General features: G+C 71.7%; 51 protein-coding genes (1 of these 51 only partly in view). 31 read left to right on the forward strand and 20 right to left on the reverse strand.

Features of this window, described 5'->3' with window-relative positions; translation table 11 throughout:
• Positions 1–83: 83 nt before the first annotated feature.
• Both ACFQ7C_RS18170 and ACFQ7C_RS18175 read left to right on the forward strand, forming a co-directional pair.
• Entirely contained in the window at positions 84–1244 is a 1161-nt protein-coding gene (locus ACFQ7C_RS18170; RefSeq protein ID WP_378904730.1) for a Gfo/Idh/MocA family protein, read from the forward strand.
• Positions 1245–1310: 66 nt separating this feature from the next.
• On the forward strand, positions 1311–2318 hold the full coding sequence (locus tag ACFQ7C_RS18175; protein WP_378904551.1) for a sugar phosphate isomerase/epimerase family protein: 1008 nt from the start codon (positions 1311–1313) through the stop codon (positions 2316–2318).
• A gap of 45 nt (positions 2319–2363) precedes the next feature.
• On the opposite strand, the gene ACFQ7C_RS18180 is transcribed toward ACFQ7C_RS18175, so the two are convergent.
• The gene (locus ACFQ7C_RS18180) at positions 2364–2747 is read right to left on the reverse strand and encodes a MerR family transcriptional regulator (RefSeq protein ID WP_378904554.1); all 384 of its coding nucleotides are present in this window, start codon (positions 2745–2747) and stop codon (positions 2364–2366) included.
• Between the two features lie 78 nt (positions 2748–2825).
• On the opposite strand from ACFQ7C_RS18180, the gene ACFQ7C_RS18185 reads away from it, so the two are divergent.
• Positions 2826–4079 carry an MFS transporter gene (locus ACFQ7C_RS18185; protein ID WP_378904557.1) on the forward strand — a complete coding sequence of 418 codons (1254 nt, stop codon included), beginning with the start codon at positions 2826–2828 and terminating at the stop codon, positions 4077–4079.
• Here the strand turns inward: ACFQ7C_RS18185 and ACFQ7C_RS18190 are convergent.
• Positions 4042–5661, reverse strand: coding sequence for a peptide MFS transporter (locus ACFQ7C_RS18190; RefSeq protein ID WP_378904560.1), 1620 nt, complete (start codon positions 5659–5661; stop codon positions 4042–4044). The two genes, ACFQ7C_RS18185 and ACFQ7C_RS18190, sit on opposite strands and share 38 nt — an antisense overlap.
• A 116-nt stretch (positions 5662–5777) precedes the next feature.
• On the opposite strand from ACFQ7C_RS18190, the gene ACFQ7C_RS18195 reads away from it, so the two are divergent.
• Positions 5778–7031: an FAD-dependent oxidoreductase gene (locus tag ACFQ7C_RS18195; protein ID WP_378904733.1), complete on the forward strand. Its 1254-nt coding sequence runs from the start codon at positions 5778–5780 to the stop codon at positions 7029–7031.
• Between the two features lie 91 nt (positions 7032–7122).
• Here the strand turns inward: ACFQ7C_RS18195 and ACFQ7C_RS18200 are convergent, their stop codons facing one another.
• Positions 7123–8523, reverse strand: coding sequence for an MFS transporter (locus tag ACFQ7C_RS18200; protein ID WP_378904736.1), 1401 nt, complete (start codon positions 8521–8523; stop codon positions 7123–7125).
• Positions 8524–8620: 97 nt separating this feature from the next.
• Here ACFQ7C_RS18200 and ACFQ7C_RS18205 point away from each other — a divergent pair, with 97 nt between their 5' ends.
• On the forward strand, positions 8621–9334 hold the full coding sequence (locus ACFQ7C_RS18205; RefSeq protein ID WP_378904563.1) for a GNAT family N-acetyltransferase: 714 nt from the start codon (positions 8621–8623) through the stop codon (positions 9332–9334).
• Position 9335: 1 nt separating this feature from the next.
• Here ACFQ7C_RS18205 and ACFQ7C_RS18210 read toward each other — a convergent pair whose 3' ends face one another.
• Both ACFQ7C_RS18210 and ACFQ7C_RS18215 read right to left on the reverse strand, forming a co-directional pair.
• Positions 9336–9539, reverse strand: a complete 204-nt coding sequence (locus ACFQ7C_RS18210) for a hypothetical protein (RefSeq protein WP_378904566.1) — start codon at positions 9537–9539, stop codon at positions 9336–9338.
• Positions 9540–9541: 2 nt separating this feature from the next.
• A complete protein-coding gene (locus tag ACFQ7C_RS18215; protein WP_378904569.1) occupies positions 9542–10348 on the reverse strand; it encodes an SDR family oxidoreductase in 807 nt (268 codons plus the stop codon).
• Positions 10349–10511: 163 nt separating this feature from the next.
• Here ACFQ7C_RS18215 and ACFQ7C_RS18220 point away from each other — a divergent pair, with 163 nt between their 5' ends.
• The 4 genes from ACFQ7C_RS18220 (at position 10512) to ACFQ7C_RS18235 (ending at position 13866) form a co-directional block, all read left to right on the forward strand.
• Entirely contained in the window at positions 10512–11429 is a 918-nt protein-coding gene (locus ACFQ7C_RS18220) for a cyclase family protein (protein WP_378904572.1), read from the forward strand.
• Between the two features lie 185 nt (positions 11430–11614).
• Complete coding sequence (locus ACFQ7C_RS18225; RefSeq protein ID WP_378904575.1) at positions 11615–11779, forward strand: hypothetical protein; 165 nt, start codon at positions 11615–11617, stop codon at positions 11777–11779.
• Positions 11780–11818: 39 nt separating this feature from the next.
• A complete protein-coding gene (menC, locus tag ACFQ7C_RS18230) occupies positions 11819–12952 on the forward strand; it encodes an o-succinylbenzoate synthase (protein WP_378904578.1) in 1134 nt (377 codons plus the stop codon).
• A 14-nt stretch (positions 12953–12966) separates the two neighbouring features.
• Positions 12967–13866, forward strand: coding sequence for a hypothetical protein (locus ACFQ7C_RS18235; RefSeq protein ID WP_378904581.1), 900 nt, complete (start codon positions 12967–12969; stop codon positions 13864–13866).
• 96 nt (positions 13867–13962) lie between these two features.
• On the opposite strand, the gene ACFQ7C_RS18240 is transcribed toward ACFQ7C_RS18235, so the two are convergent.
• Positions 13963–20271: a fibronectin type III domain-containing protein gene (locus ACFQ7C_RS18240; RefSeq protein WP_378904739.1), complete on the reverse strand. Its 6309-nt coding sequence runs from the start codon at positions 20269–20271 to the stop codon at positions 13963–13965.
• Positions 20272–20785: 514 nt separating this feature from the next.
• Between ACFQ7C_RS18240 and ACFQ7C_RS18245 the strand changes: the two genes are divergently transcribed.
• The 7 genes from ACFQ7C_RS18245 to ACFQ7C_RS18275 all read left to right on the forward strand — a co-directional run bounded on the left by ACFQ7C_RS18245 (position 20786) and on the right by ACFQ7C_RS18275 (position 28521).
• Positions 20786–22117, forward strand: a complete 1332-nt coding sequence (locus tag ACFQ7C_RS18245; protein ID WP_378904584.1) for an alpha-hydroxy-acid oxidizing protein — start codon at positions 20786–20788, stop codon at positions 22115–22117.
• Positions 22118–22194: 77 nt separating this feature from the next.
• The gene (locus ACFQ7C_RS18250) at positions 22195–24054 is read left to right on the forward strand and encodes a substrate-binding domain-containing protein (RefSeq protein ID WP_378904587.1); all 1860 of its coding nucleotides are present in this window, start codon (positions 22195–22197) and stop codon (positions 24052–24054) included.
• 11 nt (positions 24055–24065) lie between these two features.
• A complete protein-coding gene (locus ACFQ7C_RS18255) occupies positions 24066–25097 on the forward strand; it encodes a hypothetical protein (RefSeq protein ID WP_378904590.1) in 1032 nt (343 codons plus the stop codon).
• Positions 25090–25761 (forward strand): hypothetical protein, encoded by a 672-nt coding sequence (locus ACFQ7C_RS18260; protein WP_378904593.1) that lies wholly within the window; start codon positions 25090–25092, stop codon positions 25759–25761. The genes ACFQ7C_RS18255 and ACFQ7C_RS18260 overlap by 8 nt, the downstream gene beginning before the upstream one ends.
• Before the next feature lie 70 nt (positions 25762–25831).
• On the forward strand, positions 25832–27217 hold the full coding sequence (locus ACFQ7C_RS18265; RefSeq protein ID WP_378904596.1) for a glycine--tRNA ligase: 1386 nt from the start codon (positions 25832–25834) through the stop codon (positions 27215–27217).
• Between the two features lie 89 nt (positions 27218–27306).
• A complete protein-coding gene (locus ACFQ7C_RS18270; protein WP_378904599.1) occupies positions 27307–28128 on the forward strand; it encodes a VOC family protein in 822 nt (273 codons plus the stop codon).
• A gap of 21 nt (positions 28129–28149) precedes the next feature.
• Entirely contained in the window at positions 28150–28521 is a 372-nt protein-coding gene (locus ACFQ7C_RS18275) for an SDR family NAD(P)-dependent oxidoreductase (RefSeq protein WP_378904602.1), read from the forward strand.
• A 203-nt stretch (positions 28522–28724) separates the two neighbouring features.
• On the opposite strand, the gene ACFQ7C_RS18280 is transcribed toward ACFQ7C_RS18275, so the two are convergent.
• Both ACFQ7C_RS18280 and ACFQ7C_RS18285 read right to left on the reverse strand, forming a co-directional pair.
• Positions 28725–30263: a flotillin family protein gene (locus ACFQ7C_RS18280; protein ID WP_378904605.1), complete on the reverse strand. Its 1539-nt coding sequence runs from the start codon at positions 30261–30263 to the stop codon at positions 28725–28727.
• Between the two features lie 59 nt (positions 30264–30322).
• The gene (locus ACFQ7C_RS18285) at positions 30323–30790 is read right to left on the reverse strand and encodes an NfeD family protein (protein ID WP_378904607.1); all 468 of its coding nucleotides are present in this window, start codon (positions 30788–30790) and stop codon (positions 30323–30325) included.
• A 118-nt stretch (positions 30791–30908) separates the two neighbouring features.
• Here ACFQ7C_RS18285 and ACFQ7C_RS18290 point away from each other — a divergent pair, with 118 nt between their 5' ends.
• Positions 30909–31394: a GNAT family N-acetyltransferase gene (locus tag ACFQ7C_RS18290; RefSeq protein ID WP_378904610.1), complete on the forward strand. Its 486-nt coding sequence runs from the start codon at positions 30909–30911 to the stop codon at positions 31392–31394.
• Between the two features lie 125 nt (positions 31395–31519).
• Positions 31520–33061, forward strand: coding sequence for a DUF222 domain-containing protein (locus ACFQ7C_RS18295; RefSeq protein ID WP_378904613.1), 1542 nt, complete (start codon positions 31520–31522; stop codon positions 33059–33061).
• A 98-nt stretch (positions 33062–33159) separates the two neighbouring features.
• Here the strand turns inward: ACFQ7C_RS18295 and ACFQ7C_RS18300 are convergent, their stop codons facing one another.
• Positions 33160–33582 (reverse strand): DUF1801 domain-containing protein, encoded by a 423-nt coding sequence (locus tag ACFQ7C_RS18300; protein WP_378904616.1) that lies wholly within the window; start codon positions 33580–33582, stop codon positions 33160–33162.
• 39 nt (positions 33583–33621) lie between these two features.
• The gene (locus tag ACFQ7C_RS18305) at positions 33622–34188 is read right to left on the reverse strand and encodes an HhH-GPD-type base excision DNA repair protein (RefSeq protein WP_378904619.1); all 567 of its coding nucleotides are present in this window, start codon (positions 34186–34188) and stop codon (positions 33622–33624) included.
• Positions 34189–34240: 52 nt separating this feature from the next.
• On the opposite strand from ACFQ7C_RS18305, the gene ACFQ7C_RS18310 reads away from it, so the two are divergent.
• From ACFQ7C_RS18310 to ACFQ7C_RS18340, 7 genes are all read left to right on the forward strand, one after another.
• Entirely contained in the window at positions 34241–35731 is a 1491-nt protein-coding gene (locus tag ACFQ7C_RS18310) for a protoporphyrinogen/coproporphyrinogen oxidase (RefSeq protein WP_378904622.1), read from the forward strand.
• Positions 35732–35830: 99 nt separating this feature from the next.
• The gene (locus ACFQ7C_RS18315; protein WP_378904625.1) at positions 35831–36220 is read left to right on the forward strand and encodes a hypothetical protein; all 390 of its coding nucleotides are present in this window, start codon (positions 35831–35833) and stop codon (positions 36218–36220) included.
• 4 nt (positions 36221–36224) lie between these two features.
• Positions 36225–36626, forward strand: a complete 402-nt coding sequence (locus ACFQ7C_RS18320) for a phage holin family protein (RefSeq protein WP_378904628.1) — start codon at positions 36225–36227, stop codon at positions 36624–36626.
• Entirely contained in the window at positions 36616–36915 is a 300-nt protein-coding gene (locus ACFQ7C_RS18325; protein ID WP_378904630.1) for a hypothetical protein, read from the forward strand. The genes ACFQ7C_RS18320 and ACFQ7C_RS18325 overlap by 11 nt, the downstream gene beginning before the upstream one ends.
• A gap of 200 nt (positions 36916–37115) precedes the next feature.
• Positions 37116–37964 (forward strand): uroporphyrinogen-III synthase, encoded by an 849-nt coding sequence (locus ACFQ7C_RS18330; RefSeq protein WP_378904632.1) that lies wholly within the window; start codon positions 37116–37118, stop codon positions 37962–37964.
• Between the two features lie 6 nt (positions 37965–37970).
• Positions 37971–38954 (forward strand): 2-phospho-L-lactate transferase, encoded by a 984-nt coding sequence (cofD, locus tag ACFQ7C_RS18335; RefSeq protein WP_378904635.1) that lies wholly within the window; start codon positions 37971–37973, stop codon positions 38952–38954.
• Between the two features lie 2 nt (positions 38955–38956).
• Entirely contained in the window at positions 38957–39700 is a 744-nt protein-coding gene (locus ACFQ7C_RS18340) for a sulfite exporter TauE/SafE family protein (RefSeq protein WP_378904638.1), read from the forward strand.
• A 12-nt stretch (positions 39701–39712) separates the two neighbouring features.
• Here ACFQ7C_RS18340 and ACFQ7C_RS18345 read toward each other — a convergent pair whose 3' ends face one another.
• From ACFQ7C_RS18345 to cofG, 5 genes are all read right to left on the reverse strand, one after another.
• A complete protein-coding gene (locus ACFQ7C_RS18345) occupies positions 39713–40144 on the reverse strand; it encodes a cupin domain-containing protein (RefSeq protein WP_378904640.1) in 432 nt (143 codons plus the stop codon).
• A gap of 209 nt (positions 40145–40353) precedes the next feature.
• Positions 40354–41085 (reverse strand): 2-phospho-L-lactate guanylyltransferase, encoded by a 732-nt coding sequence (gene cofC, locus ACFQ7C_RS18350; protein ID WP_378904643.1) that lies wholly within the window; start codon positions 41083–41085, stop codon positions 40354–40356.
• A complete protein-coding gene (gene fgd / locus ACFQ7C_RS18355; protein WP_378904646.1) occupies positions 41082–42089 on the reverse strand; it encodes a glucose-6-phosphate dehydrogenase (coenzyme-F420) in 1008 nt (335 codons plus the stop codon). The genes cofC and fgd overlap by 4 nt, the downstream gene beginning before the upstream one ends.
• The gene (locus ACFQ7C_RS18360) at positions 42086–43579 is read right to left on the reverse strand and encodes a flavin-containing monooxygenase (RefSeq protein ID WP_378904649.1); all 1494 of its coding nucleotides are present in this window, start codon (positions 43577–43579) and stop codon (positions 42086–42088) included. The genes fgd and ACFQ7C_RS18360 overlap by 4 nt, the downstream gene beginning before the upstream one ends.
• Positions 43576–46035: a 7,8-didemethyl-8-hydroxy-5-deazariboflavin synthase CofG gene (gene cofG, locus ACFQ7C_RS18365; protein WP_378904652.1), complete on the reverse strand. Its 2460-nt coding sequence runs from the start codon at positions 46033–46035 to the stop codon at positions 43576–43578. Before cofG ends, ACFQ7C_RS18360 begins: the two co-directional genes overlap by 4 nt.
• 104 nt (positions 46036–46139) lie before the next feature.
• Between cofG and ACFQ7C_RS18370 the strand changes: the two genes are divergently transcribed.
• Complete coding sequence (locus tag ACFQ7C_RS18370; RefSeq protein ID WP_378904655.1) at positions 46140–46604, forward strand: hypothetical protein; 465 nt, start codon at positions 46140–46142, stop codon at positions 46602–46604.
• Positions 46605–46625: 21 nt separating this feature from the next.
• Here ACFQ7C_RS18370 and ACFQ7C_RS18375 read toward each other — a convergent pair whose 3' ends face one another.
• Positions 46626–47444 carry an ABC transporter permease gene (locus ACFQ7C_RS18375; protein ID WP_378904658.1) on the reverse strand — a complete coding sequence of 273 codons (819 nt, stop codon included), beginning with the start codon at positions 47442–47444 and terminating at the stop codon, positions 46626–46628.
• Positions 47441–49252, reverse strand: a complete 1812-nt coding sequence (locus ACFQ7C_RS18380; RefSeq protein ID WP_378904661.1) for an ABC transporter ATP-binding protein — start codon at positions 49250–49252, stop codon at positions 47441–47443. Before ACFQ7C_RS18380 ends, ACFQ7C_RS18375 begins: the two co-directional genes overlap by 4 nt.
• 148 nt (positions 49253–49400) lie before the next feature.
• Here ACFQ7C_RS18380 and ACFQ7C_RS18385 point away from each other — a divergent pair, with 148 nt between their 5' ends.
• The 4 genes from ACFQ7C_RS18385 (at position 49401) to ACFQ7C_RS18400 (ending at position 52890) form a co-directional block, all read left to right on the forward strand.
• Positions 49401–50471 (forward strand): enoyl-CoA hydratase/isomerase family protein, encoded by a 1071-nt coding sequence (locus ACFQ7C_RS18385; protein ID WP_378904664.1) that lies wholly within the window; start codon positions 49401–49403, stop codon positions 50469–50471.
• A gap of 27 nt (positions 50472–50498) precedes the next feature.
• Positions 50499–51344: an LssY C-terminal domain-containing protein gene (locus ACFQ7C_RS18390; RefSeq protein ID WP_378904667.1), complete on the forward strand. Its 846-nt coding sequence runs from the start codon at positions 50499–50501 to the stop codon at positions 51342–51344.
• Positions 51341–51865 carry a hypothetical protein gene (locus ACFQ7C_RS18395; protein WP_378904670.1) on the forward strand — a complete coding sequence of 175 codons (525 nt, stop codon included), beginning with the start codon at positions 51341–51343 and terminating at the stop codon, positions 51863–51865. The genes ACFQ7C_RS18390 and ACFQ7C_RS18395 overlap by 4 nt, the downstream gene beginning before the upstream one ends.
• Positions 51866–51963: 98 nt before the next feature.
• Complete coding sequence (locus ACFQ7C_RS18400) at positions 51964–52890, forward strand: DnaJ domain-containing protein (protein WP_378904673.1); 927 nt, start codon at positions 51964–51966, stop codon at positions 52888–52890.
• A gap of 151 nt (positions 52891–53041) precedes the next feature.
• Here ACFQ7C_RS18400 and ACFQ7C_RS18405 read toward each other — a convergent pair whose 3' ends face one another.
• Positions 53042–53719: a FadR/GntR family transcriptional regulator gene (locus ACFQ7C_RS18405; protein WP_378904676.1), complete on the reverse strand. Its 678-nt coding sequence runs from the start codon at positions 53717–53719 to the stop codon at positions 53042–53044.
• 73 nt (positions 53720–53792) lie between these two features.
• On the opposite strand from ACFQ7C_RS18405, the gene ACFQ7C_RS18410 reads away from it, so the two are divergent.
• Positions 53793–54641: an amidohydrolase family protein gene (locus ACFQ7C_RS18410; RefSeq protein WP_378904679.1), complete on the forward strand. Its 849-nt coding sequence runs from the start codon at positions 53793–53795 to the stop codon at positions 54639–54641.
• Between the two features lie 171 nt (positions 54642–54812).
• On the opposite strand, the gene ACFQ7C_RS18415 is transcribed toward ACFQ7C_RS18410, so the two are convergent.
• Both ACFQ7C_RS18415 and ACFQ7C_RS18420 read right to left on the reverse strand, forming a co-directional pair.
• Positions 54813–55574 carry an SDR family NAD(P)-dependent oxidoreductase gene (locus ACFQ7C_RS18415; protein WP_378904682.1) on the reverse strand — a complete coding sequence of 254 codons (762 nt, stop codon included), beginning with the start codon at positions 55572–55574 and terminating at the stop codon, positions 54813–54815.
• Positions 55571–56145 carry the 3' portion of a fumarylacetoacetate hydrolase family protein gene (locus tag ACFQ7C_RS18420; RefSeq protein WP_378904685.1) on the reverse strand. Its footprint extends 286 nt past the window's final position, so only the last 575 of its 861 coding nucleotides appear in the window; its start codon lies off the right edge, out of view — the gene reads right to left on this strand; it ends in the stop codon at positions 55571–55573. Before ACFQ7C_RS18420 ends, ACFQ7C_RS18415 begins: the two co-directional genes overlap by 4 nt.

The following is a 56145-nucleotide window of genomic DNA, read 5'->3' on the forward strand; positions in this document are numbered from 1 at the left end:
CCGGCGGGCGCCCCGCTCCCTCATTCGCAGAAGGAACCTCAGTGACGAACGACAACCTCCGTCCTCCGGCGCTCCGGGTCGCCATGATCGGTTACGGCTTCATGGGCGCCGCGCATTCCGTCGGCTGGCGTCAGGCCCCTCGCGTGTTCTCGCTGCCGGTCGATGTCGAGATGGCGGTGATCGTCGGGCGCAACGCCCAGGCGGTGACGGATGCTGCGGCCCAGTGGGGCTGGGCCGAATCGGCGACCGACTGGCGCGAGGTGATCGCGCGTGACGACATCGATGTCGTCGACATCGTCACGCCGGGCGACTCGCACGCCGAGATCGCGATCGCGGCGCTCGAGGCCGGCAAGCACGTGCTGTGCGAGAAGCCGCTCGCGAACACCGTCGCCGAGGCGGAGGCGATGGCCGAAGCCGCGGCTCGCGCCGCGGCCCGCGGCATCCGCTCGATGACCGGCTTCACCTATCGGCGCGTGCCGGCGGTGACGTTCCTGCGGGATCTCGTCGCCCAGGGCGCGGTCGGCAGGATCGCGCACGTGCGTGCGGCGTACCGGCAGGACTGGCTGGTCGACCCGGAGATGCCGCTGGCGTGGCGGCTGCAGAAGGAGCACGCGGGTTCGGGCGCACTCGGCGACATCGGCGCGCACATCATCGACATGACGCAGTTCGTGACCGGCCTCGACGTGACCCGCGTGTCGGGCGTGGTCGACACGATCGTGAAGCAGCGTCCGCTGCAGGGCTCCGGCTCGGGGCTGTCCGGCACGGCGGCCGAGGGCTTCGGTGAGGTGACGGTCGACGACGTCGCGATGTTCACCGGCCGGCTGTCCACCGGCGCCCTCGTGTCATTCGAGGCGACGCGGTTCGCCACCGGCCGCAAGAACGACCTGTCGATCGAGGTGTCGGGCGACAAGGGCGCCCTGCGCTTCGACCTCGAGGACATGAACACGCTGTGGTTCTACGACCGCACCGCGCCTGAGCAGACCCAGGGGTTCACCCGGATCCTCGTCACCGAGCCATCCCACCCCTACGTCGGAGCTTGGTGGCCGGCCGGCCATATGCTCGGCTACGAGCACGCTTTCAGCCACCAGGTCGTCGACTTCGTGGCGGCGATCGCCGAGGGCACCGACCCGCACCCCTCGTTCGCCGAAGGACTCTCTGTGCAGCGCGTGCTCGCCGCCGTCGAGGAGAGCGCTTCGCGCGATTCGGCCTGGGTGCCGGTGGCGTCCGACATGGCGGAGCGTTGACATCCGAGCGCGGCCCCGCGGCCCGATAGCTTCACAAGAGACCTACAGAAAGCGAAGGAGCTTCACATGCCTCGTCCGATCACGCTGTTCACCGGTCAGTGGGCCGATCTGCCGTTCGAGGAGGTGGCGCGGCTCGCGGGTGAATGGGGCTTCGACGGTCTGGAGATCGCGTGCTGGGGCGACCATATCGATGTGTCGCGGTGGGATGACGCGGAGTACGTGCAGTCCCGTAAGGACATCCTGGAGCGCAACGGCCTCAAGGTGTGGGCGATCTCGAACCACCTCACCGGGCAGGCGGTGTGCGACGATCCCATCGACGTGCGGCACAAGGACATCCTCCCCGCCCGGGTGTGGGGCGACGGCGAGCCCGAGGGAGTGCGTCAGCGGGCCGCGGAGGACATGAAGAACACGGCCCGGTTCGCGGCGAAGCTGGGTGTGAAGACGGTGAACGGGTTCACCGGCTCGTCGATCTGGAAGGCGGTCGCGATGTTCCCGCCCGCGTCGGACGAGTTCATCGCCGCCGGGTACCAGGACTTCGCCGACCGGTGGAACCCGATCCTCGACGTGTTCGAAGAGGTCGGGGTGCGGTTCGGGCTGGAGGTGCACCCGTCCGAGATCGCCTACGACTACTGGACGGCCAAAGCGACGCTCGAGGCCATCGGGCATCGGGAGAGCTTCGGGCTGAACTTCGACCCGTCCCACTTCATGTGGCAGCAGCTGGACCCGGTGGCATTCATGCTGGACTTCGCGGACCACATCTTCCATGTGCACGTGAAGGAGTCGATCACCAACCTCGACGGCCGCAACGGGGTGCTCGGCTCTCATCTGCCGTGGGCGAACCCGCGCCGCGGCTGGACGTTCGTGTCGACCGGACACGGTGCCGTGCCGTGGGAGCCGCTGTTCCGGGCGCTGAACGCGATCGGCTACGACGGGCCCACCTCCATCGAGTGGGAGGACGCCGGCATGGACCGGTTGGACGGCGCTCCCGAGGCGATCGCGTTCGTCCGCAAGCTCAACGCCATCACCCCGCCCGCCGCCGCGTTCGACGCCGCCTTCTCCACCAAGACCGACTAGCGCGGCGCCGCATCGTCGGCACGAGCAGTGCCGGCTCCGCTCGACTCACGCGGCGCCGGCGCTGCGCACCAGATCGCCGTTGCGGGTGAGGTCGAGATAGCGTGCGACGGCGTCGCGGCTCCTGGTGAGGCACGCGAGGCGGTTGTCGAGCGCCGACAGCTCGGTCGCGAGCATCTCGGCGAGCTCGCGCGAGCATGTCGGCTGCTCCAGCGCGCACTGCCGTTCCACGTCGAGCACGACCTTGGCGAGCCGCGTCGAGAGCCCGGCCTGCACGAGCCCGCGTGCCCGAGTGGCGAGATCCACGTCGGCTTCGTCGTACGCGCGGTAGCCGTTTGCCGAGCGCTCGGACGCGAGGAGTCCCTGCTCCTCGTAGTAGCGCAGCATCCGCGCAGGGATGCCGGTGCGCTGCGACAGTTCGCCGATCTTCATGCCGCAAGGACCTCCGTGTCGATTCGTGTCGCGCGAAAGCTTGACATTGACATTGATGTCAAAGTTTAGCCTCGCTCCATGACCACGTCCACGGCATCCGTCACCCTCCCCGGCACCTCCGTCGCGCGCTTCCCGCTGAGCGCCCTGCTGCTGCTCTCGCTGGGCGTCTTCGTCACCGTCACCGCCGAATCGCTGCCGGCGGGGCTCATGCCCGAGATGGCGCGCGACCTCGGCGTCGACCCGCTCCGCATCGGCCTGCTCGTCTCGGTGTGGGCGATCGTGGTGATCGCCACAAGCATCCCGCTGACGCGGGCGACGCGCCGGATCGACCGCCGCGTCGTGGTCGCCGTCTCCCTCGCGGTGTTCGCCGTGGCGAATGTCGCCACCGCCTTCGCGCCGACGTACGAGTTCGCGTTCGCAACGCGGGCGGTCGCCGCGGTCGCGCACGGCGTGTTCTGGGCGATCGTCATCGTGTACGCGTCGTCGCTGCTGTCGGGCGCGCAGCTCGGCCGCGGCCTCGCGCTCGTCACGGGCGGAGGCACGGCCGCCACCGTGGTCGGGCTGCCCGCCGCCACGGCACTCGCGCAGCTGACCAGCTGGCGGGTCGCGTTCGCGGCGATGGGGATCGGGATGCTGCTGCTCGCCGCCGTCGTAATCCGCCGGCTTCCGCGATCCGTCGTGGTGCCCGTCGCGGCCGAGGAGCGCGAGCCGCTGCGCCAGGACCGGTCGCTGCCTCCGCTCCTCGCGTTCGGCATCGCGGGGCTGCTGATCGGGCTCGCGCAGTTCCTGTCGTTCGTCTACATCCGCCCGTACCTCGCCGAGTCGGCCGGCATCGCGGACGGCTGGGCGAGCGCGCTGCTGTTCGTGTACGGGGCCTCCGGCCTCATCGGGGTGGCCGTGGCCGGCACGCTCGCCGACCGGTTCCCGCGCACGGCGCTGACCGCGACGCTCCTGGTGTTCGTCGGCGCTTTCGCCGCCCTCGCGCTCCTGCCGCACGTCACGCCTGTCGCCGTGGGAGCCCTGGCGCTCTGGGGCGCCGGCACCGGCGCGATGTTCCCGCTGATCCAGACGGCGCTCATGCGCGCAGCATCCGATCGCCTCCGCGACCTCGCGAGCGCCTCGATCGTCGTCCTCTTCAATGTCGGGATCGCGGGCGGCTCGTGGGTCGGTGGTCAGCTCACCGCGGCGTACGGGCCGACGGCGAACATGGCGGTGTCGGCCGTCGTCGTGTTCGTCGCCGCCGGCTTGACGGCGTTCGCCGCCGTGCTGGCCGGCCGTCGGTCCGCGACGGCTGTCAGCGCACCCCCCGCATCAGCTTCAGCACCGGTCTGACCGCGGCCAGCAGCGCGAGGCCGAGCACGATCGCGATGCCGCCGAGGATCGTGAAGTAGGGGATCTCGTTCTCGGGGTCGTAGAACTGGGCGAGCCAGCCGGCGATCGCGGTGCCCAGCGCGATCGAGAGGAAGTAGAGCGCCACCATCTGGGTGTGGAACCGCTCGGGGGCGAGCTTCGTGGTCACCGAGAGCCCGGGAGGCGAGATGAACAGCTCGGCGATCGTGAACACGAACAGGATCATCACGATCGCGAGGAGCGGCGTCGAGTTCGGTGCGCCGTTCGCCCACGGCAGGAACAGCAGGAACGCGACGCCCATGATCATCGCGCCGAGGGAGAACTTCACGGGCGCCGAGGGCGCGCGGTCGCCGAGCTTGGTCCAGATCGCAGCGAAGACACCGGAGAGGATGATGACGAAGACCGGGTTGATCGAGTTCACCCACGACACCGGCATCTCCCAGCCGAAGATCGTGCGGTCGAGCTGCTTGTCGGAGTAGATCGTCAGCACCGTGAACTGCTGCTGGTACAGCGACCAGAAGCCCACGTTCACGATGAAGAGGGGGATGAACCCGATGACGCGGGAGCGGTCGTCGCCGCTGATCGCGCGCGACGAGATGATCACCGAGAAGTAGGCGATCGCCGCCCCGAGGGTCACGAGGATCACGATGCCCGCGAGGTTGTCGGCGCGGATGACGCCGGTGAGCACCAGCACCACGATGAGCAGGAGCCCGGCGATTCCGACGCCGATCATCATGCCGCGACGGTTGGCCGGGAGTGGATTGGCGACCACGCGCGACGACGCGGGCAGCTGCTTGCGGCCGAAGGAGTACTGCGTGAGGCCGATCGCCATGCCGATCGCCGCCGCGCCGAAGCCCCAGTGGAAGCCGACGTTGCTCTGCAGGAAGCCGGTCACGATCGGGCCGAGGAACGCGCCGAGGTTGATTCCGAGGTAGAAGAGGGAGAAGCCGGCGTCGCGTCTGGGGTCCTTGGCGGAATACAGCGTGCCGACGACGGCGGTCGCGTTCGCCTTCAGTCCGCCCGAGCCGACGGCGACGAGGATGAGGCCGACGCCGAGTCCCCACACGCTCGGCAGCAGCGCCAGTGCGATGTGCCCCGCCATGATGACCCAGGCGCTGTAGAAGAGGACGCGCTCCGACCCGAGCAGGCGGTCGGCGACCCACGCGCCGAGGATCGTCGACAGGTAGACGGTGCCGCCGTACGCGCCGACGATGCCGGTCGCCGTCGCCTCGGGGATGCCGAGGCCGCCGTCGGCGACGGAGTAGTACATGTAGATGAGCAGGATGCCCTGCATGCCGTAGAAGCTGAACCGCTCCCACATCTCCACGCCGAAGATGTGCGCGAGAGCCCACGGCTGCCCGAAGAACCGGGTGTCGTGGTCGGCGCCGTCACCCGAGGCGGTGGTGCCTGCGGCATCCGTGCCGCTCGCCGCGGCCACAGTGCCGGTGCGTGTCGCATCCGCCGCAGCGGTGGCGCCGTCGGGCGGGCCGACCGGCACCTGCTCCGGCTTGCGGTCGCCCCGCGTCGGGTCGTCCCCCTGAAAGCCCTGATCCCGCCCGTCCATGCGCCTGCTCCCGTCGCCCCCGGTAGAGGTCAGGCTAGCGACGGGGCACGCGGGCGCGATAGCCCCCGCCGTGCACGCCCTAGTCTGAGCCCGGGGCTCACAGAAACGGCGTGCACATGCGGATCGGCATCATCGGCGGGGGCGCCGCGGGACTCGCGGCCGCGTGGCTGCTCGAGCAGGACCACGACGTCACGCTGTTCGAGAAGGACGACCGGCTCGGCGGGCACGCGCACACGATCGACATCGAGGTGGAGGGCGAGCCGCTGCGTGTCGACGCCGGCTTCCAGTTCTTCGCCCGCAGCGCCGCATACGCGACGTTCAACCGGCTGCTCGATGAGCTCGAGGTGCCGCGCTCGACGTACCCGGCGACGCTGACCCTCTCACGCACCGACGGCTCCCGGCCGGTCGCGATGCCGCCGTTCCGGCGCGGCCGTCCGGTGTGGGCGTCGCTGAGGCCTGGCGCGATCATCCACCTCGTGCGCTTCCGCGCGTTCCTGTCGCGCCTGCCCGCGTTCCTGGCGGAGCACGACACCACGGTGACGATCGCCGAGTACGTCGAGCGCGAGCGCCTGCCCAGGGCGTTCGTCGACGACTTCCTCTTCCCCCTGCTGCTCGCGTTCTGGTGCGTCGACCTCGCCGACTTCCGCCGGTTCGCCGCCTACAACGCGCTGTACTACCTCGGCGCGAACCTTCCGCGCGGGCTGACACCGCCCGAGCAGAGCGAGATCCCCGGTGGTCTCCGCGTCTACGTCGACGCCCTCGTCGCCGCGCTCGAGCGGGCGCGCCTGCGCACCGGGGCCGGGGTCGAGTCCGTCACGCGGGATGCGGACGGCGCGCTGCTCGTCGAGGCGCTGGGGGTGCAGCATCCGTTCGACCATCTCGTCTTCACGTGCGACGCGCGCACGGCGCACGACCTGCTCGCGCCGCTTCCCGAGTTCGCGGACGTCACCGCGCAGCTCGCGCGCTTCGGGTACTTCGACACGACGATCGCGATCCACGGCGACCGGCGGCTCATGCCGCGCGACGAGCGGGCGTGGTCGGTCGTCAACGTGCGGACGGACGGCGCGCACAGCTCGCTGTCGATCTGGAGCCCGTCGCGCGGGGGCGACGTCTTCAAGAGCTGGGTGACCTACGAGGACGAGCTGCCGCAGCCGCTCTACGCGACGGCGTCGTACCGGCACGGCCTGATCGACACCGAGTACTTCGACGCGCAGCGGCGGCTGCGCCCGCTGCAGGGGCGGCACGGGGTGTCGCTCGCGGGGCTGTACACCGCCGACGCCGACTCGCACGAGAGCGCGATCCTGTCGGCGGTCGCCGTCGCCGAGCGGCTCGCTCCCGACTCGGCGAGGCTCGCGCGCCTGCGCGGCTGATCTCGCAGCCGTCGGCGCGCGCGCGTGCTGCGCTTGCCTGCAACGGCGCCGTCGCGCGACGCAGCGGTCGCAGGAGACTGCAGCAGTCCCGTCACTCCGGGAGGGACGGATGCCGCTCCTGGGGCGCGTGATGGCGCGGGATGAACAGGGCCACCAGCAGCGCGATGAGCGCCGCGCCACCGCCGAGGAGGAACGAGATGTGGAACGCCGCGGGCTCCGGCACCGGCACGCCATCGACCTCCACCGCGAAGGTCGCGAGCACGGCGCCGACCACGGCCGCCGCGGTGCTCGTGCCGAGCGAGCGGAACAGCGCGTTGAGGCCGTTCGAGGCGCCGGTCTCGGACTGCGGCACCGAGCGCATGATGAGCATGGGCATCGCCGCGTAGCCGAAGCCGATGCCGAAGCCGATGCCGATGTTCGCGACGAGGATCTGCCACACCTCGGTCGAGAACAGCAGGGTGAACCCGTAGGTGACGACGAGCGCGATGGCGCCCAGCACGAGGAGGAGCTTGGGTCCGACCGTGCGCGCGAGCTGCCCGGAGAACGGCGAGAGCACCATCATCACGAGGCCTGCCGGCATGACGATGAGGCTCGCGGCCACGAGCGAGAGCCCGAACCCGCCCGCCGCGGTCGGCAGCTCGAGCATCTGCGGGTAGATCACGTTCGACGCGAACAGCGAGAAGCCGAACGCGATCGAGGCGAGGTTGGTGAGCAGCACCGGTCGCCGTGCCGCGACGCGGAGGTCCAGGAGCGGATCGGCGATCCGCAGCTCGTACCAGCCCCACACCAGCAGCACCGCGAGACCGCCGAGGCCGCACGCGAGCACGGCGGGCGAGGTCCAGCCCCACTCGTTGCCACGCGACACCGCGAGGAGCACGCCGACGAGGCCGACGGCGAGCCCCAGCGTCCCGAGGTAGTCGAACCTCCCGCCTGTGCGCAGGGCGCTCACCGGCACGATCCACAGCACGAGGGCGAACACGACGGCGCCGAGTGCCGCGGACACCCAGAACAGCACGTGCCAGTCGCTGCGCTCGGTGATGAACGCGCTCACCGGCAGCCCGAGCGCACCGCCCACGCCGAGCGTCGCGCTGATGAGGGCGATGGCCGAGTCGACGCGGTCCTCGTGCAGCACGTCGCGGAGGATCGAGATGCCGAGCGGGATGACGCCCGTCACCGCGCCCTGGAGCGTGCGGCCCACGATCACGCCGACGATGCCGGTGGATGCTGCGGCGATCACCGACCCCGCGACCAGCAGCGCCAGCAGCACGAGCACGATGCGCCGCTTGCCGTACATGTCGCCGAGGCGCCCGGCGATCGGGGTCATCACCGCGGCCGCGAGGAGCGTCGACGTGACCACCCACGCGGTGTCGTCTCGGCTCGCGTTCAGGAGCTCCGGCAGCTTCGACTGGATCGGCACGACCAGCGTGAACATGAACGACGACGCGAGGCCCGCGATCGCCAGGACCGCCACGATGGCGCCCTGGCGGGGCATCCGGGTGAGTCTTCTTCTCGCGTCCTCGTCACCCGTGCCCATCAGTTCAGGCTATCGGGGCTCCGAGCAACGGGCTCCGCGGGTGCAGACTGAGGGCATGGCCGAGATCGCGACGCCGCCGGGTATCGACATCCGCTTCCTCGACACGGTGGAGGAGGTCCACCGCGCCTCCGCGGTGCTCGCCGACGTGTGGGGCGGCGACCGCGGCGGCATGCCGGCGAACCTGCTGCGCGCCCTCGCCCACTCCGGCAACTACGCGGTCGGCCTGTACGACGGCGAGCGCATGGTCGGGGCATCCGTCGCCTTCTTCGCGGAGCCCGCTGCGCGCTCGATGCACAGCCACATCACCGGGGTGCTGCCCGACCACCAGGCGCAGGGTCTCGGTCGCGTGCTGAAGCGGCACCAGCAGGAGTGGGCCCTCGCCCGCGGCGTCGGACACATCACGTGGACCTTCGACCCGCTGGTCGCCCGCAACGCCCACTTCAACCTCCGCGTGCTCGGCACGCGCGTCACCGAGTACCTGGTGAACCACTACGGACCGATGGACGACGGCGTCAACCGCGGCGACGAGACCGACCGCATCATGGTGTCGTGGGCGCTCGCCGCGCCGCCGGTCCCCACCCCCGAAGACGAGCGGGTGGCCGCGTCGGTCGAGATCCCGCACGACATCGAGACCCTCCGTCGCGAGACGCCGGTGGATGCTGCGGTCTGGCGCACGCGCGTGCGCGAGCAGCTCGTCGGGCACCTGGCCGACGGCCTCGTCATCGGGGGCTTCGACGACGAGCGCGGGTACCTCCTGGTCCGGCCCTGACCTACTCGTCCGGTTCGCGGGTCGGGTCGCCCGGACGCACGTCGGCGTCGTCGCGGATGTCGATGCGCGTGACCCCGTCGCGATGCGTGACGTCGATGCGCGGGTCCGCGTCGGACTCCACGGCGTCCGGTGCCGACGTCAGCTGGTCGCGCCGCTTCTCCTCGTCCGTCATGCCGGTGCCGTCGATCTCGTTCTGGCGCTCCATCGTCATCCCTTCCGCCACTCGTCGCTCTTCAGGTGGGAGCCCGCCTGAGGACCCATCTGCAGCATGCCCCCGTCCACGCTCCAGCTGGCGCCGGTCACGTAGCTCGCGGCCGGTGAGGCGAGGAACGCGACGACGGCCGCGATCTCCTCGGGCTTGCCCGGGCGCCCGAGCGGGATGCCCGGGCGATGCGTGCGTTCGGCGTCCTCGGATTCCTGGTTCGTCAGGGGCGTCGCGATCTCGCCGGGCGCCACCGCGTTCGCGGTGATCGCGTGCTCGCCGAGCTCCTGGGCCATCGTCTCGATGAGACCGCCCAGCCCGTGTTTGGCGGCGACGTAGGCCGCCGACCCGACTCGCGGCTGCGTCTCGTGCACGCTGGTGATCGCGATGAGCCGCCCGCCGCGGCCCGCGCCCACCATGTGGCGGGCCGCCGCCTGAAGTCCGGCGAAGGCGCCGTCGAGGTTCAGCGCGACGACCCGGCGCCAGTCTTCGATCGAGACGTCGAGGAACGGCCCGCCGGATCCGCCGCCGGCGTTGTTCACGAACACGTCCACGCCGCCGAGGCGGTCGGCGAGGTCGTCGATCGTGCCGGCGACGCGGTCGAGGTCGGTGGCGTCGAAGCGCGTGATCTCCGCGCGGGTTCCGCGCTCGCGCACCGCATCCGCGGTGCGCTCTGCGCCTTCCTCATCGCTGTGCCAGGTGATGCCGACGTCGAGGCCGGCATCCGCGAGCGCGATGGCGGTCGCCCGCCCGATGCCGGAGTCGGAGCCGGTCACGATTGCGCGTCGTGGGGCGAAGTCGAAGCTGTCCATGCCCCGACGCTACGGACGAGTCAGGGATCGGCCGACGGGGTTGCGATTCCGCGACGGACCGCCTAACGCCCGACGGAGCATTCCTGCCGAGTCGCACGGAACGCCTGCCATTGTGCGGATGACCCCGCAGGATGACGGATGCTGCGCCCCTAGGCTGACCGCCATGCCCGAGTATCGCGCCCACTTCGACTTCGACATCCGCTTCGCGAACGGCGGCGGACTCGCCGGCACCGGGTTCCGGCTGGATCTTCCGGACGCCGACGCCACCGAGGACGAGACCGCGCGCCTGCTCATCGCGCACCTCGGCCTCGCGCTCGTCGACGAGGTGGAGCTGCGGGGTCTCCGCATCGTCGAGGAGCCGCACCGCGGCAGCAGGGGAGTGGATGCCGCGTCCCCGTCGGCCGGCGGGGCGCGCGTCGTCGATCTCAGTCACCCGATCCGCGCGGGGCTCGTCACCTACCCGGGGCTTCCCGCCCCGACGATCACGCCGCACCTCACCCGCGAGGACTCCCGCGCCCGCTACGCGCCGGGCACCGAGTTCGCGATGGACGTCATCCACATGATCGGCAACACCGGCACCTACCTCGACTCGCCGTTCCACCGCTATGCCGGGGGCCGCGACCTGGCCGGCCTCGACCTGTCGTCGCTGGTCGGGCTGCGCGCCGAGGTGTTCCACCTCGAGGATGCGTGGGATGCCGGGCGCCGAGGCATCCGTTCCTCCACGCTCGCCGATCGCGACGTGCGCGGCGCGGCCGTCCTGCTGCACACGGGCTGGGACCGCTGGTTCGGGCAGCCGGAGTACGGGACGGCAGCGCCGTTCCTCACGGGAGAGGCCGCGCAGTGGCTCATCGACGCCGGGGCGGCGCTGGTGGGCATCGACTCGGTGAACATCGACGACACCGAGTCCGGAGGTGAACGCCCCGCTCACTCGCTGCTCCTCGCCGCCGGCGTGCACGTCGTCGAGCACCTGACGAACCTGGGTTCGCTGCCGCCGCGCGGCGCGCGGTTCACCGCGGCACCGCCGGCCGTCGAGGGCTTCGGCACCTTCCCGGTGCGCGCTTTCGCCGAAGTCCCCGCCTGACCTCCAGAGCCGATTCGCACGACCGTTCACCTGTCACGAGGCGCTGAGGTTTTCGGCACATCGTGACAGGTGAGCAGAAAGCGGCCGGGGATGTCGGAACCCCGGCGTAGCGTGACAAACAGATGGACACACGGACGTATCAGCGCCTGCGCCCGCCGCTCTTCTCAGGGGAACGAGGAGGAATCATGCGCGAGCACATCGAGACCCTGATCGTCGCCCTGAGCGACGCGATGCGGGGAACGGCGCACCACACGGCGCCGGCAGAACCGCGCCGCCGGCGGCCCCGGGTCGCCCGGTCCACGTACGTCCCGGTCCTCCGAGACGCCGCGACCGCGCGCTTCGCGCACTGACCGCCTCGCTCGGCCGCCGGCCGGGCGTACGCTGAGCGCATGCCCATCGCCCGGCCGGCAGCATCCGTCGTCCTCGAAGGCTTCGAACTGCGGGTGCTGCACCTGCCGCTCGTCGCCCCGTTCACCACGTCGTTCGGCACCGAGACGGTGCGCGAGGTCATCGTCGTGCGGGCGCTCACCGCCGACGGCGAAGGCTGGGGCGAGGTCGTCACGCAGGCCGACCCGCTGTACTCGAGCGAGTACACGCAGGGCGCCTGGGACGTGGCGCTGCGCTTCCTCGCGCCGGCGCTCCTCGACCGGCACCGCATCGCACCGGAGGACGTCGCGGGCGTGCTCGAGCCGTTCAAGGGTCACCGCATGGCCAAGGCCGGACTCGAGCTCGCCGTGCTCGACGCCGCCCTGCGCGCCGAGGGGCGCAGCTTCGCCGAGTACGCCGGCGCGGTGCGCGACCGCGTGCCGAGCGGGGTGTCGGTCGGCATCCAGCGAGACCCGGCGGCGCTCGTCGAGACCGTGCGCGGCTACCTCGACGAGGGCTACGTGCGCATCAAGATCAAGATCAAGCCCGGCCGCGACGTCGGCGACACGGCTGCGGTGCGCGACGCCTTCGGCGCGATCCCGCTGCAGGTCGACGCGAACTCCGCCTTCACGATGGCGGATGCCGACACCCTCGCCGAGCTCGACCGCTTCGACCTGCTCCTCATCGAGCAGCCGCTGCAGGAGGACGACCTCGTCGACCACGCGACGCTCGCGCGACGGCTGCGGACGCCCGTCTGCCTGGACGAGTCCATCGTGTCGGACAAGGCGGCGGCCGACGCGCTCGCGCTGGGCTCGGCATCCGTCATCAACATCAAGGCCGGCCGCGTCGGCGGCTACCTCGAAGCGATCAGGATCCACGACCGGTGCGTCGAAGCCGGGGTGCCGGTCTGGTGCGGCGGCATGCTCGAGACCGGCATCGGCCGCGCCGCGAACGCCGCCCTCGCCGCCCTGCCGGGCTTCACGCTGCCGGGCGATGTGTCGGCCTCGAGCCGTTTCTATACGCGCGACATCGTGACCGAGCCCGCGGTGCTCGAAGAGGGTCAGGTGCGCGTGCCGATCGGCCACGGCCTCGGCGTCGACATCGACCCCGTCGCGCTCGAGGACTTCACCGTCGCGCGCGAGACGCTCACGCGGTAGTCCGGGGCGATCCGATGCCGTGGCGTGCCGCACCCTCGAGGCTCGCCGGCGCGCTCGCACTGCCTCTCGTGCTCGCCGGCACGCTGGCGCTGGCCGGCTGCGCGTCGTGGGGGCAGCTCCCGCCGGAGCCCGAGTCGACGTCGGCGCCCGCGCTCACCGCGGAGCTGCACCAGCTGCGCTCCGACGTCGGCCCGCGCCAGGCGCAGGTGCGCATCTCGAACGACTCCGACGTCGAGCTCACCATCGGCGACGTGCAGGTGCACGACCCGCGGTTCGAGGGCACGGCCGCACGCGTGATCGCCGATCGCAGGAGCACGATCCCGCGGGGGGCCTCCGCCGACGTCCGCGTCCAGCTGCCCGCGGTCGACTGCTCCGTGGCCGACGACGGCGAGGCCGACGCCGTGATCGAGGTCGTCTCGGATTCCGGCAGCACCGAGGTGACGGCATCCGCTCCCGACCCGCTCGGCTTCGTCGTCGCGCTGCACGCCCGCGAGTGCCTCTTGGAGCGGGTGACGGATGCTGCGTCCCTCGCCTTCACCGGATTCGCGCCGTCACCGCCGGGCGAGCCCGCCGCGCTCGAATTGACCGTCACCCCCACGGGAGCGGCCGAGGCGACCGTGGTCGGGGTCGAGCGCACGAACCTCATCGACCTCGACGGCCTGGCGGCGGACCAGGATCTGTATCGCCTCGATCTGGAGGTGACGGCTGACGACGCCGACCCCGTCGTGATCAGGCTGCCGCTCACCCCGACGCGCTGCGACCCGCACGCGGTGCAGGAGGACAAGCGCGGCACGATCTTCCCGCTCCGCGTCGAGGTCGACGGCGAGCCCGGCGAGATCGAGCTGTTCGTCGGCGAGGAGATGCGCGGCAAGATCCTGTCGTGGGTCGCCGCCTGGTGCGGCTTCGGCGGCTGAGGCAGACGCATGCGCCGGTGCCCTGGAATCGCGAAAGGGTAGATTCCCGCCGTCCGAGGCGGCGGGAATCTACCCTTTCGCGGTTCCTGAGCCGGGCTACCTCACCGTGACCGTGATCGCCTTGGAGCTGGTGGCTCCGGCGGCGTTGGCGAACTCGGCGACGTAGGTGTACGTGCCGGGTGCGCGTCCCGCGATGGCGGTCTTCGCCTGCTGCGCGTTCGGGGAGGCGGCGGTGAGCGACTGCTCGTCGATCACCGTGCCGTTCTCGAACAGGCGGTAGGTGGTGCCGTTGGTGCCCCACCACAGGTTGGCGGTGACGGTGTAGTTGCCGTCCTTGTCGGTGTTGTCGTGCGAGAGGACGGGCGCCGCGGGCGCGGCATCCTTCACCTTCACGGTCACCGAGGTGGTCGCGGTGGTGCCCTTCGCGTTGATCAGCTCGCCCGTGTACACGTAGGTGCCGTTGGGCTTGCCCGACACGTCGACCGTCGACAGCTGCGCCTTCGGCGAGTTCGCGTCGAGCAGCTTCGTCGAGATGAGCGTCCCGTTCTCGTACAGCTTGTACACCGCGCCGTTGACCCCCGACCAGAGGTTCATCGACACCGTGAACGTGCCGTCGTGCAGGCCGTCCTCCCAGCCGGAGTTGGTCGACAGGGTGCCGCGGCCGGGCTTGGCCGTCGCGCCTTCGTCGTCGAACACCAGCAGCTGCACCGACACGGCCGTGACGAGCCCGTCGTGGTTGACCGCGTTCACGGTCAGCGTGTGGGTTCCCACGAGCTCCGTCAACGCGATGACCTGGCCCGGTGCGACCGGCTCGCCGTCGAACGCGATGTCGAGGTTGCGCACGCCCGACTCCGGGTCGTCCGCCGTCACCCCCACCGTGAACGTCGCCGTGCTCGGCAGCAGGGTGCCGTCCGCGGGGATTCCCGAGAGCATCGGGGCCGTCGCATCCGTCGCCCCCGAGGGGTCGCCGGTGACCGCGATGCGCGGTGCCGGCGGCTCTGCCATGCCGTCGCCGAGGAAGAAGCTCGTCTGCGGCGGCTGGTTGTAGGCGGTGTTCTGCCACGCGACCGACAGGCGGTAGACCGGGTCGTGCATCAGGGTGCGGATGCGCAGGTCGGTCTCGTCGGTGGTCGAGTAGATCCGCAGCTCGCTCGAGTCGGCCGAGCGCCACGCGATCTCCTCGCGCCAGTCGCCGAACAGGTCGGCCTGCAGGTTCGGCGTCCCCTTGGTCGAGTTGTTCGACCGTGCGCCGTCGGCCTTCACGATCACGTCGGCGGACTCGGTCTCCCAGTTCCACTTGGCGATCGTCGGCACGCCCTGGGACGTGGTGGCGTCCCAGTCGTGGTCGACGATCTCGCGGAGCGGGTCGCCGTCGAACCAGGCGAGGAAGTTCGCCGCGGGGATCTTCTCCGCGATGAGCTCGCCGGTGGACGACTTCAGCTGCCCGACGGGGGAGTTCCAGGCGGCATCGCCGCCGATGGCCCACCCCTCGGCCCCTTCGTACCGGGGGTCGATGTCGGCCGAGGCCGCACGCCCGGTGTCCCGCGTCGCGGGGATCGACCACAACACCTCGCCCGTGCGGGCATCGCGCATGGTCGCACCGAGGTTGCCGGAGCTCGCCATGTCCTCGTGGGCCGCGAACACCTCGAAGCCCGGGTTCGAGGGCACGAGGTCCGACACGTGGATCGCGTCGCCGTGGCCGAGCCCCGTCGAGTAGAGCAGCTCCCCGTCGTCGACCGTCGCCGAGCCGTAGACGATCTCGTCCTTGGCGTCGCCGTCCACGTCGGCCACCGACAGGTTGTGGTTGCCCATGCCGTACAGGCCCTCGTTGCCGTCCTCATTCGAGTCGAGCACCCAGCGCTGGATGAGCTGCGAGCCGTCGAAGTCGTACGCCGCCATCACCGCGCGGGTGTAGTACCCGCGGCTGAAGACCGCGCTCGGGTGCTCGCCGTCCAGGTAGGCCGTTCCCGCGAGGAACCGGTCCACCCGGTTGCCGTAGGCGTCGCCCCAGGCCCCGACGTCGCCGCGGGCGGGCACGTAGTCGATCGTGTCGATCGCTGCGCCCGTCAGCCCGTTGAACACCGTGAGGTACTCGGGACCCGTCAGCACGTAGCCCGAGCTGTTGCGGTGGTCGGCGCTGGCGTTGCCGATCGGCTGGCCGACGCCGTCGATCGTGCCGTCGCCGGTCTTCGTGATGAGTTCGGCGCGGCCGTCGCCGTCGTAGTCGTACACCTGGAACTGCGTGTAGTGCGCGCCGGCCCGGATGTTCACGCCCAGGTCGATGCGCCACAGCCGCGTGCCGTCGAGCCGGTAGGCGTCGAGGTACACGTTGCCGGTGTAGCCGGCTTGCGAATTGTCCTTCGCGTTCGACGGGTCCCACTTCACGAGCAGCTCGTACTGGCCGTCGCCGTCCACGTCGCCGACGCTCACGTCGTTGGCCGAGTACGTGTACGGCTGGCCGTCCTTGCTGTACGCGTCGGCCGGCTTGTCGAGCGGCACCGACCGGTACGCACCGGTCTGCACGCCGAACGGGTCCGTCTCGGTCGTCTCGACGCCGTCCAGCACTCGGGTGATGAAGTACACGGATGCTGCCGCCCCGGCCTCGTCGAGATAGTTCGTCGAGTCGGCGATCGGCGTCGTCGTGACGCGCTTGCCGTCACGGTAGACGTGGAACGCGACGCTGTCGGGATCGGTGCCGAGCATGCGCCACGACACCAGGTTGCCGGCATCCGTCTCCACCGCCGCCGGCGCACGGTCGAGGTACTCGGCCTGCCGCTGCAGCACCGTCACCGCCTCGGTCGGCAGCTGGGCGGAGGCTGCGCCCGCGCCGCCCGCGTTCACCGCGACCACCGTGTAGAAGTACGGGATCGTGGTGAGCACGTCCGTGTCGGTGTAGCGGCTCGCGTCGGCCACGCCGATCAGCTCGCCGCGCTCGCCCTCCACCTCGGAGCGGAACACCAGGTGGTACAGCGCGCCGAGCGGCTGCGCCCACGAGAACTCCACCGAGCGCTTCTCGATGCGCTCGACGGCGAGCCCGTTCGGGGCTGCCGGGGCGGTGACGTCCGGGTCGACGAACGAGACGTCGACCGTGGCCGACGGCACCGACTCGAGCTTCGTCTGGTCGACGGCGGTCACGTGGTACGCGTAGTCGAGACCCACCCGAGCTGTCGTGTCGACGAATGCCGGCTCGCTCACCGCGGCGACGAGCACCGGCTTGGCGTCGAACGGTGACTCGCGGTACACGTTCCACGTGAGGCCGGGCTCCGCGTCCCACGCCAGCGACACGCTCGGCGCCACCGGGTCGGCGTTCACGTCGACGACCTCCAGACCCACGGGTCCGAGCAGGATCGGCGTGATCTCCAGGCCGTTGAGGCGCGTGCCCGCCGCGGCGCCGTACGCCTCGACGTTCAGCTGCCCGTCGGTCACCAGGTACGGTCCGCGCAGCGTCGCGTTGACGCTGCCGGTGCCGGCGTTGCCGGTGCCCGCCTCCTTGCCCTCGATACGGAAGCTCGTGCGGGTCGAGCCGATCCAGTCGCCCGAGTACGTCTTCACGGAGTACGTGCCGTTCGGGACGTCGAGGGCGAAGGTCGAGCTGTCGCCGGGGAGCACGAAGTCGCGGACGAGGTCGTTCGAGCCCGTCGCGGCACCGCGGTCGCGACCGGCGTTCGCCGCGAGCGTGTTGAGGAAGCCGAACCCGCGCTCCGCCGTGTACGCCGTGTTCGGGTTCACCTCCGTGTACCCCGCCATGAGCGGGTTGCCCGCCAGCTGGAAGTCGTACTTGTACAGCGCCTGCTTCGTCGTGAAGGTCACGGCGGCGCTCGGCGCGGACTCGCCGCGGCCGTTCACCGCGACGACGCGGTACCGGTAGCCGGTGCCCTCGGCGAGGCCCTGCACGATCGAGCTCGTCTGCGTCACCATGCCGACGAGCGTCCACTCGGGCGCAGGGTCGGCGACGGCCTGACGGAAGATCTTGTAGATGTCGGCCGTCGGCGAGGCATCCCACTGCAGCGTCGCGCCGCCGTTGCTGATCGCGCCAGCCACGACGTTCTGCGGAGGCGCGGGGACGTCGGCGGGCGGCTCGATGTCGGACACCTTCGCGGCGAGCGGGGTGTCGAGCCCGGCGACGTCCTGCGCGATCAGGCGTGCCAGCTGGATCGCGCCGTACTCCTGGAAGTGCGTGTCGTCCACGGTGCCGGCGGGACGGTTCGCGAAGATGCCCGGATCGACGTGCAGGAACACGGCCTTCGCCGCCTCCGGGCCGATCTCGTTCAGGTACGCGCGGCTGGACGCCGACAGGTCGACGAGCAGCACGTCCTCCTCGGCGGCGAGCTCCTTCATCTTCTCGACGTACTCGGGGAAGCTCACGTTGAAGAGGCCCGTGGCGGCGTCGAAGCTGCGGCGCGACACCGGCGTGACCAGGATCGGCGTCGCGCCGCGCTGACGCGCGCCCTCGACGTAGACCCGCAGGTACTCCTTGTAGTCCGCCGGGCTCGCGTAGCGGTCGTCGACACCCTGAGTCGCGTCGTTGTGCCCGAACTGCACGAAGAGATAGTCGCCGGGACGGATGCTGCGCAGCACCTCGTCGAGACGGCCCTGCGTGATGAAGTTCTTGGACGAGCGTCCGCCGATGGCGTGGTTGGCGAAGGCGATGTCGTCGGCGAAGAACCGGTCGATCATCTGGCCCCAGCCCGCCTGCGGGGCGTAGGCGATCGGGTCGTAGGTCTGCACCGTCGAGTCGCCGGTGATGAACGCCGTCGAGATGGCGCCGGCGACGCGCGCCGGCAGGCGGGTGATCGTCAGCGCGTTGACGGCGGGGGCGTCGCCCGCGAACTGCAGGGTCAGCGTGCCGTCGACGAGGGCGATCGTGAACGACATGTCGAGGAACGCGCCTGCGGCCTGCGGGTTCGCCAGCACCTTCGCGATGCTCTCGGCCGTCACCGTCGTGGTCGTCGCTGCCTGCGCGTCGCCCGAGACCAGGCGCACCGAGTAGTCGCCCGCACCGAGGTCGATCTGGAAGGTGGCGCCTGCCGCAGCGACGAAGTCACCGCGCAGCGCGTCGGAGCCGCCCCGGTCGACGTCGGGTGTCGCCGATGTGGGCGCGGTCGAGAAGCCGTAGCCCCACTCCGCGTCGTACGACGTCGCGGACGTCACCGAGAGGGCGCCGTCGGCCACCTGTCCCGGACCGAAGTCGAACGTGACGACGTCCCCGGCGGGAAGCGGCGCCGGTGCGGTGTAGACGGTCGAGGTGGCCGGTGCCGAGGCCGGCGAGGCGCCTGCCTGGTTGCGCGCGGTGACGCGGTAGGTCCACGGCTGCGCGGTGTCGGCAGCATCCGTGTATCCGGGTGCCGCGACCGTCGCGAGCACCGAGAAGACGCCGTCGGCGTCGGCGCGCTCGACGACGTACTCGTCGCCGTTCGCGACAGCCGACCACGACAGCACGACCGCGTCGCGGGTGACCTGTGCGACGGCCAGGTCGGCCGGGGCTGCGGGGGCGACGAGCTCCGGGATGACGCCCGAACGCACCTCGGCGGAGGGCGCCGAGGCGACGCCGTCGTCGTTCACGGCGACGACCGCGTAGGCGTACGAACCGCCCTCGGCGACCGACGCGTCGGTGTGCGCGGGGTCGGTGGTCTCCGCGATCTGCGCGAACTCGCCCGTGGCGTCGCCCTGGACGTCGGCGCGGAGCACGTGGTACTTCGTCGCCCCGTCGACCGCGGACCACGTCAGATCGACGCCGTTCCACGCGACGCGGGTCGTGGCGAGGTCCGCCGGCGGGTCGGGCACGACGGGCGCCACGACGAGGCCGTTGACGTACGCGCCGAGTCCGGAGCCGGTGAAGCCGACCGTGAGCTGGCCGTCGGTGACGGCGGTCGTGAAGGTCGCGGTCGTGTTGAGCCCGCGGGCCGAGGTCATGCGCGTCTGCGCGACGCCCTCGAGGGTCACGGTGGCGTTCGTGCCGGATGCCGAGCTCAGGCCGTCGCCGATCGTCACGGTGACCTCGTAGTCGCCCTGGGGGAGGCCGTCGAGCTGGAAGCCCCAGTTCGTGCCGGCGACGAAGTCGTCCTCCATCGGACCCGCGGGGGAGCCGTCGGTGCTGCGGTCGCGGTCGAACAGGGTGGCGCCATCGGGCAGGGTGATGCCCCAGCCCGCCTCTGCGGTGTAGAGCGACGTCGTACGCACCTGCTGCCAGCCCTCGGCCACCGCGCTCGTGGCGGTGCCGAAGTCGAAGCGCCAGGCGCCGTCCTCGGCGCGAGGGAGCGCGGCCGCGGCGGGTGTCGCGGTGATCAGGGCGGCGACGACGGCGGTGGCGCCGGCGACCGCGGTGAGTCGAAGCCCGCGGCGGTGTGCGCGGGCCTTGGGGGCGTGTTCGGCGGGTCGCGTCGCGCCATCGGCGCGTGCGGACACGTGGGGCACGGTTCCTCCTGTTGTCAGCATCGGCAAAGGATGACGGCGCACACCGCGGCGTCGCGGCATCCGTCGTCTGAACCGGGCGCGTACGGACTCGAGCCCTGTCCGGTGTGATGGACCGCGCTGGTGCCGCGGTCCGGTTTGTTGTCGACTCCGCGGAAAGCGCTATCCGCTTGAGTCGCTCGCAGTCTGACACGGCCGCGCGGTCTGGGGCAAGAAATTTGTGAAACGTTTTTACGAGTTGATCTGCAGGCCTTGCGCCAGCGCGCTTCGGTGCCCTAGGGTTCCCGGCGAACGCTTTCCCACCATCTCCGCCGCCGGTGCGAATACGGACCGCACCGGCGGCGGGCTCGACGTGCCGCCGACGTCCGGCCGGCTCCGCGCCCCGTGCGTCTGTGAGATCAGGAGATCTGGCGAGCACAGGGTGTTCCGGCGGGGATCGTCCGGCACTCGCCAGATCTCCTGATCCCACGCGCGCTCGTGGCCTCGCGGCGCCCATAGGCTGGCGGGCATGGCTCAGCGAAGCGCCGCCCCCGACGACCCCGCAGCCGCGTCGCGCGGCATCTCGCGGCGGACGCAGTCCGACATCTACCGCGCCGGCATCAGCGGCATGCGTCCGCGCGTGCCCGTCGACACCGACGCTCTCGAGGATGCGGCCCGCAAGGCGCTGAGCGCCGAGGCGTTCGCCTATATCGCCGGCGGAGCGGGCGCCGAGCGCACCGTCGCCGCGAACCGCGCCGCGTTCGGCCGCTGGCAGGTGTGGCCGCGGGCGCTCAGGGACGTGTCCTCGCGCGACCTGTCGATCGACCTCCTCGGCGTGCGCCGCGCCACGCCGCTGCTGCTCGCCCCGCTCGGCGTCATGGAGATGGCCCACGCCGAGGCCGACCTCGCGGTGGCACGGGCCGCGGCATCGCTCGGCGTCCCGTACACGCTGTCGAACCAGGCGTCCTTCCCGATGGAGGCGGTGGCCGATGCCGCACCCGGCGGTGCCCGGCTGTTCCAGCTCTACTGGTCGGCCTCCGACGAGCTCAACGCGTCGCTGCTGCGCCGGGCCGAGGCATCCGGATGCGAAGCCGTCGTCGTGACGCTCGACACCCACCTGCTCGGATGGCGCACGCGCGATCTCGACCTGGCCTACCTCCCGTTCACGCGCGCGATGGGCATCGCGCAGTACACCAGCGACCCCGTCTTCCAGCAGCTCGTGCGCGAGCGGTCGCGGGCGACGACCGATGCGGCGGCGCCGCCGGTGAAGGTCACCCCGAAGGCGGTCGCCGCGGGGGTGCGGATCGCGCGCAAGGGCGCGGCCCTCACGGGCACCCGCAGCGTGCGCGAGAACCTGCGCTCGCCGCTGCCGCGGGCCGCGGTGGAGACGTTCCTCGACGTGTTCTCGACGCCGGCGCTGACGTGGGACGACCTCGCGAAGGCGCGGCAGTGGACCTCGCTGCCGATCATCCTCAAGGGCATCGTGCACCCCGACGACGCCATCCGTGCGCTCGACGCCGGCGTCGACGGCATCTGGATCTCGAACCACGGCGGCCGCCAGATCGATCAGTCGGTGCCGACGCTCGAGGTGCTGCCGACGATCGCCGAGCGGGTCGCCGGGCGGGTGCCGATCATCTTCGACTCGGGTGTGCGACAGGGTTCCGACGTGTTCATCGCGCTCGCCCTCGGGGCGACCGCGGTGGCACTCGGGCGTCCCTACTCGTACGGCCTCGGGATCGCCGGCGAGGCCGGTGTGCGAGAGGTGGTGCGCAACGTGCTCGCCGAGCTCGACATCACGCTGGGGCTCTCGGGGCACAACGCGATCGCGGACGTGGGGCCCGACGCGCTGCGCCGGGCGTGACCCCGGCGGCGCCCTCTGCGCCCACCCGCGGACGGGTGCGTCTGTGCGCGCCGACCGTGCGGCCTTAGGCTTCTGCCATGCCCGCACGAAGCCGGCGCTCGCCCGCCGACAGCTCGCCCTTCGCCCTGCCCCGACCGCGACTGCTCGGGGGAGGAACGCTGCTGATCGCGTCGGCGATCGCACTCACCGGATGCTTCGGCGCGGACCCCGCGACCGAAGGCCTGGGCGACGGCGACTTCGCCGACGACGGCTGCACGAGCGTGGTCGTCGCGACCTCCTCCGAGAAGGTCAACATGCTCGACGCGCTGGCCGACGCCTTCAAGGAGTCGTCCCAGCACGAGCAGCTCACCGAGTGCGCGACGGTGCACCCGATCAACGTCTCGTCGGGCGACGCGACGCGCTTCCTCACCGCGGGCGGCGACTGGCCCGACGACGACACGCGCCGCTGGCCCACGATGTGGTCGCCCGCGTCGACGGTCTGGACCGATCGGGTCGCGGCCGCAGCATCCGTGTCCCTCGTCGGCGAGCCCGAATCGTTCACCCACACGCCCGTCGTGTTCGGCGTGCCGGAGACGATGGCGAAGGCGCTCGGCTGGCCGGACGCCGAGATCGGCATCGCCGACTTCGAGGCGCTCTGCCAGGACCCGCAGGGCTGGGCGAGCGTCGGCAAGCCGCTGTGGGGATCGTTCAAGATCTCCAAGACGAATCCCAACACCTCGACGACGGGCCTCTCGGCGATCCTCATGCAGTCGTACGAGGCGTCCGGCAAGTCCGCCGACCTCACCGCCGCAGACGTCGCGGCCGCGGCCGAGTTCTCGCGCGTGTTCGAGGAGTGCGTGATCCACTACGGCGACACGACCGGCAAGGTCCTGACACGCCTCTACGACGAGACGCAGAACGGCGCGGGCGGCTCGGGATACGTCTCGGCCGTCGCGCTCGAAGAGACCTCGCTGCTCAACTACAACCAGGGCAACCCCGACTCGCACACGGTGCAGCCGGGCGAGACGCTGACGCCGCCGAAGGAGAAGCTCGTCGCGGTGTACCCGTCGGGCGGCTCGATGTGGTCCGACAACCCGATCACCGTGCTCGGCGCCGACTGGGTGACGCCCGAGCAGGCCGAGGCCGGCGCGGCGTTCGCGGCGTTCCTGCAGACCGACGCCGCGCAGGAGATCCTCCCCGAGTACGGCTTCCGCCCGCTGGATGCCTCGGTGCCGCTGGGCGACCTCTTCACGGCCGAGTACGGGGTCGATCCCGCCGGGCCCGCGGTCACGCTGCCGAAGCCGGCCGTCGACGTGGTGTCGGCCGCCATCGACCAGTGGACGCAGATCCGCAAGCCCTCCTCGGTGCTCGAGGTGATCGACATCTCGGGCTCGATGGACGAGGCCATCGGCGACGGCCGCTCGAAGCTCGACGGCGCGATCGAGGGTGCGCAGGCGACCCTCGGCCACTTCCGCTCGTCGGACGAGGTGGGTGTCTGGGCGTTCACGACCGGCGTCGAGTCGGAGGCCGGCAAGAACATCGTCGTGCTGCGCGACGTGTCGCCGCTCGCGAGCGACCGGGAGTCCGTCGACTCCTCCCTGGACGACCTCCGCTTCGCACACCGCGACGGCACGCCGCTGTACGACGCGATCGCCGCGGCGTACGACGAGATGGTGGCGCGTGCGCAGCCCGGGCGCATCAATGCCATCGTGCTGCTGTCGGACGGCCAGGACACCGACTCGGAGATCTCGCTGGACTCGCTCGTCGCGAAGATCGGCGCCTCCTCGAAGGAGGGCGGCGACGACGCCCCGGTCCGCATCTTCCCGATCGCGTACGGCGAGGGCGCCGACACCGACGCGCTGCAGCGCATCGCCGAGGCGACCGGCGGCCAGTGGTTCGATGCCTCCGACGCCGCGAAGATCGACCTCGTCTTCGCGTCCGTCATCAACAACTTCTGAACGGCGGACGGATGCTGCAGACCTTCGCCGCCGACGGCTCCGGCGTCTACGTCGGTGAGGCCCTGGAGGCGCTCGCTCAGGACAACGTCTACGTCTCGAACGAGGTGCCCGGCGCGGCGCAGCTGCAGCAGGCGCTGGAGCAGCAGGTGACCGACGAGTCGATCGCGGTCGCGGTCTTCTCCGACAACGCCGCGCTCGAGGCGACGAGCACGGACATCGTGAAACAGCTGGCGGGCAGCACCGGATACGACACGATCATCGTCGCCGTCGGCGGCGACCTGTCCGCCGGCTCCCACGTGGTCGAGCCCGCGGGGGAGGCCCTGCGCATCGCGAACGAGGCTCAGGAATCGGCCGACTCGCTCGAGGGCGCGATCGTGCAGACCGTCGAAGGCGTGGTCGCCGCCACGCCGGCCGACGCCGGGCAGGCCGGCGGTGTCGACGGCGGCCTCGTGGTCGGCGGCGTGCTGGGTCTCGTCGTGCTCGTCGCGGCCGGCGGCACGCTCTGGGCGGTGCTGCGCCGTCGCCGTCGTCGCGTTTCGCCGGGCGGCCACGCACCCCTTCCCGACACCGTCCGCCCGCTCGTCGGGAGGCTGCGGGCGCTGAGCGGCGAGTACGCGGCGGCCGGGGCATCCGGCAATCGCGATGCGACCGAGGTGGCCGCCGAGGTCGTGAGCGTCGCGAACAACACCACCGAGCTCTTCGACCGCCTCGACCGCAAGGGCGACGAGGGCCAGCGGGCGACGGCCGCCGTCGAGTACGGCGAGACGCTGCGCAAGCTCACGGCGGCGCTCGACCGCGACTACCTGCTCGACATCCTGCAGCACCCCGATCTGTGGGATGACCCCGTCGAGCGCGTCCGCGAGGTGCGCACCGCGCTGTCCTCGTTCTCGACGGAGCTCGTCGAGAACATCAAGCAGGTCAACGCCCGCCGCGGCCTGCACTTCCAGGTGTCGCTCGACGGGCTCATCGGCCGCCGCAAGGAGCTGCAGGAGTGGGACCGCGCCTTCGAGCAGGCGAACGATGAGGGGAAGCCGCGTGAGTAAGGCTCTGCCCGATCGCGTTCCGTGGGGCAGGCCGGCCGTGGACGGCATCCCGTTGCCGCCCTTCGCGACGCCCCGGGATGCGGTCCGCTACCGGCGGATGCTTCAGCTGCATCTCGCCTTGATCGACGACGGCGGTCCGTCGGCCGCGACGGTCGCGCTGCTGGAGACCCTCGACGCGCGCAGCGGCTGGAGGATCCCCGAAGACGCAGAGGAGCTGAGTGCCTCCGAGCTCCGGCTGAGCCTCGCCACGTACTTCCCGGCACCGTGGACGCCGGAGCACCTCGCGGAGCTGCTCGCGCCTCACCTGACGTGGGGCGCGCCGATGAAGTTCGGCGACTCCTGGCAATGGCTGGGCGACCCGGACTTCCGCGCTGAGCCCGATGCCGGCGGCGGATGGCGGATCACGCGGCACGAGCGCGGATCCCTCACGTACGACCGCATCGACCACGACGACCTCGTGCTCCTGTGGATGGACCACTTCTGCACCCGGTTCCCCTTTCCGTTCGGCCACCGGGTGCCCGAGGAGGACGCGGCGGCACTCGCACCCGCCGCAGCCGCCGTGCGGGCTGCGCACGCGGGCAACGTCGCCGCACCGTACCTCGTGAGCTGGCGCGCCCGGCGCGACCAGGCACTCGCCGGTGGGTCCGCCTCCCACGCCGACTAGAATCGACGGATGCCGCGGTCAGCGGCCTTTCGCACCCTCGTGCATCCCCCTCCCGACCATTGGAGCCACCGTGGCCGAGCAGTCTCGCCTCGACAAAGTCATCGCCCTCGCCCGTCACCGCGGGTTCGTGTTCCAAGCGGGTGAGATCTACGGCGGATCCCGGTCGGCATGGGACTACGGGCCCCTCGGCACCGAGCTCAAGGAGAACATCCGCCGCCAGTGGTGGCAGACGTTCGTGCGCGGCCGCGGCGACATGGTCGGTCTCGACTCGTCGATCATCCTGCCCAAGCGGGTGTGGGAGGCATCCGGTCACGTCGCCACCTTCACAGATCCGCTCGTCGAGTGCCTGCAGTGCCACAAGCGCTTCCGTGCCGACAACCTCATCGAGGACTTCGAGGCCCGCAAGGGCCGCAAGGCGGAGAACGGGCTCGCCGACATCCCCTGCCCGAACTGCGGCACCAAGGGCCAGTACACCGAGCCCAAGGCGTTCTCGGGCCTCGTGAAGACCTATCTCGGCGTCGTCGACGACGAGTCGGGCCTGCACTACCTGCGCCCCGAGACCGCGCAGGGCATCTTCGTGAACTTCTCGAACGTGCTCACGGCGAGCCGCAAGAAGCCGCCGTTCGGCATCGGCCAGGTGGGCAAGGCGTTCCGCAACGAGATCACCCCCGGAAACTTCATCTTCCGCACGCGCGAATTCGAGCAGATGGAGATCGAGTACTTCGTGCCGCCCGCCGAGGCGCAGGAGTGGTTCGAGCACTGGGTCGACGAGTGCTGGGACTGGTTCACGGACCTCGGCATCGACCCCGACAACATGCGTCGCTTCGAGGTGCCCGAAGAGGAGCGCGCCCACTACTCCGACGGCACGATCGACGTGGAGTACCGCTTCGGCTTCGCGGGCAAGGAGTGGGGCGAGCTCATGGGCGTCGCCAACCGCACCGACTACGACCTCGGCTCGCACTCCGAGGCCTCGGGGCAGTCGCTCACGTACTTCGACCAGGCCTCGGGCGAGAAGTACATCCCGTACGTCATCGAGCCCTCGTTCGGTCTCACCCGCGCGATGATGGCGTTCCTGGTCGACGCGTACCACGAGGAGGAGGCGCCGAACGCGAAGGGCGGCACCGACACCCGCACGGTGCTCAAGCTCGACCCCCGCCTGGCCCCGGTGAAGGTCGCGGTGCTCCCGCTGTCGCGCAACGAACAGCTCTCGCCGATCGCGCGCGAGGTCGCGGAGCAGCTCCGCGGCGACTGGAACATCGACTTCGACGACGCCGGCGCCATCGGCCGCCGCTACCGCCGCCAGGACGAGATCGGCACGCCCTTCTGCGTCACGGTCGACTTCGACTCGCTCGACGACCGCGCCGTCACCGTGCGCGACCGCGACACGATGGGCCAGGAGCGGGTGCCGCTCGACAGCCTGCACGCCTACCTCGCGGAGCGCCTGAAGGGCGCCTGACCCGCATTCCCTCACGCCGACGCCGACCCGGGCTCTTCCCGGTGTCGGCGTCGGCGCTTATGGTCGGGAGGACGGGGAAGGGGAACGCCATGCCCGATCGACCGCGCACCTATCCGACCGGAGTCCCGTGCTGGGTGGACGTCACCGCTGACGACCTCGCGCAGGCGACCGACTTCTACGCGGGTCTCTTCGCCTGGCAGTTCCGCAACGCGATGCCGCCGGACGCGCCGGACGCGTACCTGATCGCGACGCTCGATGGCGAGGATGCGGCCGCGCTCGCGCTCGGAGACGACGCCCGCTGGATGAGCTACATCGCCTGCGACGATGCCGATGCCATGGCCGAGGCGGTCGCGAGGGCAGGAGGCAGGGTGATCGAGCCTCCTGAGGACGCGGGTCCCGGCGGCCGCATGGCCACGTGCGCCGACCCGCAGGGCGGCGTGTTCCGGCTGTGGCAGCCGCGACAGCGGCTCGGGGCGCAGGTGGCCAACATCCCTGGTGCGTGGAACTTCAGTGATCTGCACGCGCCCGATCCGGCGGCCGCCCAGCGCTTCTATCGCGAGGTGTTCGGCTGGGAGGTCGACCGCGATCTCGGGGCGGGGATGTTCCGGCTGCCCGGCTACGGCGACCACCTGGCGTCCACTGTGGACCCCGACATCCACGAGCGGCAGGCGTCGGCACCGCCGGGCTTCGCGGACGTCGTCGCGGGGTTCACCTCCAGCGATGAGAGTGCGCGCTGGTGGATCAGGTTCACGGTCGAGGATCGCGACGCCGCTGCGGCGAGTGTCGAGCGACTCGGCGGCCGCGTGCTCTCCGCGACCGATACCGCCTGGACGCGCGAAGCGGTCGTCGCCGACCCCGGTGGGGCGCAGTTCATCGTGAGCCAGTTCACACCGCCCGACGAACCCGCGTGACGCGAAGGAGGCGCAGCTCGCATGACCAGGACATGCCGCGGCACCACTGCGCTCATCACCGGTGCGAGCGCCGGACTCGGCGTCGAGTACGCGAATCAGCTCGCCGCGCGAGGCGCCGACGTCGTGCTCGTCGCTCGACGGGAGGACCGCCTCCGCGCCCTCGCGGAGCGACTCGAAGCCGCGCACGGGATCACCGCCACGGCGATCGCCCTCGATCTCTCCCGCACGGATGCCGCGGCCGCCCAGGTCGTCGGGCTCACGCTCCGGCGGCTCGATCGCGGCGACGTGCCGCCGAGCGTGGTGTCGGGGCGCGCGAACGCCTTCGGTGCGTGGGCGGCGCGCATGATGCCGCGCCGGCTCACTCTGGCGGTGAGCGGCCGGGTGCTGCGTTAGGCGTCGGCGCGCAGCATCCGTCGCCTTCCTCTCGGCGCTGGATGCCGTTCTCAGGACCGATCCGGCACGCGGCGGGAGCCTGCCCGTGTCGTTGCCTTGCCGGGTCGGTTGGTCCTGCAAGCGCTAGGCGGGTCGACTGCGCCGCGGCCGGAAACGGCGAAGCGCCCGGCCCCTCGCGGGACCGGGCGCTTCACGAGCGAGGGTCAGCTGCCGAGCGCGGCGGCGGCGTCCTTCGCTGCGGTCTTCGCGGCATTCTTCGCGGCCGTGGCCGTGGCCGTGCCCGCGCCATCGACGGCGGCCAGGGCATCCGCCCCCGCGGTCTTCAGCGCGAACGCCTGCAGCAGGGTGTTGAGGTCGAGGCCGGTGAGGCCCTTCACGACCTCGGTGCCCTCGCCGAGCACCCGGCCGACCGTCTTCGTCATCTCGGACGCGCCGTCGGTCGAGACCACCGTGAGCTTGTCGATCGACGCGATCGGCTCGGCCGCGGCGCGCACGATGTCGGGCAGGCGCGAGATGATCTCCTGCGCGAGGGCAGCCTCGCCGTACTTCTGCAGCGCGAGCGCCTTGGCGTCGGTCGAGGCGGCCTCGGCGAGACCCTCCGCTTGGATCGCGGATGCCCGCGCCTCACCCTCGGCCTTGATACCGGCGGCGAGGGCGACCTGCTTGTCGCGCTCGGCCTCACCCGACACGCGCACGGCCGTGGCGGCCGCCTCGGCGTCCTGCACGGCGGCGACCTTGTTCGCCTCGGCGATCTTGGTGCGCTTGAACGCGTCGGCCTCGGTGGCGGCGTTCGCGGCGTCGCGCTGCGCGGTCGCACGCTGCACCTCGGCGTAGGCCTGCGCCTCGGCGGGTTTGCGGATCTCGATGTCGAGACGCTCCTGCGTCACGAGCGCCTGCTCGGTGAGCGCCTCGCGCTCCTGCACCGCGACGAGCTTGTCCTGCTCGGCGGTGGCGAGCTGGCCCGCAGCCTGGGCCTCGGCGTTCGCACGGTCGGTCTCGGCCTTGATCGTGGCCTGCTTGAGCGCGAGGGCCTTCTGGCGCTCGGCGATCTGCTCGGACGCCTCGATGCGCGCGAACTCGCTGGCACGCGACGCCTCGGCCTCGCTGATCTCGGCGACCTGGCGCGCGCGGGCCGCCTCGGCCCGGCCGAGGTTCGCGAGGTAGTCGCTGCCCGGCGTCGAGATGTCGCTGATGTTGAGGAGGTCGACCTGAAGGCCCTGCTCGACGAGGTCGGCCTTGGTCTCGGCGACGACGCGGTCGGAGAGGCTCTTGCGGTCGGAGATGATCTGCTCGATGGTCATGTCGCCGACGATCGAGCGCAGCGACCCCTCGAGCGACTCCTTGATGATCTCCGTCAGGAGATCCTGCTGCGAGAGGAACCGCTGCGCCGCGCGGCGCACCCCGTCCTCCGTGCCCGAGACCTTGAAGTTGATCGACGCCTTGATCGCGATCTTGATGCGGTTCTTGTCGACGCCCTCGACCGTGATCCCGATCTGGCGCTGCTCGAGCGAGATCGAGAAGCCCTGCTGCAGGATGGGCCACACGAACGTGCGGCCGCCGATCACCACGCGCTGGCCGCTGCCGGTCTCGCCGGGAGCCGGGCGTCCGGCTCCGCGCCCGACGATCACGAGCGCCTCGTTCGGGGGGACGCGGCGGATGCGCCGGGCGATGAACGTGATGAGCCCGAGCACCGCCACGATGAGCGCGACGACCGAGATGATCTGGATGAGTTCGTTCGTCATGGACGACCTTTCTCGTGGGATGCCGCGGCCCGGGGTTCCCGGCCGGGTCGCGGGGGGATCTACTCCGCGACGACCTTGACGCGGGTGCCGGAGTGCTCGACGACGCGCACGCGCACGCCCTCGGAGATGGTGTCGTCGGAGTACGCGAGGCGCCGCTCGACCTCGTGCGGTCCGTCGAGGCTGACCTCGCCGCCCGCGGGGGAGACCGTGGAGCGAGTGACGCCGGACAGGCCGAGCGCGGACGCCGGCACTCCGTCCGAGCTCTTGGTGAGCCGCTTCACGAAGACCACCGCGATGACGTAGGCGACGACCGCCAGCACGGCGGCGAGCACGTACGCCCAGACGATGTCGAGGCCGTTCGTGGTGGTGAGGGCGCCGGAGGCGCCGAACACGACCGCCGCGATGCCCAAGGCCGTTCCCGAGATGGCGCCGTCGCCGATGTCGAAGTGATCGAAGATGTCGCCCACGATGAGCGAGATCAGCAGGACGGCGAGGCCGACGCCTCCGACGATCAGGAAGGGCAGCATCGATCTGTCTCCACGGGAGGGGGTGGTCCGGGCGGGTCCTCCCACCCTAGCCAGCCGTTGGGACGCGGTGTCCAATGCGGTGGGGTTCTGTGGACAATCCGCCTGCTTGACTGGTGTTGTGGAGCTTCAGGAGTGCGGGCCGGCCGACGCCGCGGCGCTGACCGCCTTTCTGACCGAGGCGGATCTGACGTCGAGCGGCCTGGATGCGCCAGGCGTTCGGCTCTGGATCGAGCGAGACGCGCGAGGTGCGATCATCGGCAGCACGGGCTACGAGATCAGCGCAGACGGCCGGCATGTGCTCATCCGCAGCGTCGCGGTCCGATCGTCCGAGAGATCGCGGGGGAGAGGCGGTGCATTGGCGCGCTTCGCGCTGGACCGGGCTGCGAATGAAGGTGCCGCCACCGCCTGGTTGTTCAGCCGCCGATCCGGTCCGTTCTGGCAGGCCCTGGGCTTCTCGCCGGCCGACCGCGATGAGCTCGCGGATGCGCTGGCCGGCACCCACCAGGTGCGGCTGTTCCGGCGGACCGGTCAGCTGGATCGTGAGGTGGCGTGGTCGCGGGAACTGCGAGACAGCCTGGTGGGGGTCGCTGAAATATCTGAATAATGCCGCACTGATCGAGTTTTCAATTTAGGATCTATGTACTAGAGTGGCAAGCGAGAGATCGAGCTCGTGCCCACTTCGTTCGGTCTTCCGTCGCACCCGTTGTGGTGCTGTGCAGCGGGAGCATCATGGGCCATCGAGTCGACACCGACGACGCGACGTGGGGTGCGCTCGAGCGGGTCGTCGCCGAGGTGCAGTCCACGCGGGCGCAGATCGCCAGGTTGCAGGCGGCGGAGGCGCGGCTGCTCACGGATGCTGCCGACATCGTCCGTGCCCGCGAGCAGGCCCGCCGCGACAAGGGGCACAAGAGCCCGCACGATCTGCCGTTGCGGGAGGTCTCGGCCGAACTCGGCGCCGCGATGCGCCTCAGCGACCGCACCGTGCAGGCCCGGATGTCGTTGGCCAGCACACTGCGGGAGTCGTTCGCCGCGACGTTCACGGCGCTGAGCGAAGGGCGCATCGATCTGGCGCACGCGTCGGCGATCGTCGACGCCGGCGCGGTGATCGCTGATCCGGCGATGCGGGAGCAGTACGAGCGCATCTTGCTGGAGGCCGCCGAGTTCGAGACGCCGCACCGTCTGCGTGCCATCGCCCGGGTGGTGGCCGGCCGTATCGACCCCGACCTGGCGGAAGAGCTGCGGCGACGCGCGGCCGGGCTGCGGCGCATCCAGGTCGTCGACCTCGACGACGGCATGGCCCGGCTGCTTGCCGACCTGCCCGCGGTGCTCGCCCACGCCGTCTACGACCGGCTCACCCAGATGGCCGAAGCCGAACACGCCGCCGCTGCACAAGAGGCAGCGGAGACGCCTGTGCCGGAAGTGGCTGCGGAGGCGGTGGCCTCGGTGCCGGATGTTGCGGCTGCGGTGCCGGGGGTTGCGGCTGAGGCGGCGGGGGTTGCGGCTGAGGCGGCGGGTGCGACCACGAGCACCGACCCGAGCGCAGAGGCCGGCGCGACGGCCGGCCCGGCGTCGCCCGAAGAAGACTCGACGGAGCCCACGGCCCAGCATGCTCCGCAGCTCACCACCGGTCCGAACAACGATCAGCGATCACTGGACGAGCTCCGCGCCGACATCTTCGTCGACATGGTGCTCACCGGTGCCCCCACCGGTCACGGCGAGGGCGGCACGCTGGCGTCGATCCGTGCGGAGGTGCAGATCACGGTCCCGGTGCTGACCGCGGCAGGCAACGGCAACGAACCCGCCCTGCTCGCCGGTTACGGTCCGATCGACGCCGAGACCGCACGCGAACTGGCCGCCGGCGCAGCCGGCTGGGATCGCGTGATGTATCACCCGCACAGCGGCCTCCCGATGGCGGTCGACCGATATAGAGCCTCCGCGGCCCTCAAGCGATTCCTCCGTGCCCGCGACGAACGCTGCCGATTCCCCGGCTGCCGTCGCCGACCCTCGAAGGCCGATATCGACCACACCGTCGACCGCGCCCTGGGCGGCGAGACCGTCGACGAGAATCTCGCGCACCTGTGTCGCCGGCATCACACCCTCAAACACGCCACCGTCTGGCGGGTCCGCCAGCTCGGCGACGGCGTCCTCGAATGGACCAGCCCCACCCGGCGACGTTACGTCGACAAACCACCCTCCACCGTGCAGTTCGTGCCCTCCACGGTGTTCGCACGGTTCTTCGCGACGCCGTACGACGGCGAGGCGCCCTTCTGATGGCGGCATCGTCGGATCGTCAGCGGGTCGGCCGCAGCCGTCGGTGTCAGCATGCCTCGCGACGCGACGCAGCCAGCGGGCGCCGCGGGCCGAACCCGTCAGCCCGTGACCGTGTAGGAGGTGTCCCCGGTCTCGCCGGCCAGCACGCGGCGGTAGTCCTCGGCGACGATCTCGCGGAGCACCCCGGCGTCGACCTGATCCAGGTCCTTGAGGTACAGGCAGCTCACGCCGGTCTCGTGCGGTCCGAGCTTCGCCAGCCGCTCGCCGTGCGCGGCGGTGCGAAGCGTGTACACGGTGGTCGACTCGCGCCGCGGCGAGAAGGCCGCGATCGGGGCGTCGCCCTCGCTCCCTGCCGCCGAGCGGTAGTGGCACGAGCCGAAGCCGATGATCGTGCCCCAGAGCTCGGGCTCGCGGCCGGTGACCTCGCGGAGCAGCTCGATCATCGCGAGGGCATCGCGCTGCCGCTTCGCGGGCTTCACGGCGGCGACGAATTCGTCGACGCTCCCTCCGGACTTCTTCATCAGACCCCTCCGCCGTGCGTCAGCTCTTGGCCGCGGCCTTCAGCCCTTGGCCGCGGCCTTCATCGCGCGCTTGTGCTCGCGCACCTTCGTCAGCGACTCCGGCGAGACGATGTCGGCGACGCTGCGGAACGAGCCCTCGTCGCCGTACGAGCCGGCTGCCTCGCGCCAGCCTTGCCCGGTGTAGCCGTACTGCTTGCCCAGCAGCGCGAGGAAGATCCTCGCCTTCAGCTCACCGAACCCCGGCAGGGCCTTCAGTCGCTTCAGCACGGTCGCCCCATCCGGGTCGTCGCGGGTCCAGATGGCGGAAGCGTCTCCGCCCCAGTCCTGCTCGACCGCCGCGCACAGCGCCTGCACGCGGGCCGCCATCGATCCCGGGAACCGGTGGACGGCCGGCGTCGCCTTGAACAGCTCGGTGAACGCCTCGGGTTCGAAGCTGGCGAGAGCTGCAGCATCCAACGTCCCGGCCCGCTCCGAGATCTTGAGGGGGCCGGCGAACGCCGTCTCCATCGCGACCTGCTGGTCGAGCAGCATGCCGATCAGCAGCGCGAGCGGGTCGTCGGTCAGCAGGCGGTCGGCGGCGTCGTCGCCCGTGATGTGGAGCGTCATGGGGCCAGTCTCCCACCGGCGGCCCCGACCGGCACAGTTCGCGGATGGGAGGATGGATGCTGTGACCGTCCCCGCGGAGCCGTTCCAGGAGCTCGTCGACCACGCCCGCCACACGCGCGTGGTCGTGATCGGCGGTGGCATCGCAGGACTCGTCGCCGCCTGGGAGTGCGCCAAGGTCGGCATGGCGGTGACGCTGGTCGAGGCATCCGATCGCCTCGGCGGCACCATCGGATCCGCCCGCATCGCGGGCCTCGACCTCGAGACCGGGGTGACCTGCTGGTCGGCGCGCGGTGGCGCGGTGCGCGGCCTCGTCGCCGAAGTGCTGCCCGACGCCGCGATCGTGCGCCCCCACGACGACCGCGAGTGGATCGCGGGCCTGCCGAAGGGCGCTGCCGCGCCGCTGCCCGCCGAGCAGGTGGTCGGCATCCCGGCCAATCCGTGGGACGAGAGTGTGCGACGGATCATCGGCTGGGGCGGCACGTGGCGCGCCTACGTCGACCGCCTTCGCCCGCCGCTCACCATCGGTGCCCAGCGCAGTCTCGGACGCCTGGTCCGCGGTCGCATGGGCGACAAGGTCCGCGACCGTCTCGTCGCACCCCTCACGGTGGACCGCTTCGGCCTCGATCCCGACGACGTGGACGTCGAGATCGCCGCTCCGGGTCTCAGCAACGCCCTCACCCGCACCGGCTGGCTCGGCGGGGCGGTCGCCGACGTGCGCGTCGACGCGTCGGCCGCGGCGATCGAGGGCCTCGACGGCGGCATGCCGCAGCTCGTGGCGGCGCTCGCCGCGCGGCTCGCCGAGCGCGACGCGATCATCCGCACCGGCGCGTTGGCGACGAGCGTCGCCCGCACGCAGGGGGGCTGGACGGTCGGGCTCGCGACCATCGCGCCCGACGACGCGGCCGCGCCCGACGAGCTGCACGTCGACGCGGTGATCATCGCCACCGAGGAGGGGGGAGCGCGCGAGCTCCTCGCCGGGGCGCTCGGCAAGCCGGACTTCGCCGAGGTCGCACCCGCAGGCATCGCGCGCGAGGTCGTGACGCTCGTCATCGACGCTCCCGAGCTCGATGCGGCCCCGCGCGGTGCCCACGTCCATGCGGTGCCCGGTGCGCTGGCGGCCACCGGCCTGGTCCACGAGACCGCGCGCTGGGAGTGGATCGCCCGCGACGCCGGGCCGGGGCGGCACGTCCTGCGGGTCGCCTTCGGTGCGCCGGACGCCGCTCCCGCCACCGAGGGCCTGTCCGACGCCGATGCGGCGGTGACCGCTGTGGGCGCAGCATCCGACCTCCTCGGTGTCGAGCTCGACGAGGCCACGATCGTCGGCGCGCGCCGTGACTCGTACACGCTCGCACCGCCGGCGTCTGCACTCGGCCAGCGCGAGCGCGCGGCGGCCGCCCGAACCGAGATCGCCCGCGCTCCGGGCCTCGCCGCGGTGGGAGCGTGGCTGGCGGGCAGCGGCCTCGCGCACGTCGTCGCCGATGCCCAGGAGGAGGCCGATCGGCTCCGCCGCAAGGTGCTGTGGGGTGCCGCAGCCGCGGAGTGAACCCTCCGTCGCGGTCGCTGTCAAGGGTGGATGCCGGAATCGGCATACAGGACTACCCTGGGATGGTCGTCAGGTGTACACCGAGCGTGAGGAGACCTCATGAGGGGCAAGGCTGGACTCGTCATCGGACTCGCGATCGGGTACGTGCTCGGTACGCGGGCGGGCCGCGAGCGGTACGAGCAGATCAAGACGCAGTGGCTCAAGGTGTGGAACACCGAGCCCGTGCAGACGCAGGTCGGCAAGGTGAAGGACTTCGCGAAGTCGCAGGCGATGGCGCTGCCGTCGACACTGTGGGAGTCCGCGGTGAAGGTCACGCAGGCGGCCGGCTCGAGGGGCACCGCCGGGCAGAAGCTCGACGCGGCGATCAAGGTCGGCAAGGACTCGGCCGACGACGTCGGCAAGGCGGCGCAGACCTCGGCGAAGGCGGTGAAGGACGCCGTCGACGACGTCATCGACGACGCCTCCGAGAACGGTCGCGGCGGGGCCTGACGTGATGACGACCCCTCGCGGCTTCCGCGACCGCGCGGACGACAGCCTGCTCACCCTGCTGGGCGAGATCCCGGAGCTGATCCGCAACCTCGTCATCGCGGAGATCGACGCCGCGAAGGCCTGGCTCGCCAAGACCGCGAAGGACGGCGGATGGGGAGCGCTCTGGGTCTTCGCCGCGCTGTTCGTGCTGTTCTGGTCGGTGCCCGTCTTCGGCACCTTCGTGATCGCGGGGCTGTCGTCGTGGTGGCCGGTGTGGCTGTCGGCCCTCGTCGTGTTCTTCGCGATGCTGATCGTCACCGCCGTCTTCGCGTTCATCGGCGTCCTCTACTTCCGCCGGATCGGGGAGCGCCGCAACCCGGTCCAATCGATCGCCCTGGACGTGAAGGAGGTGCGCGATGAGCTCTGACGCGCCCGTGCCGCTGTCGAAGAACTCCGTCGCGGTGCCTCGCACCGCCGTGCCCCTCGGGATCGCCGATCCCGTCGAGCAGGCGAGGACGGAGCTCAAGGCCGCACTCGCCGCGATCGAGGAGAAGGCGAACGTCCCCCGCCGGGTCGAGCGCAGCATCGACCGGAGTATCGAGCAGGCGCGCGCGTTCAACCGTCGCAACCCGGCGCTCACGGCGGTCGCGGTCATCGCGGGCGCCGCCGCGGTCGGCGCCGCGGTCTGGGGCTTCGTCCGCCTCTACACGCGCTGATCGCGCAGACGCGCTGATCCGGCCGTGATCGCTCGCCGACGGCGAGGGGCACGGGTTCCGCGATCGGGGGTATGCTCGGGAGGCAAGGCAGTGCAATGATGCGTTAGCTGCCGATCGCGCGAACCCGATTCGAATCGCGCATCGGCTGCCTCGATCTTCTTTGGGCGGCCGACTGAGCATCATCGAGAGTCGACCCCCCTATGAACACCGCCGCAGCACAGCACCAGTCCGTCAAACCCCTGACCGGCTGGCGCGTCCTCGTACCCCGCGGCGGCCCCTGGGGCGACGGCGTCGCGGCGACTCTCCGCCGCCAAGGCGCGATCCCCGTGATCGCACCGCTCATCAACTTCGCCCCCACGAACGACCAGGCGGCCCTCGACCAGGCGCTCGCCGACCTCGCCGCCGGCAGATTCGAGTGGCTCACGGTCACGAGCGCCACCACGGTCGACGTGCTCTACGCGTACCGCGCAGTCGTTCCCCCGACGACGAAGATCGCCGCGGTGGGCGAGACGACGGCGGCCGCCCTCCTCGCCGTCGGCTACCGTGTCGACCTCGTCCCCGAGCGCGACAACTCCGCCGCTGGCATGGCGGAGCAGCTGATCGCCCTCGAGCCGGAGGCCCGCGACATCCTCACCCTCCGCAGCGAGATCGCGAAGCCGGTGCTCACCCGCATGCTCACCGAGGCGGGGCACCGCGTCCAGAGCGTCGTCGCGTACCGCACCGTCGGCGTGCCGGTCACCGAGCGCATCGCCGAGGACGTCCAGTCCGGGCGCATCAACGCCATCCTCGTGACGAGCGGCTCGGTCGCGCAGCAGGTGCACGAGCAGTTCCCCGACATCCCCGACACCACCCTCATCGCCGCGATCGGTCCCCGCACCGCCAAGGACGCTCGCCGCGCGGGCCTCGACGTCGACGTCGTTGCCGACGCCCAGACGGTCGACGCACTCATCGACGCTGTCGGCAAGTTCTCCCTCCCGCACGCCGCCGACGAATACGCCCCCAAGACCGGCATGATTCCGCGGCTCGGCGGCATCGACACCCGGAACTGACCCGCCGTGACCGGTACGCCCCGCATCGTCGTGCTCGCGGGCGGCGTCGGTGGCTCCCGGTTCGTCCTCGGCGTTCGCGGCGCGCTGCGCGCCCGCGGCATCGACGACACCGCCGAGGCCCTGACCGTCGTCGTCAACACCGGCGACGATCTGTGGCTGTCGGGCGTCCGGCTGCAGCCGGACGTCGACTCGATCACGTACGCCCTCGCCGGAGTCAACGACGCCGAGCGCGGCTGGGGTCGGCAGGGTGACACGGAGCGCGTCAACCACGAGCTGCAGGAGTGGGGCGCCGGCTGGCCGTGGTTCACGCTGGGCGACCTCGACCTCGGCACGCACCTCGCGCGCACGGGCTGGCTGCGGGAGGGGCTCACCCCGACCGACGTGCTCGAGCGCATGTCGCACCGCTGGGATCTCGGCGCTCGGCTGCTGCCGATGACCGACAGCGAGGTCGACACCGTCGTCGTGCTCGAAGACGGCACGCGCCTGCACTTCCAGGAGTGGTGGACGCGCCATCGCGCGACCCTCGCGCCCGCGCGGTTCGAGAATCCGGGCGTCGAGGCGGCCACCGCGGCTCCCGGCGTCGCGGAGGCGATCGCTGCTGCCGACGCCGTGCTGCTCGCCCCTTCCAACCCGGTCGTCTCGATCGGCCCGATCCTCGCCGTGCCGGGTGTGCGCGAGGCGCTGCGTGCCACCGCCGCTCCGGTCGTCGGCGTCTCGCCGATCATCGGCGGCAAGGTCGTGCGCGGCATGGCTGACGTCTGCCTCATGGCGATCGGTGTCGAGACCTCCGCGACGGCGGTCGCGGGTCTGTACGGCGCCCGCGCGAACGGCGGCCTGCTCGACGCATGGCTCCTCGCCGAAGAGGACGAGGCCGCCGCCGACGACGTGGCGGGGCTCGGCATCCGTCCGCTCGTCCGCCCGCTCTGGATGACGGATGCTGCGCGCCAGGCGGCGCTCGGTGAGGCGGCGCTCGCGGGCGTCGGAGTGTGACCATGCCCGAACTGGCGTGGTGGGCCTGGGCCCTGCTCGGCATCGGCGCCGTCGTCGTCGGACTCTCGAAGACCGCCGTGCCCGGCGCGGGCACGATCGCCGTCGCGATCTTCGCGGCGGTGCTGCCGGCGAAGCAGTCGACGGGCGTCCTGCTGCTCCTGCTGATCGTCGCAGACCTGTTCGCGGTGACCATGTACCGCCGGCACGCCGACTGGCGCACCCTGTTGCGGCTCGCGCCCGCGGTCGTGGTCGGCGTGCTGCTCGGAGTGGTCTTCCTGTGGTTCGCCGACGACGTATGGGTGAAGAAGTCGATCGGCGTGATCCTGCTCGCCGTGATCGCGATCACGCTCCTGCGGCGCCGGTTCGCCGCGGAAGTGGAGGGCGGCGGCTCGCACCGCGTCGCCGCCGCGACGTACGGCACGCTCGGGGGGTTCACGACGATGGTCGCGAACGCGGCAGGCCCGGTGATGTCGATGTACTTCCTGGCGGCCCGGTTCGAGGTGAAGGCATTCCTCGGCACCGCCGCCTGGTTCTTCGCGATCGTCAACCTCTTCAAGGTGCCGTTCTCGATCGGCATCGGCATCATCACCGTGCCCGGCCTGCTCATCGACCTCGTGCTCGTCCCGCTCGTGGTCGTCGCCGCGTTGCTCGGCCGCTGGCTCGCCGACCGCATGCCCCAGTCGGTCTTCGAGAAGCTCGTGATCGCCTTCACGATCGTCGGCGCGGTCTACCTGCTCGTCGTCTGACGCGAGGCCAGCTCAGGCCCAGGGAGAGGGGCGCTCGTTGTCGCGCGTGCTGTCGTCGGGGAGGTGCGGAAGCTCGGTGCCGCCCGCACGGATGCACAGCCAGCGCAGCTGCGCGGGGCTGTCGGGGGTCGCGCGCCACGTGCGCCACACACCCTGACCCACCCGTACGACCGTGCCCGGGCCGACGTCGACGATGTCGTCGTCGAGGCCCATCTGCCCGCGGCCGGCGAGGAAGACATACAGCTCCTCGACGCGCGCGTGGGTGTGCCAGTAGCCCGCCTGCTCACCGGGCTCGAACGCGTTCGCCGTCATCCCGATGTACTGCATCGTCATGTCGTGGTCCACGACGCGGCGACCGTCGCGCGACTTCTCGGGTGTGAACCCGCCGTAGTGCGCCCGCCACTCGTCGAGCCCGCCCATCTCCAGCACCTGGTAGTCGGTCATCCCGCCAGGCTAGCTGTGGTCTCGGCGGGCTCGGGTCGGCCCGTGCAGTCGCCTGAGGCACGCATTGCGACTGGCCGGGCCGACCACGGCCTGCGGATCGCGACATCAGGTGACGGGGTCGGCCGGTGCGGTCGCTTCCGGGCGGGTCAGCGACCGGAAGGGCCCACTCGGCGGGCGCAGCGGTGGTCCAGCGGGCGGATGCGGCGGCCTCAGCGGGGGAGGAGGGCCGCCGTCCGCGGGCCCAGACCGAGCGTGCGAGCGGCCTCGAGCTGGCCGGCGGTGTCGACGTCGTGGCGGAGGGTCGAGGCATCCGGAATCGGAAGCGCCGTGCACCCGAGGGTGACGTGCCGCGCGAACGAGCCGTCGCCGAACGACGACGTCCACTCGATGCCGATCCCCGCCGTGACCAGCGTCGAGCCGGTGCCCTCCGCGTCGGGAACGACGCCGCGGGGGACGGATGCTGCGGCCCGCAGCGCGTCGGCGAGATCCTCGGGCCGCAGCGCCGGAAGGTCTCCGAGAAGGGCGGCGCGCGGCATCCGTCCGTTCGGATCGATCGCCGACACGCCCGTCGCGACCGCGGCGTCGAGCCCGCGCGCGTCGCCCTCGGGAACGAACCTCAGCGCCGGGATCATCGCGGCCTCGCGCGCGAGCGCGGCGTCGTCGGTCACCACCACGACCTGAGCGACGAGCTCGCACGCGGTCGCAGCGGTGAGGGTGTCGAGCGCGATCGCGCGGGCGAGGTCGGCGCGGCCGACGCCGTCCACGTCGAGCCGCGACTTCGCGCGCGCCGACGGCTTGACCGGCACCACCACGACCCAGCGTGCGGGCCGCAACTCCGCCTCACCGGACTCCCCTTCTGCGGAGCGGCGCGGCTCCTCGCCCTCGCCCCGTGATTCCGGCGCAGTTGCGGCACGCGGACGCCGGCCGAAGAGCGGGCTCACGCGTACTTCGCGCGCAGGCGCGGCAGGATCTCTTCGCCGTACAGCCGCAGGAACGCGCCCTGGTCGTGGCCAGGGTCGTGGAACACCAGGTGACGGAAGCCGAGGCCGATGTACCAGCCGATACGCTCGACGTGCTCATCGGGATCGTCCGACACGATGAACCGCGAGGCCGCGCGCTCGATCGGCAGCGCCTCGCCGAGCCGCTGCATCTCGATGGGATCGTCGATGCCCATCTTCTCCTCGGGGGTGAGCGCGAGCGGCGCCCAGAACCGGGTCTTCTCCTTCGCGGCCTCGATCGTCTCGTCGAGCGAGACCTTGATCTCCATCAGCGTGTCGATGGCGTCGGCCGGGCGGCCCGCCTTCTCGAGTCCCTCGTGCAGCGCGGGCAGCAGGGTGTCGGTGTACAGCTCCCGCTTCTTGCCCGAAGTCGTGATGAAGCCGTCGGCGATGCGTCCGGCGAGACGCGTCGCGGCGGGGCCGGCGGCGCCGATGTAGATCGGCACGGGCTGGGGCAGCTTGTCGTAGATCGTGATGTTGTGCGCGTGATAGTACGTGCCGTCGAAGTTGACGCGGTCCTCCGACCAGAGTCGGCGGATGAGGCCGATGGCCTCCTTGAGCCGCTGGAACCGCTCGGGCGGATCGGGCCACGTGATGCCGAGGTTCGCCTCGTTGAGCGCCTCGCCGGTGCCGACGCCGAGGATCACGCGCCCCGGGTACATCACGCCGAGCGTCGCGAAGTCCTGTGCGACGACCGTCGGGTTGTAGCGGAACGTCGGCGTGAGCACCGACGTGCCGATGAGCACGCGCGAGGTCTTCGCGCCGAGCGCTCCGAGCCACGGGACGGATGCCGGGGCGTGCCCGCCGTCGTGCAGCCACGGCTGCAGGTGGTCCGAGATGAAGACCGAGTCGAAGCCGGCCTCCTCGGCCTGGATCGCGTAGTCCAGCAGCTCGGCCGGGCCGAACTGCTCGGCAGAGGCCTTGTAGCCGAAGCGCAGCGGGATCATGCAGGGCTCCCTTCGAGAGCGGGTGCGGGGAGGAACTCGGAGCCGTCGGCACGGGCGAGTCGCTCGCGGAACGCATCGACCGTGCCCGGCCAGAGCAGCGCGAGCCGGCCCGAGCGCTCGTCGACGTACCAGTTGCGGCATCCGCCGGTCATCCAGCGGGTGGATGCCGCGGCCCGCGCGATCTCGTCGGTGTAGGTCCGCTCGGCGGCGGGGTCGACGCGGAGCACGCGGCCGGCGCGACCGTCGAGGACGCGGGTGACGTAGCCGGCCTGCTCCTCGATCATGAGCACGCTCGAGGAGTGGCCGAGCGAGGCGTTCGGGCCGTTCAGCACGAAGAGGTTCGGGAAGCCGGCGACGACGGTCGAGGCGAATGCCGTCATCCCCTCCGACCAGTGCTCGGCGAGCGTCACGCCGTCCTCGCCGGTGACGAGCTCGGCGTACGGCTGTCGGGTCGAGGCGAAACCGGTCGCGAGGACGAGTGCGTCGACCTCGTGGCGGGTGCCGTCGGACGCGACGAGAGCCGAGGCCTCCACCCCGGCGAGTGCGGAGGTCACCAGTGAGACGGCGTCGGACGCCACGGCGGGGTAGAAGTCGTCCGACAGCAGCACGCGCTTGCAGCCGAACGCGTAGTCCGGGGTGAGTGCGGCGCGCAGCGCGGGGTCGGCGACCTGCCGCTCGAGGTGCGCGAGCGCCACCGCTTCGGCCGCGGCCGCGGCGGCGGAATCGCCCGAGCGCGACGCGAAGCGCGCCTCGCCCTCGGCGTAGAGGTCGGCGCGCAGCGCCTCGAGCGATGCGGGGTCGGCCACGAAGCGGGCGCGGTCGGCGTCGGAGTAGGCGTCGCCGCCGCGCGGCACGATCCACGCGGGCGTGCGCTGGAAGAGCGTGACGTGCGCCGCCGTGCGCGCGAGCTCCGGAACGATCTGCACCGCGCTGGCGCCGGTCCCCACGACGCCCACGCGCGCGCCGGCGAGATCCGCGGAGTGGTCCCACCGCGCCGAGTGGAACAGCGGCCCGGGGAACGTCTCGAGCCCGGCGATCCGCGGGATCGTCGGCTCCGTGAGCCGCCCGCAGGTGAGCACGAGCACGTCGGCGACGACGACGTCATCGCCATCGCCGCCCTCGCGGCCCGAGCCGGTGCCGATGCGCCACACCCCGTGCTCGGCATCCCATCCGGCCCATCGCATCGGGGCGTGAAGCCGCAGTCGGTCGCGCAGTCCCTCGGCATCGACGACGTGCTCGAGGTAGGCGTGGATCTCGGCGCCCCTCGCGTACGTGCCCGACCACGTCGGGTTCGGGTGCGCCGCGAACCCGTACAGGTGGGAGGGCACGTCGCACGCGATGCCCGGATACGTGTTGTCGCGCCAGGTGCCCCCGACGGATGCCGCCCGCTCCAGCAGGACGAAGTCGTCACGGCCCGACCGCCGCAGCGCCGATGCCACACCGATGCCGGCGAAACCCGCGCCGACGATCGCGACCTCGACCCGGGTCACCGCGCGCCCGCCTGACCGTAGGTCGTGGTGCGCAGGCGGAACGGCCGGAACAGCCGGGAGACCATGGACGAGGCATCCGTCACCGGCAGCTCGAGGCCGTGCTCGATGCCCGCCTCGGGCTTCACCCGGCCGTCGAGCAGCGTGCCGCCGAGATCGTCGCCGCCGGACTGCAGCAGGACGACGGATGCCTCGCGCCCGACGCGCGTCCAGGGGATCTGCACGTGCGGGATGCTGCCCGACAGCAGCAGGCGCGAGACGGCGACCATCGCCCGGTGCTCGTCGAGCGGCGCGCGGCCGGCAACGAGCGGGACGCCGCCGCCGGGGCCGGGAAGCGGGATCGGCACGAACTCCGTGAAGCCCCGCGTGTCGTCCTGGATCGCCCGCAGCCGACGCAGGTGCGCGATGCGCTCGGCGGCGGTCTCGACGTGGCCGTAGAAGATCACGCTCGTCGACCGGAACCCCGCGCGATGCGCCGCCGTGATGCCCTCGACCCAGCGGTCGATCTCGAGATCGGCGGGCGCGACGAGCACGCGCACCCGCTCGCTCAGCACCTTGACGCCCGTGCCCGGCACCGTATCGACGCCGGCCGCGCGCAACGCGGCGATGGCGCCCTCGAGGCCGAGGCCGGAACGGTCGGCGAGGTCACGCACGTCCTGGGGCCGGTAGGCGTGGAGGTGGATGCCGGGGGCCGCGGCCTTCACGGCCCGCGCGATGTCGAGGTAGCCCGAGGGGTCCTCCCACTCCGGCAGGAGCCCCTGCACGCAGAGCTCGGTGGCGCCGAGATCCCACGCGTCGGCCGCGACGGCGCCGACGTCGTCGAGCGTGAAGGTGGCCGGGTCGTCGGTCTCGGTCGCCCGGAGCCCCGTGGAGGTGAGGTTGCGGTTCACCACGAGCGTGACGGCCTCGCCCACGGTGTAGCGCCGCACGTCGTCGGCGGTCGCCGCGAGCACGTCGACGTCGTCGCCCGTTGCTTCGAGGAGCGCGACCCACTCGGCGTCGTCGAGCGCGAGCGGGTCCGCCGCCGCGGCCTCCGCGAGCCGCTTCACTGTCCGCCCCCTCGCCCCCCGCTGTTCCGCAGTCGACTTGTGCGAGTCCGCCGACTCACGATCCGCCGAAAGTGACTGCGGAACAGAGGGGAGCGGGACGGTGGACGGGGTGGGGGAGGGGGATGCCGGGGGCACGGCGGCGCGGCCGGGCGCGGCGAGCCCGGTCTCGGGATCCGCGAGGGCAGCGACCGCGGGGCGCAGCGCCGGGTCGACCCACGTCTCGGCGTCGAGCACGAACTCGGGCTGCGCCGTGAGGCGCTCGCGCAGCTCGAAGCCCAGCTCCGCGGTCATGCGGGCGAGGTCGTCGAGGTGCGGCCAGGGGCGCTCGGGGTTGACGTGGTCGGCGGTGAGCGGCGAGACGCCGCCCCAGTCGTCGGCGCCGGCGCGCACGAGGAGGCCGAACTCCGTGGCGTCCGAGAGGTTCGGCGGGACCTGGATCCGCATCCGCGGCCCCATGACGAGCCGGGCCACGGCGACGGCCGCGACGTACTCGAGCAGCTCGGCGTCGGGGGCGCCCTGCATCGCGGTGCGGGGCTTCGCGCGGAAGTTCTGCACGATCACCTCCTGCACGTGGCCCTGGGCGTCCACGACGTGCCGCTCGTGGGCCTCGCGGATCGCGACGAGCGACTCGGCGCGGTCGCGCACGGTCTCGCCGATCCCCACGAGGATCCCCGTGGTGAACGGCACCCGTTCGCGCCCCGCCGCGTCGATGACCGCGAGCCGCACGTCCGGGTCCTTGTCGGGTGACCCGAAGTGCACCTGCCCGGGCTCCTCGAACAGCCGGCGCGAGGTCGTCTCGAGCATCATGCCCATCGACGGGGCGGTAGGACGCAGCATCCGCAGCTCGTCCTCGCTCATGACGCCGGGGTTGGCGTGTGCGAGCAGGCCCGTCTCGGCGGTCACCAGGCGCGCGATGTGGGCGACGTACTCGATCGTCGAGGCGAAGCCGTGCTCGTCGAGCCACACGCGCGCCTCGGGCCAGCGCTCCTCGGGGCGGTCGCCGAGGGTCAGCAGCACCTCCTTGCAGCCCATCGCCTGTCCTTGCCGCACGACGGCGAGCACCTGCTCGGGCGACATGTACGCGGGCTTGTGCTTCTTGAGGAGCTGCCCGGGGGTGTCGACGAAGACGCAGTAGTGGCAGCGGTCGCGGCACAGCGTCGTGAGCGGCACGAACACCTTGCGCGAGTACGTGATCACACCGGGACGACCGGATGCTGCGAGCCCGGCGTCGCGCAGGGCTCCGGCGATCTCGAGCAGGCGCTCGAACTGCACGCCCGACGCGCCCAGCAGCGCCTCGGCGTCGGCCGCGTCGAGCCGCTCGCCGGCCGCGGCGCGCCCGAGCGCGGCGTCGAGGGCGGAGGCGGAGGCCGCTTCGGGGGACGCGGTGACGGAGGGGGACACGACGGTCACCGATCCAGTCTTGCACCGCGCGCGGGGCGCCGGGGCCGCGGATCGTTGCCCTCCCGTAAGCAAATGAGGCCGGTTCGGAGCGCCTGCGCTGGCAGACTGGGCACATGGTGACGCTGCTGCTCGACTCGACGCAGCTCGAGGTCGTGCTGTCGGTGTCCGAGCGCGCCCTGTCATTCCGCAAGGGGAATGTCGTCATCGAGCGCTCCACCATCACCAAAGTGCAGCTCACGGACGACGCGTGGACCTGGCTTCGCGGCATCCCGAGCCCCGGCACGCACGTGCGCGGCATCGTCGCGATGGGCACGTGGCGCTCGGCAGGCGGCGACGACTTCGCGATCATCCGCCGTCACCGGCCCAGCGTCGTGATCGACCTCGAGGGTCATCCCGAGTACCAGCGCATCATCCTGACCACGCGTCACGGTCTCGCCCTCGTGCAGGCGCTGCGCGTCGAAGTGGCCGCCGAGCCGACCGATGTCGTCGACATCGCGGCCGAGACGGGCACGATCCCGGTCGTCCCCGAGCGCAAGGCGCGGGGCCGCAAGACCCCGGCGCCCGCTCCCGCGGTCTGACGCGCCGGCGGTCGCGGGGCGTCAGCTGACGTCGCGGCGCCAGCTCACCAGGTGGCCGAGCACGACGAACACGACCGCGTAGCCGAGCAGCACGAGGCCGCCCACCCACCACTCGAGGGGCTCCGAGCCGCCCTGCGGGATGCCCACCGAGTACACGCTCGCCCCGACCAGGGCGTCGCTCGCCGCTCCCGGCAGGAAGCGCGTGAGATCGGACAGCCCCTCCACGAACGCGGCGGCCGTGCGCCCGATGGGCTCGATGAACTGCGTGAACACCAGCACGCCGACGATCGCGCCGACCTGGTTGCGCACCAGGGCGCCGACGCCCACGCCGATGAGCGTCCAGAGGACGTAGGCGAGCAGCATCCGTCCGAGCATCGCCCACGTGTCGGACGACGTGATCCCGGTCTCGAGGCCGAAGCCCGCGAGGAACGCCGCCGATGTGCCGACCGCCGCGACGATGCCGATGACGCCCAGGATCACGCCGATCAGCGCGCCGATGGCGAGCTTCGCGACGAGCACTCGGCCGCGGCGGGGCGTGGCGAGGAACGTGGGGGTGAGCGTCTTGTGGCGGAACTCCGCCGTTACCATGAGCGTGCCCACCAGCAGCGGGAACACGTAGCCGACGGTGGTCGCCGTGCTGTACAGCGTCGCAGCCAGGCCCTCTTCGGGCATCGGCGGTGCGTCACCCGGCAGCGCGCCGGTCGCGGCGGCCGAGTACACGAAGCCGAGGGCCGCCGCGGTGAATGCCACGTACGCGAACAGGACGATCGCGAGGATCCACCAGATGCTCGTCGAGAACAGCTTCGTGCTCTCGGAGCGGGTCGCTGCCGTGAGGCTCATCGGTCGCCCCCTTCCTCGTCGGCGCGTGCCGCGAACGCATCTGCCGCCTGGGCATCTTCGGAGGAGGGGGATGCCTCGTCCGCCTGCTCGATCTGCGGTTCGGGCGATTCGCCCACTGGCGTGTGGACGACGGCTTCCTCGAAGGCCTCGGCCTCCGGCGGCACCCAGGCTTCGGGCTCGGGCTCGGGCTCGGGTTCGGGTTCGGGTCGCGGTTCGGGTTCGGGTTCGCCCTCCGATCCGCGGGTGGGGGCGGTGTGGTCGAAGGCCGCGAAGAAGGCGTCCGCCTCGATGTCGGAGTCGGTCTTGACGTAGTGCTCCCACGGGCGGTCGTCGTCGGCGTCGGGCGGCTCGGGCGTCGAGAGCTCGTCGTCGATCTCGCCGATCGCCTCCACATCGGGATCCGCGTCGTCGGGAGCCCACGGATCGGCGGGGACCGGCTCGGCCTCGCCGCCCGGTTCCGGCGCGGGTTCGGGCTCGGGGTCCGGTTCGGGTGCGGGCTCGGGTTCGGGTTCGGGCTCGGGCTCGGGTTCCGGTTCGGGTGCGGGCTCCGCAGACAGCTCCTCGTCGATCTGGCCGATGGCTTCGACGTCCGGGTCGGCGTCTTCGGGGGCCGCAGAGGGCACGATGTCGATGACTCCGGTGCTCGCGACCGCGTAGGCGACGGGCGCGGGAGCCTCGGGCTCGGCGTCGGCGGCGGGCTCGTCGCTCTCGCGGGTATCAGCCGCCCAGGCAGCGCCGGCGGCCGCGGCGAGGGCCGAGGCGGCTCCGGGCGCAGCGGTGGCTTCGGCGTCGAGCTCGGCCGCCGTGAGCGCGGACTCGGCAGCCTCGTCCGCGGAAGCGGATTCGTCGACGGGCGGCACCGTGATCGCCGCCGCATCCTGTGCGGGAAGGTGCCCTATCGCGCTCGGGTGCACGCGGCTGCCGTTCACCAGGTCGAGGAAGACCTCTTCGAGCGCCGGGCCACGGCGGTGCAGCGACGACAGCGCCACTCCGCCGGCGGCGGCCGCCGCGCCGACGGCGGCCGGGTCGACGCCGCGCACCGTGAGGCCCGAGCGCAGCACCTCGAACGGCACGCCGGCGTCGTTCAGCGCCGACGTCAGCGCGCCGCGGTCGGGCGCGTCGACGACGGTGGCGTACTCGCCGGGGTCGGTGAGCTCGTCGACCCCGCCCTGGAAGACCAGGCGTCCGCGCGAGATGATCAGGAGCGCGTCGACGGTCTGCTGCACCTCGGCGAGGAGGTGCGACGACACCAGCACGGTGCGGCCCTCGCCGGCCAGCTGACGGAGGAAGCCGCGCATCCAGCGGATGCCCTCGGGGTCCAGCCCGTTCGCCGGCTCGTCGAGCACGAGCACGCCCGGATCGCCCAGCAGCGCGTAGGCGAGTCCGAGGCGCTGCCGCATGCCCAGCGAGAATCCGCCGACCTTGCGGTTCGCGGCATCCGTCAATCCGACGAGATCGAGCACCTCGCCGACGCGCGCCTTCGCGATGCCCGCCGCCTGCGCATAGATCGTGAGGTGTGCGGCGGCCGTGCGGCCGGGATGGAAGCTGGATGCCTCGAGCACGGCGCCGACGGTCTGCAGCGGCCGGTCGAGCTCGGCGTAGCGCTTGCCGCCGATCGTGGCGTGACCGTCGGTCGGGCGCTCGAGACCCAGGAGCACACGCAGAGTCGTCGTCTTTCCGGCGCCGTTCGGCCCGAGGAATCCGGTCACCCTTCCCGGTTCGACGCGCGCGGTGAGCCCCGCGACCGCCGTGACGGCGCCGAAGCGCTTGGTGACACCTGAGAACTCCAGCGACTGGCCGTCGGGCATGCCGAAACCTCTCGTGGTCGTGGGCGACAGCCCGGTGGGCTAGTACGGGGCCGCGCCGTTGCGGACACAAAGCAGAACTCCGTCCCATCCTGGCGGAAATCCGGTCTCAGCGGTGGGAGATTCTGGCCTGCCCGGTAACGTTGCGCTCGTGACCGACCTCGCGACCGCCGCCGAGCCCACCGTCCTCGTCAGCACGAGCGGCGGCCTCGGGCGCCTCACCCTCAATCGCCCCCGCGCCATCAACGCCCTCGACCTCGGAATGGTCGAGCGCCTGCACGCCGCGCTCGATGCGTGGGAGCACGACACCGAGGTCGACGTGGTGCTGCTCGACGGCGCCGGTGAGCGCGGACTCTGCGCCGGGGGAGATGTGCGCGGCCTCGCCGAGCAGGTCACGAGCGGCCGCGCCGAGGACGCGGCGGTGTTCTTCCGTGCCGAGTACGCGATCAACGCGCGCATCGCCGAATACCCCAAGCCGTTCGTCGCGTTCGCCGACGGCATCACGATGGGCGGCGGCATCGGCGTGGCCGGCCACGCGGCGATCCGCATCGTGACCGAGCGCTCGCAGCTGGCCATGCCCGAGACCCGCATCGGCTTCACCCCCGACGTCGGCGGGACGTGGCTGCTGGCCCACGCGCCGGGCCGCCTCGGCGAGTATCTGGGACTGACAGGCGCGGTGATGGATGCCTCGGACGCGATCTACGCCGGATTCGCCGACCACTACGTGCCCCACGAGAACCTCGACGCGGTTCGCGACGCGCTCGAGACGCGGGCCGATCCGTCGTCGCCGACCGAACTCGTCCTGCTCTTCGACGAGACGCCGGCGCCGTCGAGGCTGATCGCCGCACGCGAGTGGATCGACGACGCGTTCGCGGCCGACACCGTCCCCGAGATCGTCGAGCGACTGCGCGCGCGCCCCGAGCCCGCAGCATCCGCCACCGCCGATCTGCTCGGCGAGCTCTCGCCCACGGGACTCGCCGTGACCCTCGCCGCCGTCCGCCGGGCCCGCGAGCTCCCCGGGCTGCGCGAGGCGCTCGACCAGGAGTACGGGCTGGTGATGTGGTTCGCCACCACCCAGCCCGACCTCGCCGAGGGCATCCGGGCACAGGTCATCGACAAGGACCGGTCCCCGAACTGGCAGCCGGCGACCCTGGCCGAGCTGCCGGCGGACCTCGGCGAGACCGCCCTCGCCCACCGGCCCGACGTCCCGCTCTGGGACTGACCCGGGCGTCGACGCCGAGGAGGGATCGTGAGCACCCGGCACCGGAGGAGCTACTCGATCGGCGTCGCGATCGACTGGTTCTTCTTCGTCTTCGCGGGTGTCGCGGCCCTGTGGCTGGCGTACCTCAGCCTCACCGAGACGTTCCACGTCGGGTGGTGGGGCATCCCGTTCTTCCTCGCCTTCTGGGTGCTCCTGGCGTATCTCGTGCTGCCCCGCCTGCACCGCATCCTCACCACCATCTACGTGCCCGACTACTTCATCGGGCGCACCCGGACGAGTGACGGACTGCTGGGCGACCCGGTGAACCTCGCGTTCCACGGCACCGGCGAGCAGATCCGGACCGCGCTCGAGGCGGCGGGCTGGACGCAGGCCGATCCGGTGACGCTCGGCTCGTCGTGGCGCATCGTCACGTCGACGCTCACGCGGCGCAGCTACGACGAGGCGCCGGTGAGCCCGCTGTTCCTGTTCGGCCGCCAGCAGGACTTCGCCTACCAGCAGGAGGTCGACGGCAATCCGGCCCAGCGCCACCACGTGAGGTTCTGGCGCTGCCCCGACGACTGGCTGCTGCCCGGCGGGCGCCGGGTGGACTGGCTCGCCGCCGGCACGTTCGACACGAGCGTCGGGCTGTCGCTGTTCACGCTGCAGGTCACCCACCGCATCGACGCCGACACCGATGTCGAGCGCGACCACATCGTCCAGACCGTGACGGATGCCGACCCCCGCGTCACCGTGGACGTCATCGCCGACTTCGCCACCGGCTACCACGCCCGCAACGGCGGCGGCGACAGCATCCGCACCGACGGCGACCTGCCGATCGTCGACGTGCGCGCCGTCGAGCCGCGCCTCGAGAGCGCGGGGGAGGTGGCGGCGTGAGCGTCGAGATGCCCGCACCGCAGAAGCGCCCCGCCTACGAACCGGCGAAGCGCCTGCTGAAGCCGCCCCGCTACGACCCCGGCATGAAGCGGCCGATCTCGACGACCGCCGGAACCGCGCTCATCCTCCTGCGCGTGCTCGCGGGGGTGGTGGTGCTGACGGGCATCGCCACCGGCTGGGACGCCCTCCTGTCCGACCCCGACTCGGTCCTGGAGGGGTTCGACCCTTCGCCCGCGGGAGCGCAGGCCGCACTGTGGTTCGTGCTGGCGGCCGGCGGCACGGTGCTGCTCATCGACCTGCTGTTCGCCGTGTTCGTCTATCGCGGCTACAACTGGGCACGCGTGATCGTGATGGTCATCGCGGTCGGCTCCATCAGCACGTCGTTCGTCGCCTGGTGGGCGCAGGGGCAGGAGATCACGGTCGACACGACGTACGTGTCGCTGAGTCTCGACATCCTCGTGCTGCTCGCGCTGTCCAGTCGCAGCGCCGCCGCGTACGCGCGACGCAACGAGCGTCGCTGAGGGGAGCGCGCCGACCTCCTCCGCGGGTGACGTAACCTGAGTCCCGCCGCAGACCGCGGCTCGCAGCATCCGTCATCGCAGTCCCCCGGGGAGGGCACGTGTTCGACAGTCCGCTCTCGGCGTCGGCCTACGAGGTGCTCGCCGTCGATCCCGGCGTCGACGAGGAGACCCTCCGCAAGGCGTACCGCCTGCGGCTCCGGCAGACCCACCCCGACACCGGGGGCGACGCGGCCGTGTTCATCCAGGTGCAGCGGGCGTGGGAGCTCGTCGGCACGCCGGATGCCCGCGCGGCGTACGACCGCGGGCACGGGTTCGGCGAGGCGGCGGCTCCGGAATGGTCGGGCTGGCGCCCGCCCGCGGCCCGCACCGACACCCGCCCCCGCGCGCGCTCGTACGGGCACCCCGGCGGCTGGCGCCGCGAGCGCTACCTCACGCTGATCCGCGAGTGGGCGGGCCGCGGAGTCACGCTCGACGACCCGTACGATCCGGCGCTCGTGCGGTCGGCGCCGGTGGCGCTACGGCGCCTCCTGGCCGACGCGCTCGCCGAGGAGGCGACCGCCCGCACGGTGGCCGACCTGGGCATGGGCTACACGGTGTGGCACGACGTGGCGGCCGCGGGCAGGGACGGCGACCCCGACGCCAAGATCGACCACATCGTGCTCGGCCCCAGCGGGCTGTACGGCATCCTGTCCGAGGACTTCGGCGGCCCGGTGCGGATGCGGCGCGGCGAGTTCGTCGGCGATGGGGTGCCTGGCACACCGCTCGCCGAGCTGCTCGCCCGCATGCGGGTGATCTCGCGCGCCGCGGGCGTGCGGTTCAGCGGCGCGATCGTCGTGCTGCCGGACGAGGACGTGCTCGCCCCGATCGACGAGATCGGCCGGGTCCGCGGCGTCCGCGTGGCGGTGGTCTCGCGCAGCGCGCTCGCCACGGTGCTGCGACGCGGCATCACCGGTGCGCGCGACATCGGCGGCAACGAGGTGTTCGACTACCGGACGCGCCTGCAGCAGACCGTGCGCTTCGCGTAGCCCTGCGCGGGTCAGGGCGCGGGCACGTTCCCATCGCGTGCTCTCACCGAGTGCACGCGATGTGCGCGCACACAACGCGTGATCTCGGTGACATCACGTGCGGGGGACGGATGCTGCAGCCAGGCGCTGCCCCTTCACCCGGGGTCAGGCGTCAGGCGTCGCGAGCCTGGCGGAGCCACCGCTCGATGCCCGCGATGTGCACCTGGGCGATCGAGGTGGCGAGCTCGGTGTCGTGGTCGGCGATCGCGTCGAGGATCGCGCGGTGCTCGGAGAGCGTCCGCTCGACGGCACCCGCCTGCGTGAGCCCCCGCCACACCCGGGCGCGGACGGTCTGGCTGGTGAGGCTCTCGAGCAGGCTCGCCAGGTAGTCGTTGCCGGCGAGCCGCGCGATCGCGCTGTGGAAGCGCACGTCGTGCTCGACCAGGGATTCGATGTCGGTGTCGCTCGCGACACCGCGGATCTCGGCATCCAGCCCCGCCACATCGTCGGGGTCCGCCCGCTGCGCGGCCAGACCGGTGGCGTGCGATTCGAGCACCCGCCGCACGGCGAAGATCTCGAGGAGCGAGTCGTCGTCGTGCAGGTCGACGACGAACGAGATCGCCTCCAGCAGCAGCTTCGGCTCGAGGCTCGTGACGTACGTGCCGTCGCCGCGCCGCACGTCGAGCACCCGGATGACCTCGAGCGCCTTGACCGCCTCGCGCATGGAGCTGCGCGAGAGGCCGAGGCGCTCGGCGAGGTCCTTCTCGGGAGGCAGGCGCGACCCCGGAGCCAGCTCGCCGCGGACGATCATGTCCTTGATCTTCTCGATCGCTTCGTCGGTGACGGCCACGCGCCCATCATAGACATCGGATGTCAGCCGAACGGATGCCGCGGCCACCGGCCCGAACGGCACAATGGGTGGCATGCGAGTCGTGGACGGACACCTCCATCTCTGGGACCCCGAGGTCCTCGCGTACGAGTGGCTGGAGGGGCCTCTGCTCCGACCTTTCGGACCGGAAGAGCTCGACGTCGCGCTGCAGGACGCCCCGGACGCGGACTGCACCTTCGTCTTCGTGCAGGCGGAGTGCGCGCCGGAGCAGGCGGTCGCCGAGGTGGACTGGGTCGCGTCGCTGGCGTCGCGGGTGCCGGTGCGGGGCATCGTGGCACGAGCGCCGCTCGAGGATCCGGCGGCGACGGACGAGCACCTCGCGGCGTTCGCGACGCGGCCGCTCGTCGTCGGCGTGCGACGGCTGCTGCAGCCCGAGCCGGAGGGATTCTGTCTGCGACCGGGCTTCCTGCGCTCGGCGGAGGCGGTCGCCGCGGCCGGGCTCTCGTTCGACGCGTGCGTGCGCTGGGAGCAGCTGCCGGATGTCGTCGCGTTCGCCGACGCCCTGCCCGAGCTCGCCATCGTGCTGGACCATCTGGGCAAGCCCGAGCTGGGATCGCCCGATGACGCCGACCCGGCCGACGGCACCCCATGGGCGGAGTCTCTCCGCGACCTCGCGCAGCGGCCGAACGTCGTGTGCAAGCTCTCAGGGCTTCCGGCGGAGTCGCCCGGCGAGTGGACCGACGCCCAGGTGAGGCCGTTCCTCGACGTGGCACTCGACGCGTTCGGTCCCGACCGCCTGCTGTTCGGCAGCGACTGGCCCGTCTCCGCTCCCTACGGGCGCTGGCTCGACACGGTGTCGTCGTGGCTGGCCGACCGCGTCGGCGAGCATCGCCGGAGGGCGGTGCTGGCCGAGAACGCCGAACGGATCTACCGGCTGGGGTAGCGGCATCCGTCCCCCGGAAGCGGGAGGGGCCCGCTCGCCCGCCTGCGGACTCGTTCGACAGGTCAACCAGGGTCTTACCGGAGATTTCGCGCCAGGGCGCTCCTGTGGAAGGGCGGTTGACCTGTTGGACCAATCCTGCGCCGGTGCCGGTATCCCCCTGGGGACCGTGAGTCAGGAGCCGGCCGGACGCAGGCGGAGAGGCGACATCCCGCCGTCCACCTCGATATAGGTGCCCGTCGTCGAGCCCGACGTCGGGCTCACGAGGTACAGCACGGCGCCGGCGACCTCGGCGGCCGACACCAGGCGCCCGTGGGGCTGCCGCGCCTCGAGCGCTGCGCGCTCGGCGACGGGGTCGGGGGCGCTCGCGAGCAGCCGCCCGATCCACGGGGTGTCGGCGGTGCCGGGGTTGACGGCGTTGACGCGGATGCCCTCGCGCAGGTGGTCGGCGGCCATCGCGCGCGTGAGGGAGAGCACGGCCCCCTTCGACGCGCTGTAGAGCGCGCGCTGCGGGAGGCCCGCGGTGGCCGCGATCGACGACGTGTTGCAGATCGCCGCGGCGGGCGAGCGCCGCAGCCAGGGGAGCGCGGCCGACGTGACGCGCGCGATCCCGGTGACGTTGATCGAGAGCACGCGCGCCCACTCGTCGTCGTCGTTGGCGGCCACGTCGCCCTGTGCGCCGATGCCGGCGTTGTTCACGAGGATGTCGATGCGCCCGAACCGTGCCCCGACCTCGGCGATCGCGCGGTCGACCGCGGCGCGGTCCGACACGTCGGCGGCGAACGCCTCGAACCGCGGGTCGGCGCCCGACGGGTCGCGATCGAGCACGGCGACCTCAGCGCCCTCCTCTGCGAGCGCCGTCGCGATCGCCGCGCCGATGCCCGAAGCTCCACCCGTCACGACGGCGACGAGGCCGTCGAGCTGCCGGCCGCTCACCGGTTCGCCTCCCAGGCCACGAACTCCTGGCGCTGGGCGCCGAGGCCCTCGATCTCGATGTCGACGACATCGCCTGGCCTCAGGTACGGGAACCTCCCCGACAGCGCCACGCCCTCGGGGGTGCCGGTGAGGACGAGGTCGCCGGGCTCGAGTGCGAGGAACTGCGACAGGTGCCACACGATGTGGTCCACCGGGAAGATCATGTCGGCGGTCGAAGAGTCCTGGCGCGGCTCACCGTTGACGAGGCTGCGCAGGCGCAGCGCCTGCGGGTCGACCTCGTCGGGGGTCACGAGCCAGGGGCCGGTGGGGTTGAAGCCGGGTGCGCATTTGCCCTTCGACCACTGTCCGCCCGACACCTCCAGCTGGAACGTGCGCTCGGACAGGTCGTTCGCCGTGACATAGCCGGCGATGTGCGCGGCCGCGTCGGCGGGGGAGTCGAGGTACGCCGCCCGGCGGCCGATGACGACGCCGAGCTCGACCTCCCAGTCCGTCTTGTCACTGCCCCGCGGGATGGTGACCGCGTCGTTGGGCCCCACGACGGTGTTCGGCGTCTTGAGGAACATGACGGGGG

It is taken from the genome of Microbacterium sp. NPDC056569 (genome assembly GCF_042793475.1).
GTDB lineage: Bacteria > Actinomycetota > Actinomycetes > Actinomycetales > Microbacteriaceae > Microbacterium.

Bases quoted from the DNA above. Each gene is read 5' to 3' on its own strand.
- ACFQ7C_RS18250 (WP_378904587.1), top strand. From the start codon at position 22,195: ATGCCCGCACGAAGCCGGCGCTCGCCCGCCGACAGCTCGCCCTTCGCC.
- ACFQ7C_RS18270 (WP_378904599.1), top strand. From the start codon at position 27,307: ATGCCCGATCGACCGCGCACCTATCCGACCGGAGTCCCGTGCTGGGTG.
- ACFQ7C_RS18320 (WP_378904628.1), top strand. From the start codon at position 36,225: ATGACGACCCCTCGCGGCTTCCGCGACCGCGCGGACGACAGCCTGCTC.
- ACFQ7C_RS18185 (WP_378904557.1), top strand. From the start codon at position 2,826: ATGACCACGTCCACGGCATCCGTCACCCTCCCCGGCACCTCCGTCGCG.
- ACFQ7C_RS18300 (WP_378904616.1), bottom strand. From the start codon at position 33,582: ATGAAGAAGTCCGGAGGGAGCGTCGACGAATTCGTCGCCGCCGTGAAG.
- ACFQ7C_RS18410 (WP_378904679.1), top strand. From the start codon at position 53,793: ATGCGAGTCGTGGACGGACACCTCCATCTCTGGGACCCCGAGGTCCTC.
- fgd (WP_378904646.1), bottom strand. From the start codon at position 42,089: ATGATCCCGCTGCGCTTCGGCTACAAGGCCTCTGCCGAGCAGTTCGGC.
- ACFQ7C_RS18325 (WP_378904630.1), top strand. From the start codon at position 36,616: ATGAGCTCTGACGCGCCCGTGCCGCTGTCGAAGAACTCCGTCGCGGTG.
- ACFQ7C_RS18225 (WP_378904575.1), top strand. From the start codon at position 11,615: ATGCGCGAGCACATCGAGACCCTGATCGTCGCCCTGAGCGACGCGATG.
- ACFQ7C_RS18200 (WP_378904736.1), bottom strand. From the start codon at position 8,523: ATGCCCCGCCAGGGCGCCATCGTGGCGGTCCTGGCGATCGCGGGCCTC.
- ACFQ7C_RS18235 (WP_378904581.1), top strand. From the start codon at position 12,967: ATGCCGTGGCGTGCCGCACCCTCGAGGCTCGCCGGCGCGCTCGCACTG.
- ACFQ7C_RS18245 (WP_378904584.1), top strand. From the start codon at position 20,786: ATGGCTCAGCGAAGCGCCGCCCCCGACGACCCCGCAGCCGCGTCGCGC.
- ACFQ7C_RS18255 (WP_378904590.1), top strand. From the start codon at position 24,066: ATGCTGCAGACCTTCGCCGCCGACGGCTCCGGCGTCTACGTCGGTGAG.
- ACFQ7C_RS18220 (WP_378904572.1), top strand. From the start codon at position 10,512: ATGCCCGAGTATCGCGCCCACTTCGACTTCGACATCCGCTTCGCGAAC.
- ACFQ7C_RS18340 (WP_378904638.1), top strand. From the start codon at position 38,957: ATGCCCGAACTGGCGTGGTGGGCCTGGGCCCTGCTCGGCATCGGCGCC.
- menC (WP_378904578.1), top strand. From the start codon at position 11,819: ATGCCCATCGCCCGGCCGGCAGCATCCGTCGTCCTCGAAGGCTTCGAA.
- ACFQ7C_RS18330 (WP_378904632.1), top strand. From the start codon at position 37,116: ATGAACACCGCCGCAGCACAGCACCAGTCCGTCAAACCCCTGACCGGC.
- ACFQ7C_RS18195 (WP_378904733.1), top strand. From the start codon at position 5,778: ATGCGGATCGGCATCATCGGCGGGGGCGCCGCGGGACTCGCGGCCGCG.
- ACFQ7C_RS18315 (WP_378904625.1), top strand. From the start codon at position 35,831: ATGAGGGGCAAGGCTGGACTCGTCATCGGACTCGCGATCGGGTACGTG.
- ACFQ7C_RS18305 (WP_378904619.1), bottom strand. From the start codon at position 34,188: ATGACGCTCCACATCACGGGCGACGACGCCGCCGACCGCCTGCTGACC.
- ACFQ7C_RS18310 (WP_378904622.1), top strand. From the start codon at position 34,241: ATGGATGCTGTGACCGTCCCCGCGGAGCCGTTCCAGGAGCTCGTCGAC.
- ACFQ7C_RS18190 (WP_378904560.1), bottom strand. From the start codon at position 5,661: ATGGACGGGCGGGATCAGGGCTTTCAGGGGGACGACCCGACGCGGGGC.
- ACFQ7C_RS18275 (WP_378904602.1), top strand. From the start codon at position 28,150: ATGACCAGGACATGCCGCGGCACCACTGCGCTCATCACCGGTGCGAGC.
- ACFQ7C_RS18370 (WP_378904655.1), top strand. From the start codon at position 46,140: ATGGTGACGCTGCTGCTCGACTCGACGCAGCTCGAGGTCGTGCTGTCG.
- ACFQ7C_RS18175 (WP_378904551.1), top strand. From the start codon at position 1,311: ATGCCTCGTCCGATCACGCTGTTCACCGGTCAGTGGGCCGATCTGCCG.
- ACFQ7C_RS18205 (WP_378904563.1), top strand. From the start codon at position 8,621: ATGGCCGAGATCGCGACGCCGCCGGGTATCGACATCCGCTTCCTCGAC.
- ACFQ7C_RS18280 (WP_378904605.1), bottom strand. From the start codon at position 30,263: ATGACGAACGAACTCATCCAGATCATCTCGGTCGTCGCGCTCATCGTG.
- ACFQ7C_RS18180 (WP_378904554.1), bottom strand. From the start codon at position 2,747: ATGAAGATCGGCGAACTGTCGCAGCGCACCGGCATCCCTGCGCGGATG.
- ACFQ7C_RS18170 (WP_378904730.1), top strand. From the start codon at position 84: ATGATCGGTTACGGCTTCATGGGCGCCGCGCATTCCGTCGGCTGGCGT.
- ACFQ7C_RS18345 (WP_378904640.1), bottom strand. From the start codon at position 40,144: ATGACCGACTACCAGGTGCTGGAGATGGGCGGGCTCGACGAGTGGCGG.
- ACFQ7C_RS18215 (WP_378904569.1), bottom strand. From the start codon at position 10,348: ATGGACAGCTTCGACTTCGCCCCACGACGCGCAATCGTGACCGGCTCC.
- ACFQ7C_RS18295 (WP_378904613.1), top strand. From the start codon at position 31,520: ATGGGCCATCGAGTCGACACCGACGACGCGACGTGGGGTGCGCTCGAG.
- ACFQ7C_RS18210 (WP_378904566.1), bottom strand. From the start codon at position 9,539: ATGGAGCGCCAGAACGAGATCGACGGCACCGGCATGACGGACGAGGAG.
- ACFQ7C_RS18375 (WP_378904658.1), bottom strand. From the start codon at position 47,444: ATGAGCCTCACGGCAGCGACCCGCTCCGAGAGCACGAAGCTGTTCTCG.
- ACFQ7C_RS18285 (WP_378904607.1), bottom strand. From the start codon at position 30,790: ATGCTGCCCTTCCTGATCGTCGGAGGCGTCGGCCTCGCCGTCCTGCTG.
- ACFQ7C_RS18380 (WP_378904661.1), bottom strand. From the start codon at position 49,252: ATGCCCGACGGCCAGTCGCTGGAGTTCTCAGGTGTCACCAAGCGCTTC.